61 protein-coding genes and 1 pseudogene (1 of these 62 running past the window's edge) are annotated in these 57,671 nt (G+C 36.4%); 23 read left to right on the forward strand and 39 right to left on the reverse strand.

Features of this window, described 5'->3' with window-relative positions:
• The 8 genes from LF822_RS22065 to LF822_RS22100 all read left to right on the forward strand — a co-directional run.
• Positions 1-962, forward strand: a 962-nt coding sequence (locus LF822_RS22065) for a transposase (RefSeq protein WP_253926246.1), incomplete at its 5' end; no start/stop codon positions are given.
• Between the two features lie 552 nt (positions 963-1,514).
• Complete coding sequence (locus LF822_RS22070; RefSeq protein WP_253926247.1) at positions 1,515-2,015, forward strand: hypothetical protein; 501 nt, start codon at positions 1,515-1,517, stop codon at positions 2,013-2,015.
• 199 nt (positions 2,016-2,214) lie between these two features.
• Complete coding sequence (locus tag LF822_RS22075) at positions 2,215-2,463, forward strand: hypothetical protein (RefSeq protein ID WP_253926248.1); 249 nt, start codon at positions 2,215-2,217, stop codon at positions 2,461-2,463.
• A gap of 694 nt (positions 2,464-3,157) precedes the next feature.
• Entirely contained in the window at positions 3,158-3,703 is a 546-nt protein-coding gene (locus tag LF822_RS22080) for a GrpB family protein (protein ID WP_253926249.1), read from the forward strand.
• 157 nt (positions 3,704-3,860) lie between these two features.
• On the forward strand, positions 3,861-4,286 hold the full coding sequence (locus LF822_RS22085; RefSeq protein WP_253926250.1) for a GNAT family N-acetyltransferase: 426 nt from the start codon (positions 3,861-3,863) through the stop codon (positions 4,284-4,286).
• 1,201 nt (positions 4,287-5,487) lie between these two features.
• Positions 5,488-6,270 (forward strand): ParA family protein, encoded by a 783-nt coding sequence (locus LF822_RS22090; protein ID WP_253926251.1) that lies wholly within the window; start codon positions 5,488-5,490, stop codon positions 6,268-6,270.
• Positions 6,245-6,535 carry a hypothetical protein gene (locus LF822_RS22095; protein WP_253926252.1) on the forward strand — a complete coding sequence of 97 codons (291 nt, stop codon included), beginning with the start codon at positions 6,245-6,247 and terminating at the stop codon, positions 6,533-6,535. The genes LF822_RS22090 and LF822_RS22095 overlap by 26 nt, the downstream gene beginning before the upstream one ends.
• 973 nt (positions 6,536-7,508) lie before the next feature.
• A complete protein-coding gene (locus tag LF822_RS22100; RefSeq protein ID WP_253926253.1) occupies positions 7,509-7,658 on the forward strand; it encodes a hypothetical protein in 150 nt (49 codons plus the stop codon).
• 310 nt (positions 7,659-7,968) lie between these two features.
• Here the strand turns inward: LF822_RS22100 and LF822_RS22105 are convergent, their stop codons facing one another.
• The 3 genes from LF822_RS22105 to LF822_RS22115 form a co-directional block, all read right to left on the reverse strand.
• Entirely contained in the window at positions 7,969-8,475 is a 507-nt protein-coding gene (locus tag LF822_RS22105) for a hypothetical protein (protein WP_253926254.1), read from the reverse strand.
• Between the two features lie 589 nt (positions 8,476-9,064).
• Entirely contained in the window at positions 9,065-9,889 is an 825-nt protein-coding gene (locus tag LF822_RS22110) for an ArdC family protein (RefSeq protein WP_253926255.1), read from the reverse strand.
• Positions 9,890-10,412: 523 nt separating this feature from the next.
• Positions 10,413-10,652: a hypothetical protein gene (locus tag LF822_RS22115; RefSeq protein WP_253926256.1), complete on the reverse strand. Its 240-nt coding sequence runs from the start codon at positions 10,650-10,652 to the stop codon at positions 10,413-10,415.
• Positions 10,653-10,904: 252 nt separating this feature from the next.
• Between LF822_RS22115 and LF822_RS22120 the strand changes: the two genes are divergently transcribed.
• A complete protein-coding gene (locus tag LF822_RS22120) occupies positions 10,905-11,168 on the forward strand; it encodes an AbrB/MazE/SpoVT family DNA-binding domain-containing protein (RefSeq protein WP_253926257.1) in 264 nt (87 codons plus the stop codon).
• Complete coding sequence (locus LF822_RS22125) at positions 11,169-11,573, forward strand: type II toxin-antitoxin system death-on-curing family toxin (protein WP_253926258.1); 405 nt, start codon at positions 11,169-11,171, stop codon at positions 11,571-11,573. It begins immediately after the preceding gene.
• Between the two features lie 204 nt (positions 11,574-11,777).
• Here LF822_RS22125 and LF822_RS22130 read toward each other — a convergent pair whose 3' ends face one another.
• The 9 genes from LF822_RS22130 to LF822_RS22170 all read right to left on the reverse strand — a co-directional run bounded on the left by LF822_RS22130 (position 11,778) and on the right by LF822_RS22170 (position 18,289).
• The gene (locus LF822_RS22130) at positions 11,778-11,954 is read right to left on the reverse strand and encodes a hypothetical protein (RefSeq protein WP_253926259.1); all 177 of its coding nucleotides are present in this window, start codon (positions 11,952-11,954) and stop codon (positions 11,778-11,780) included.
• Complete coding sequence (locus LF822_RS22135) at positions 11,951-13,225, reverse strand: helix-turn-helix domain-containing protein (protein WP_253926260.1); 1,275 nt, start codon at positions 13,223-13,225, stop codon at positions 11,951-11,953. Before LF822_RS22135 ends, LF822_RS22130 begins: the two co-directional genes overlap by 4 nt.
• Positions 13,226-13,444: 219 nt before the next feature.
• Positions 13,445-13,678: a response regulator transcription factor gene (locus LF822_RS22140; RefSeq protein WP_253926261.1), complete on the reverse strand. Its 234-nt coding sequence runs from the start codon at positions 13,676-13,678 to the stop codon at positions 13,445-13,447.
• A gap of 156 nt (positions 13,679-13,834) precedes the next feature.
• Positions 13,835-15,262: a hypothetical protein gene (locus tag LF822_RS22145; protein WP_253926262.1), complete on the reverse strand. Its 1,428-nt coding sequence runs from the start codon at positions 15,260-15,262 to the stop codon at positions 13,835-13,837.
• Complete coding sequence (locus LF822_RS22150; protein WP_253926263.1) at positions 15,252-15,938, reverse strand: ATP-binding cassette domain-containing protein; 687 nt, start codon at positions 15,936-15,938, stop codon at positions 15,252-15,254. Before LF822_RS22150 ends, LF822_RS22145 begins: the two co-directional genes overlap by 11 nt.
• A 122-nt stretch (positions 15,939-16,060) precedes the next feature.
• Entirely contained in the window at positions 16,061-16,270 is a 210-nt protein-coding gene (locus LF822_RS22155; protein ID WP_253926264.1) for a hypothetical protein, read from the reverse strand.
• A gap of 186 nt (positions 16,271-16,456) precedes the next feature.
• Positions 16,457-16,633, reverse strand: a complete 177-nt coding sequence (locus tag LF822_RS22160) for a hypothetical protein (RefSeq protein ID WP_253926265.1) — start codon at positions 16,631-16,633, stop codon at positions 16,457-16,459.
• Positions 16,634-16,688: 55 nt separating this feature from the next.
• On the reverse strand, positions 16,689-17,606 hold the full coding sequence (locus LF822_RS22165) for an ABC transporter ATP-binding protein (RefSeq protein ID WP_253926266.1): 918 nt from the start codon (positions 17,604-17,606) through the stop codon (positions 16,689-16,691).
• A complete protein-coding gene (locus LF822_RS22170) occupies positions 17,606-18,289 on the reverse strand; it encodes an ABC transporter permease (RefSeq protein WP_253926267.1) in 684 nt (227 codons plus the stop codon). The genes LF822_RS22165 and LF822_RS22170 overlap by 1 nt, the downstream gene beginning before the upstream one ends.
• Before the next feature lie 94 nt (positions 18,290-18,383).
• Here LF822_RS22170 and LF822_RS22175 point away from each other — a divergent pair, with 94 nt between their 5' ends.
• The 9 genes and pseudogenes from LF822_RS22175 to LF822_RS22215 form a co-directional block, all read left to right on the forward strand.
• On the forward strand, positions 18,384-19,103 hold the full coding sequence (locus LF822_RS22175) for a response regulator transcription factor (protein ID WP_253926268.1): 720 nt from the start codon (positions 18,384-18,386) through the stop codon (positions 19,101-19,103).
• Position 19,104: 1 nt separating this feature from the next.
• Positions 19,105-20,793, forward strand: coding sequence for a sensor histidine kinase (locus LF822_RS22180; protein WP_253926269.1), 1,689 nt, complete (start codon positions 19,105-19,107; stop codon positions 20,791-20,793).
• A 955-nt stretch (positions 20,794-21,748) separates the two neighbouring features.
• Positions 21,749-21,961: a helix-turn-helix transcriptional regulator gene (locus LF822_RS22185; protein WP_253926270.1), complete on the forward strand. Its 213-nt coding sequence runs from the start codon at positions 21,749-21,751 to the stop codon at positions 21,959-21,961.
• Entirely contained in the window at positions 21,945-22,190 is a 246-nt protein-coding gene (locus LF822_RS22190) for a hypothetical protein (protein ID WP_253926271.1), read from the forward strand. Before LF822_RS22185 ends, LF822_RS22190 begins: the two co-directional genes overlap by 17 nt.
• Before the next feature lie 502 nt (positions 22,191-22,692).
• Positions 22,693-23,886, forward strand: a complete 1,194-nt coding sequence (gene pgsB / locus LF822_RS22195; protein ID WP_256522688.1) for a poly-gamma-glutamate synthase PgsB — start codon at positions 22,693-22,695, stop codon at positions 23,884-23,886.
• A 13-nt stretch (positions 23,887-23,899) separates the two neighbouring features.
• The gene (gene pgsC, locus LF822_RS22200) at positions 23,900-24,376 is read left to right on the forward strand and encodes a poly-gamma-glutamate biosynthesis protein PgsC (protein WP_253926272.1); all 477 of its coding nucleotides are present in this window, start codon (positions 23,900-23,902) and stop codon (positions 24,374-24,376) included.
• Position 24,377: 1 nt separating this feature from the next.
• Complete coding sequence (locus tag LF822_RS22205; protein ID WP_253926273.1) at positions 24,378-24,551, forward strand: hypothetical protein; 174 nt, start codon at positions 24,378-24,380, stop codon at positions 24,549-24,551.
• A 66-nt stretch (positions 24,552-24,617) separates the two neighbouring features.
• A complete protein-coding gene (locus LF822_RS22210) occupies positions 24,618-24,749 on the forward strand; it encodes a gamma-glutamyltransferase (RefSeq protein WP_483867095.1) in 132 nt (43 codons plus the stop codon).
• Positions 24,718-25,082, forward strand: a pseudogene (locus LF822_RS22215) (DUF6198 family protein); the annotation flags it as partial. The gene LF822_RS22210 and the pseudogene LF822_RS22215, both read left to right, overlap by 32 nt.
• A 474-nt stretch (positions 25,083-25,556) precedes the next feature.
• Here LF822_RS22215 and LF822_RS22220 read toward each other — a convergent pair.
• From LF822_RS22220 to LF822_RS22250, 7 genes are all read right to left on the reverse strand, one after another.
• On the reverse strand, positions 25,557-25,787 hold the full coding sequence (locus LF822_RS22220) for a hypothetical protein (RefSeq protein ID WP_253926274.1): 231 nt from the start codon (positions 25,785-25,787) through the stop codon (positions 25,557-25,559).
• A complete protein-coding gene (locus LF822_RS22225; RefSeq protein WP_253926275.1) occupies positions 25,784-26,437 on the reverse strand; it encodes an HhH-GPD family protein in 654 nt (217 codons plus the stop codon). Before LF822_RS22225 ends, LF822_RS22220 begins: the two co-directional genes overlap by 4 nt.
• 21 nt (positions 26,438-26,458) lie before the next feature.
• The gene (locus LF822_RS22230; protein WP_253926276.1) at positions 26,459-27,655 is read right to left on the reverse strand and encodes a type II restriction endonuclease; all 1,197 of its coding nucleotides are present in this window, start codon (positions 27,653-27,655) and stop codon (positions 26,459-26,461) included.
• Between the two features lie 143 nt (positions 27,656-27,798).
• Positions 27,799-28,923: a DNA (cytosine-5-)-methyltransferase gene (gene dcm / locus LF822_RS22235; protein ID WP_253926277.1), complete on the reverse strand. Its 1,125-nt coding sequence runs from the start codon at positions 28,921-28,923 to the stop codon at positions 27,799-27,801.
• A 269-nt stretch (positions 28,924-29,192) separates the two neighbouring features.
• Complete coding sequence (locus tag LF822_RS22240) at positions 29,193-29,981, reverse strand: hypothetical protein (protein ID WP_253926278.1); 789 nt, start codon at positions 29,979-29,981, stop codon at positions 29,193-29,195.
• Between the two features lie 269 nt (positions 29,982-30,250).
• A complete protein-coding gene (locus tag LF822_RS22245) occupies positions 30,251-32,647 on the reverse strand; it encodes an AAA family ATPase (protein WP_253926279.1) in 2,397 nt (798 codons plus the stop codon).
• Positions 32,648-32,769: 122 nt separating this feature from the next.
• Positions 32,770-33,357, reverse strand: a complete 588-nt coding sequence (locus tag LF822_RS22250; RefSeq protein ID WP_253926280.1) for a recombinase family protein — start codon at positions 33,355-33,357, stop codon at positions 32,770-32,772.
• Positions 33,358-33,874: 517 nt separating this feature from the next.
• On the opposite strand from LF822_RS22250, the gene LF822_RS22255 reads away from it, so the two are divergent.
• The gene (locus LF822_RS22255; RefSeq protein ID WP_253926281.1) at positions 33,875-34,060 is read left to right on the forward strand and encodes a hypothetical protein; all 186 of its coding nucleotides are present in this window, start codon (positions 33,875-33,877) and stop codon (positions 34,058-34,060) included.
• Positions 34,061-34,176: 116 nt separating this feature from the next.
• Here the strand turns inward: LF822_RS22255 and LF822_RS22260 are convergent, their stop codons facing one another.
• Together LF822_RS22260 and LF822_RS23225 are read right to left on the reverse strand one after the other, a co-directional pair.
• Positions 34,177-34,635 carry a hypothetical protein gene (locus tag LF822_RS22260; RefSeq protein WP_253926282.1) on the reverse strand — a complete coding sequence of 153 codons (459 nt, stop codon included), beginning with the start codon at positions 34,633-34,635 and terminating at the stop codon, positions 34,177-34,179.
• Between the two features lie 104 nt (positions 34,636-34,739).
• Entirely contained in the window at positions 34,740-35,075 is a 336-nt protein-coding gene (locus LF822_RS23225; protein ID WP_371925993.1) for a Spo0E family sporulation regulatory protein-aspartic acid phosphatase, read from the reverse strand.
• Between the two features lie 830 nt (positions 35,076-35,905).
• Between LF822_RS23225 and LF822_RS22270 the strand changes: the two genes are divergently transcribed.
• A complete protein-coding gene (locus LF822_RS22270; protein ID WP_253926283.1) occupies positions 35,906-36,538 on the forward strand; it encodes a MerR family transcriptional regulator in 633 nt (210 codons plus the stop codon).
• A gap of 128 nt (positions 36,539-36,666) precedes the next feature.
• On the opposite strand, the gene LF822_RS22275 is transcribed toward LF822_RS22270, so the two are convergent.
• From LF822_RS22275 to LF822_RS22295, 5 genes are all read right to left on the reverse strand, one after another.
• Positions 36,667-37,407: a hypothetical protein gene (locus LF822_RS22275; protein WP_253926284.1), complete on the reverse strand. Its 741-nt coding sequence runs from the start codon at positions 37,405-37,407 to the stop codon at positions 36,667-36,669.
• 323 nt (positions 37,408-37,730) lie between these two features.
• Positions 37,731-38,972, reverse strand: a complete 1,242-nt coding sequence (locus tag LF822_RS22280; RefSeq protein ID WP_253926285.1) for an AAA family ATPase — start codon at positions 38,970-38,972, stop codon at positions 37,731-37,733.
• A gap of 249 nt (positions 38,973-39,221) precedes the next feature.
• Entirely contained in the window at positions 39,222-39,851 is a 630-nt protein-coding gene (locus tag LF822_RS22285; RefSeq protein WP_253926286.1) for a hypothetical protein, read from the reverse strand.
• A gap of 376 nt (positions 39,852-40,227) precedes the next feature.
• On the reverse strand, positions 40,228-40,569 hold the full coding sequence (locus LF822_RS22290; RefSeq protein WP_253926287.1) for a YolD-like family protein: 342 nt from the start codon (positions 40,567-40,569) through the stop codon (positions 40,228-40,230).
• A gap of 179 nt (positions 40,570-40,748) precedes the next feature.
• Positions 40,749-41,192, reverse strand: coding sequence for a JAB domain-containing protein (locus tag LF822_RS22295; RefSeq protein ID WP_253926288.1), 444 nt, complete (start codon positions 41,190-41,192; stop codon positions 40,749-40,751).
• A gap of 575 nt (positions 41,193-41,767) precedes the next feature.
• On the opposite strand from LF822_RS22295, the gene LF822_RS22300 reads away from it, so the two are divergent.
• Entirely contained in the window at positions 41,768-41,983 is a 216-nt protein-coding gene (locus LF822_RS22300) for a hypothetical protein (protein ID WP_253926289.1), read from the forward strand.
• A gap of 323 nt (positions 41,984-42,306) precedes the next feature.
• Here LF822_RS22300 and LF822_RS22305 read toward each other — a convergent pair whose 3' ends face one another.
• The 13 genes from LF822_RS22305 to LF822_RS22365 all read right to left on the reverse strand — a co-directional run bounded on the left by LF822_RS22305 (position 42,307) and on the right by LF822_RS22365 (position 56,765).
• On the reverse strand, positions 42,307-42,876 hold the full coding sequence (locus LF822_RS22305) for a DUF6037 family protein (RefSeq protein ID WP_253926290.1): 570 nt from the start codon (positions 42,874-42,876) through the stop codon (positions 42,307-42,309).
• A 91-nt stretch (positions 42,877-42,967) separates the two neighbouring features.
• Positions 42,968-43,261, reverse strand: a complete 294-nt coding sequence (locus tag LF822_RS22310) for an AbrB/MazE/SpoVT family DNA-binding domain-containing protein (RefSeq protein WP_253926291.1) — start codon at positions 43,259-43,261, stop codon at positions 42,968-42,970.
• Between the two features lie 37 nt (positions 43,262-43,298).
• A complete protein-coding gene (locus LF822_RS22315) occupies positions 43,299-43,856 on the reverse strand; it encodes a hypothetical protein (RefSeq protein WP_253926292.1) in 558 nt (185 codons plus the stop codon).
• Position 43,857: 1 nt separating this feature from the next.
• On the reverse strand, positions 43,858-44,937 hold the full coding sequence (locus LF822_RS22320) for a lysozyme family protein (protein ID WP_253926293.1): 1,080 nt from the start codon (positions 44,935-44,937) through the stop codon (positions 43,858-43,860).
• 12 nt (positions 44,938-44,949) lie between these two features.
• Positions 44,950-47,343 carry a type IV secretion system protein gene (locus tag LF822_RS22325; RefSeq protein ID WP_253926294.1) on the reverse strand — a complete coding sequence of 798 codons (2,394 nt, stop codon included), beginning with the start codon at positions 47,341-47,343 and terminating at the stop codon, positions 44,950-44,952.
• 24 nt (positions 47,344-47,367) lie between these two features.
• Positions 47,368-47,715 carry a hypothetical protein gene (locus tag LF822_RS22330; RefSeq protein WP_253926295.1) on the reverse strand — a complete coding sequence of 116 codons (348 nt, stop codon included), beginning with the start codon at positions 47,713-47,715 and terminating at the stop codon, positions 47,368-47,370.
• Between the two features lie 14 nt (positions 47,716-47,729).
• Positions 47,730-50,174 carry an ATP-binding protein gene (locus LF822_RS22335; RefSeq protein WP_253926296.1) on the reverse strand — a complete coding sequence of 815 codons (2,445 nt, stop codon included), beginning with the start codon at positions 50,172-50,174 and terminating at the stop codon, positions 47,730-47,732.
• Positions 50,171-50,590 (reverse strand): TcpE family conjugal transfer membrane protein, encoded by a 420-nt coding sequence (locus tag LF822_RS22340; RefSeq protein WP_253926297.1) that lies wholly within the window; start codon positions 50,588-50,590, stop codon positions 50,171-50,173. The genes LF822_RS22335 and LF822_RS22340 overlap by 4 nt, the downstream gene beginning before the upstream one ends.
• A 52-nt stretch (positions 50,591-50,642) precedes the next feature.
• Complete coding sequence (locus LF822_RS22345) at positions 50,643-50,864, reverse strand: hypothetical protein (protein WP_253926298.1); 222 nt, start codon at positions 50,862-50,864, stop codon at positions 50,643-50,645.
• 14 nt (positions 50,865-50,878) lie between these two features.
• Positions 50,879-51,865 (reverse strand): conjugal transfer protein, encoded by a 987-nt coding sequence (locus LF822_RS22350; RefSeq protein WP_253926299.1) that lies wholly within the window; start codon positions 51,863-51,865, stop codon positions 50,879-50,881.
• A 20-nt stretch (positions 51,866-51,885) separates the two neighbouring features.
• Positions 51,886-53,877, reverse strand: a complete 1,992-nt coding sequence (locus LF822_RS22355; protein ID WP_253926300.1) for a TraM recognition domain-containing protein — start codon at positions 53,875-53,877, stop codon at positions 51,886-51,888.
• Positions 53,861-54,565: a hypothetical protein gene (locus LF822_RS22360; RefSeq protein WP_253926301.1), complete on the reverse strand. Its 705-nt coding sequence runs from the start codon at positions 54,563-54,565 to the stop codon at positions 53,861-53,863. The genes LF822_RS22355 and LF822_RS22360 overlap by 17 nt, the downstream gene beginning before the upstream one ends.
• A gap of 697 nt (positions 54,566-55,262) precedes the next feature.
• Positions 55,263-56,765, reverse strand: a complete 1,503-nt coding sequence (locus tag LF822_RS22365; protein WP_253926302.1) for a primase C-terminal domain-containing protein — start codon at positions 56,763-56,765, stop codon at positions 55,263-55,265.
• A 755-nt stretch (positions 56,766-57,520) separates the two neighbouring features.
• Between LF822_RS22365 and LF822_RS22370 the strand changes: the two genes are divergently transcribed.
• Positions 57,521-57,671, forward strand: partial view of a MerR family transcriptional regulator gene (locus LF822_RS22370; RefSeq protein WP_253926303.1) — the 5' portion only. The gene runs 461 nt beyond the window's last position; only the first 151 of its 612 coding nucleotides appear in the window; its start codon is at positions 57,521-57,523; its stop codon lies beyond the right edge, outside the window.

The raw sequence follows: 57,671 nt of genomic DNA on the forward strand, positions 1-57,671 counted from the left end.
AAGAGTTGGATGATAATTCACCTACAAAGAATGACATCAAAGATGCGAAGGTTATTGCACAATTAGTGAAAGATGGGAGATACGCTGAACCAAACATTCCGCAAGGAGTTTATGCAGAACTCCGTGGGGCTAAAAAAATTCGCGATCTTCTATCTGTCGACCTTCAAGTGGTGCAGGGACAGATCCATAACTGGATTGATCGGTATTTCCCTGAGTTATTAACGGTGTTTAAAGATTGGGAAGGTAAAGCAGCTCTTCAAATATTGAAACTTAACTTACTTCCACACGAACTTATGGACCTCACAGATCAAGAATTAATGATGCACCTTAGAAAGACAGTCAAACGTGGGGTAGGTTTAGATAAGATGCAGGAATTAAAGCGAGTGGCTGGTTGTTCAGTAGGTGTTCGTCAAGGTTCGGATATGGCTAAATTAGAACTTCATACCTTGTTAGAAAAGTATCAATTGATTCATCAAAAGTTGGAAGAGCTTGAGTCCAGAATGGACTCTTTTCTTGAACAGGTCCCTGGCGTAAAACAAATGCTAGGAATCACAGGCATAGGAAGAGACACTGTGGTTGGGTTCTTTTCAGAGGTCGGAGACCTTAACGGCTACTCTCATCCTCGCCAGATTATAAAGTTAGCAGGCTTGAATTTGAAAGAGAATACTTCAGGAAAACATAAAGGTCAGACGAAAATTACAAAGCGAGGCCGAAAGAAATTGAGAGCCCTTTTGTTTAAAGTCGTCATGCCTCTTGTTGCCAAGAATTCTGCTTTTAAAGCCCTACATGAATACTATACGAAACGACCCAACAATCCTCTGAAAAAGATGCAATCGATGATTGCCTTGTGTAACAAACTGATAAGAATATTGTTTGCCATCGGTAAGAAACAATTTGAGTTTAGTGAAGAGAAGATGTTAAGAGATATTCCTCATATGAAAGAATTACAGCCAGCAGCTTAGTTTTTTTGTAGTCGTAGTTATTTTAGTTATGTAGACATTTGAAGCACGGATTAGTCAGTCAAACCACAATCCTACGGACATTGATCCTGCAGGGCAGCATTACTGACATCCACCTCATGGAAAGGTTGTACGAAGGAATTTTAGAGCATTGACTCTGTGAGACATGGGAGGGTTCACCTCCATGAGATTTGTGGACATCCATAAGTGCACTCATAAATCAGTCATAACCCATTTTTTAACAAACAAGCAATTGGGTGTAAACGGTCAGGCTCTAAAAGTCCATAATTAGACATAAATACAACTTAATACCATTATTCAAATAAGGAATTGATATAGATAACTATGAAATTCTAAGAAAAACAGAGAAATCGTAAGATTATCCTTTATTTATAGAGGGAGGTTAGTGGAAGACTCAGTTTCGAGATATAAAGGTGGAAATTACTTATACTGAAACTTTATAAAGGTCTATTCGTAATTTATACAAGAGGTTTTTGTGGATGAGGGGTAATATGGATTAAACCTAAATAATTGCCCCAGGAAAGGTGCTTACAAATGAGAAGAAGTTACAAATTTTTTATGTTGTTGCTAATTGCATTATTAACACCAGTTTTAATCATTGTTTTTTTATATATACAAGACAAAATGACAGTGAAAGATTATGCGCAAGAATTTTACTCTCATCAACTTCCACAAAATACTAAGATTTTAGATAAAGGGCATAATTTTGGTGTTTTTTATGGAGGAGGTCCTTGGGGAAGTGGAGGGAGACCTACTATGGTTGCTTATATGAAGCTTTCTACTGAACTAAGCGAGAAAGAAGTTTTAGATTATTATAACAATAATAATCTAAGCATTGAAACTCAAAACGGAATTGAAGTTTATTTTAACGAAGGAAGAGAGAAAAAAGAAAAAGAGGGAAAGGTTTGGTATGAAGGAAAATCACCTCTTTATGCAAGCCAAGACGTCAATCAAGACAATCCAATTGATTTAATTATTCAAGTAAGAACGGAATTCAACCCTTCGATGGGAGAATTAGCATCCTTGATTTACTAGAATATCGCTTATATTTACCGAACTTTTTGAACAGATGGATTGCTCAGCATTAAGAATCTATAAGCTTTGTTCTGTAAACAAAGAGCAAGTTTGGAAGTCATAATTTAAAGTACTTTGATACCGAGTCTTCTGTTATAGTGGGCGATTGCTTAATAGCGCAATACATATATAAATTAACAACTTGCAGGAGGTAATAAATTTGAAGATAGAAATTGAAGTTAAAGCGTATGGAGAAGTTGATGTGCAAGGCGCAGAGGATGCTTTTAAGGGTGTTGAGCTAATGGGTGTACATAAACTCCCTAAAGATACAACAATAAGAGAAGTTGAAGCTCTATTATCTGCGCTATTTGATGAAGTAGAAAATAGTTATAAGAACCCAGAGCAATGTGTAGGGAAAATCACAGTTCGTGCAAAAAAGGAAAACGGTGAAATTGTATATTTAGGTTAAATATTGTTGCACTAACGGGGGCAATTCAAGAAGATTGGATTGCGTCCATTGTTCCGTTAAAGGGGGAATTTGTCCAACAAGGAGGCAGTCTTCTTGATCGATTTTAAGCGAACAATAAATTGTAATTAAACATGGAAAGGAGGAGGTTGTTTTCATTGGTATTAATGAATGGACAACAGAAGATATATACATATTTATTTTTACGATAATTCTTATGTTAAACAATATCGCATCTATACTTGAATATAAGAAAAACAAAGAGAACCTCAAAAGTATCAACGAAAGTCAATTAATGTTGCCAAGTAAATGGAAGTTGTTTATGGCAAAGTTAATAGGAGCATTTATTTTTAAGTGGCTTATATATATCATTGCTTCTGTGATTACAGGGAGTTTTTTAGTAATAATCATCTCCTTGATATTAATTACCTTGAGGGTCTATGTTATGTTTCATAGCTTAAACGAGATCCAAGAATCGAAAACTGACTTATATGTTCTAGTTGCGGAAACTGTCTTTGTAGGAGTGTTTATGCTGTATTACTTTGGCTTTAAACAACCAACTTAATAAATTCTAAAGAGTTACCTAAGGATATCTCGATACTGAGTCTTATAAAAACTGGGGCAATTGTTCAATATGGACGATCGTTTTGAATAACGGAGAAGGTTTGTTGAAGAAAATAAGAGGGAGGATAGATTAATGGACAATAGCAATGACCATAAAAACATCCCAGTATGGGCATTTGAAACAATTGAGTTAAAAGAGCCAGACCCTATGTGGAAGGACAAAGGCATTCGGGAGAGAAAAGAACTATACAATTTACTTTCAGCTTTTGGTGTTAAGCAAGTAGAACATATAGGCAGTACAGCAATTCCTAATTTGCCCGCTAAACCAATTATCGACTTAATGGCTTCTATTCCATCATTTAAACTTATCAACAAAATAGTGGAAAACTTATCTTTACACGATTGGCATTATGTACCTCCCGAATTAGACAAACAGCCTTGGAGAAGATTTTTTGTTAAAGTAAAGAACGACAAACGAGTAGCTCATTTACACCTAATGCAAGAAGGAGAAGAACGTTGGGAAAAACAACTTAAATTTCGAAATAAATTAAGAACTAATGCACACCTTGCAGAGGAATACGCTACAATTAAAAGCCAATTAGCACAAGAATTTAATAATGACCGTGAGGGATATACAGAAGCAAAAACAGAATTTATAAATAAGGTGCTATTTAACTAAAGGGTTCGTTAGTTACCATTTCCTACAAAATATCTCGAAATCAAGTCTTCCAGTAATTGGGGCGATTGTTCAATAGAGCATTACCCCTTTCTTACATAAACACAGGCAATATCGTTGTGCTAAAATATTTATTCAAGAACTTATATGGAGGAAAGTTATGAAAATAACTCAACAATGGAATCAAGAAGACAGTAATTATATTCGTAAAAAGGTAATTGAACACAATCTTTCTAAATTACCAGATGAAGTAAAACACCCAGTCAAGAACATTAGCTTTATGCTTCGAAATGAAGAGGAGAAAATTTTAGGTGGCATTACTGGAAGGATTTTTTGGTATAACTTACACATTGAATTCTTATGGGTTGATCAATCTCTTAGAGGAAAAGGCTACGGAAAACAGTTATTAGATAATATAGAGGAAATAGCAAGAGAGAATAGATGCAACCTTATTCAACTAGATACATTTAGCTTTCAAGCCCCAGATTTCTATCAAAAATATGGTTATGAAATAGTAGGTGTAATAGAAGAACATCCCAATAATAATAATCAACAGTATTATCTTTCGAAGAAACTGGCTTATTGAGATATGTAAGTTTAACTAAGGGGGGGTAAAGTTAAAGATTTCCCAAGATATATCTCGAAATCGAGTCTTCCGCTAACGGGAGCTATTGCTCAATATAGTGCTTGCTTTCAACACTTAATGAGGTTAAATTAAATCGAAGCTAAGATAAAGGGGGAATCGTTGTGGGAAGGAAAACTATGAACTTAGTAAAGCTGTTAGTGGGAGTAGTAGTAGGAATTGCGATTTATGAAGGGATAAAAGGATTATTCTTTTAAGTGTACATTTTGTTCTTCCTCCTTCCTTACTTATATTGTAAATGTGATTTTTTAAGTTTTGATAGATTTCACGTAAAGGTTTATTTAAAATTACCGTCCAAAGTGTGATTTTTTTATAAAGAAGTTCGTTCATTGCATAAAATAAGAGCATGTTTTTAAGTTTTGTACATTCCACATTCCTTTTTAGGTATCTTTACTCTGGAGATGCCAAATTTTTGATCTGGCTTTAACTGTTGATTAAGTCGAAGGCAGAAATAGTAAGAATCGACTTCGGTTACTACGTAATAAGGGGAGCCTTTAAAACAAATTACTTTATTCAAAATCATCACTCTTTCTCCTAAATAAAAATTCATTATATGCTGATATCATTCTGTTATGATCTCTATCTTCCCAGGAAGTAGGGTCTTGAATTTATAAACTTTAATTTGATGGGTATAAAGTTATGAAGGTACTGAAGATAAACTACAAATCATTTTATATAGGTACTATTCGTTTTGATCATACTAAACATTATTAATGGAAATCTATACCTTCTACAGAACCTCTATTCAAATGTCATAAAATAACAAATTAAAAAACCACATTTTATTTGATAGCCCACCACTCAACGGATTTAAAAGATAAGTGGGCTGATCCTGATACAATTGTTTCTGATTGGGACTTCGATAAAGCTAAACAAGGATGGGGTCAAGCATATAAGCAGTATCAAGGGAGAAACACTGAATGGATATTTGATGGGGTTCTAACAAAAATCAATAAGTAAAATGGAATGTAGTGGCTGTCGTAGAAAAACAGACAACAAACACAAACGTAAACATCAACGTTTACGTTTGTGTTTGCGTTAACCCACTTAATCAAACAACGAGAAGAAAGATATTAAAATCACAAACATTTACGTAAACGTTTGTGTTATAATGCTATTAAGAAAAAGATGAAGGAGGGAGATTATGGGGACGACCATAAGTTTCGGTATTCAAAAGGGTGGGGTCGGGAAGACCACCACCACAGCAATCTCAAGTTATCTTTTAGCAGAGATGGGGTATCGTGTACTCGCCGTTGACTTTGATAGCCAGGGGAACCTGACAGGCATGCTCACCCAAAGAAATATCTATGACTTTACAGAACACACCGTATTACAAGCCTTAAAAGAGAAGGATCCGATTCCGTACATACACCAAGTGCGTGACAACTTAGATTTGTTACCCGCGGAAGATTTCCTTTCAATCCTGCCACGGTATATCTATAGAGAATACAAAGGTCATCCAACCACATTACTGCGGGAAACCTTAGATGTGGTAAAAGCAGAATATGACTTTATTTTGATCGACCTTCCACCAAACCTGGGAGACCATACCATTAATGGATTAACAGCTTCGGATTATGCAGTCGTTATGCTGCAGTCGGAACCCTTCTGTTATGATGCATTGGATCGATATTTGGAGTTCTTAGCAGGTGCTCAAGAAAATACAAATCCAGATTTGGTTTTAGCTGGTATTCTTACGACAATGTTAGATGCTCGAGCCACCATTGATTCTTCCATATTAGATCAGGCCAAAGACGACTTTGAAGAACTTGTATTTGAATCGGTCATTCGCCGCAGAAGCCGAATCAAAGAGTTTTCTATTGAAGGCATCCAAAACCGTCTGAAAGCTGATCGTGTCGCACTAGCCCCATATGAAAGTTTTATTAAGGAGTTGATCTCTCGTGTCAAAGAAAGACAAGTACAGTAACTTATTAAATAGAAGGAATTCGAGTGCTGAAAAAAATGAGAAACAACTAAATAAAGCGCATGACTCCCTTTTTCAGAAAGAAGAGCCTAAACAGGAGAAGAAAAAGGATGCGCCCCAGAAAAAGAAGAAGTTTGAAGATAAATATAAACGAGCTACCTTTTACATTGAAAATGACATTATCAAGCAGCTAGATAGCCAAGCAGGAAAAGAAAAAGGGGAGAAGACCCGGATTATAAATGAGGCCTTACGCCAATTCCTTTCCTGAACAAACGTAAACGTCTACGTTTACGTTTGTATTGAAAGAAATAGGGAAGGGACCGCTTTAATAAAGAAATGATATTTCTTATTCCTAAGATTTTGTTTTACTGCAGTAAGGGAAAGGGGCCTATTTCATTTCTTTTTTGGTTTTAAATTTTTGGCGGTATCTTAGCAATATATGACACCTTAAGAAGGATCAATAATAGCATCGTTGCGCAAACAGAAGAAATTAAAAAATCACAGGACAGACTACCAAATGAGGATTAACGTATCCTTTTCTATACAAGAAATATAAAGAAGAAACAAACGTAAACGTTTATGTTTACGTTTGTTTCTATTTTGTAGAAAAAGATAGCTGATAAGTTGGAAATATCCACAACCGGGAGGGGGGAATCGTCGACGTTTACGTTTATGTAGCATTGATGTCACCTCAAAATATCGTTTTAAAGAGAACCAATTTTATAAAATGAACTCTATCAATAGGCACTCAATGTTATAATAAAATTTGAGGGTATGATACTCTCAACCCCCAAAGAGAGAGGGGGTGTAAGTGATGGAGCAGATTCTAATTCTTTTTACTGCGTGTGTAAACCTAACAGTGGCTGTCATTAATTTGATCGTCTTGTTAGTATCCTTGCGTAAAAAGAAAAAGAACCCACACCGTCGCAAGCGGTGAAGGTTCCACTATCTGTCACAGGAAAGGGGATTAGTCCCCTTTCCTACCCATTATCTTACGTTTATCATACCCTCTTTATTCAAAAAATGCAAGAAAAGGAGGGCTTAGTCACATATGCTGACATTGGCTTTCATTATTTCTATTGTTGCCTTAATTATATCAATCATAACGTTAAGACTCTTATTGAAGAATCATAAGTAAAAGTGAACTAAGTCCTTTCATGTATTTAAACTACACATTAACTGATGATATCATTATCAGTTTTCCTCTTACCTTGAACACAATAGGTTTAAGGGATGAAGATATGCCTATAGCAATGGCCCATCCTATACCTGGTAATACGATGCCTATAGCAATAGCGCCTGCGGCCACTGTACCACTAAGAATATTAGCGACGGTAGTTTTACTTAACCAAACTTCAACACCCCACCATTTAACCTACATTCTATTATAACGATTATAATCGTATCCACCATACGCCGCTTGCAGTTCCCCAGAATCATTATTTTCAAATGAAGAAGTGCTGTCGAGATCATACTTATGCCCTTCCGCCTCTAATTTCTTTTTTACATCAGTATCATGGATTTCATACATAAAAGTATCTTTGTCAATTTTCTTTAACTTATTGTTTTCTTTTGGGGTAGACTTATCGTTTCATAATTTTCTTTAAACCTATGAAGATAGCAGTTGCCTACCACAGAAATGATAGTAATCCCCTCTGATATTTGTTTAAGGAGAGATCCACAAGAACCACAGGTTTTGAATTAATTCTCTCTTTTATTTCGTTTTTCTATCTCTTTCTTCAGATAAACTTCACACGTTGATCCTTTCCAATATTTCGACCCAGCAATTTCTAAATCAGGGGTTGGAACAATCCCCCTTTTTACATATACATTGATTTTTGATCGATCATATTGAAGACCGTGTTCTTTTAAATACTGAGCAAATTGTGTTTGGTTTTTGTACTCATCGCTTTCTCGAATCACGCTAAAAGTAGGCTTTTTCATTAAATAGGTATCCTCGGAAAAAAAGACATGGATCGCCTGTAAAGCAAGATTCAGCCAGTCGTCGTCCAAGTGCTTATAAATGGATGCTAAATTAAAATTTTCATCGTCTGGTTCTTCAAAAAAACAGACCAGCCGCAAGAATGTTTGCTCAACATCGTTAAACTTCTTTAGAGCTTCATCATCAAGGTTCACATTTTCATTAGTTGGCATTACCTTTTCAAAGGACGACATTTGATTCACAATCAGAGCTGTAGATTTTTTCAACTCAAACACTCCTTTGTTAACATTGTTAACAATATTATACAAAAGTTTGTTGACAATGTTAACAATAATACTCAATTTTATTTCTGCTACGGCAACTCAGCACAAAATTCCTTAATGGGGCACCTACTTCGAGAACTCTTTCACGTAAAATGAAGAGCTATTCTCCAAGCAAGGTTCAGGTCGTAATTTTTGGGAAATTCGCTCAAAAATTCTCCACCTTTTCCCCCTTGCTCTCCGAATTTTGGCAGGGGCAGATAGGTCGCCAAGCCGAACATACCCAAAACGAGGATTCCAGGAACTCGGCTTGAATTAGCCATTGTACCTGCCAAACCGCTAAGCGTATCCGTTCTAGGAGAGATTTGCGAAGGAAGGGGAGATTCCCCCGCTAATTCACCCCGCCTTCACCTCACACCCCAAAACAAGGGGAAACCATGAAGGGTGATCCTATAAGGCGCAGTGATGATTTATAAGAATTATCAGCTTTGTAAATCCACATTTTTTGACGCTACTCCTCCATACCAATTCCTATTTCTTACTTAATCCCTTACGATAAAAAAACCCCCTGCACACAGCCATGCAGGGGGATGGTTTATACATATTCTACACCTAGAATATGGTCACTGGCTTTTTGAGCTTTTTGGGAGGCCTGGACAATCAAGGTGGGATCATCTTTTAATTTCCGTAACCATGATTGAATATAAGAGGCGCTATTATCAATGGTTTGAGTCTCAATGCCCGTCACGCCGCATAACATGGAAGCTCCTAATTCGGCAATCAGTTCTTCTCGGCTGTAGTTCTGACTGCCAAAGCTAATTTCTCCGGTGATCCCTTCTCGATAGAGGCGGTCCTTGTGGCCGGTGCTGTGGACCATTTCGTGAAATAACGTACTGTAATACTCGTGAATGTCCTCAAAATCTTCTTTAGGGGGGACATTGATCCGATCCTCATAAGGAGCATAGTAAGCTCGACCACTCACAAAGCTATAAGAAGGACCATTGAAATACCCCTCTTTGACCCTTTCAGCTTCTTCAATGGGATCATGCTCGAACGTTTCAACGGTTCGTTTGGTTTCTAATCCTTCCACCTGCGAACCCACTTCAAACACTCGATAATACCGAAGCAAAGGGATCTTTTTTTCTTCTTCCGTTTCTTGATCTTCTACGTTAAGTATCTTCCAGAACACCACCATATGAGATGTTTCACCTTTCTTTACCTTGCCTCCAGCTTCTTTGATCTGTTTAAAAGTGGCATATTCTCCACCATCCAGCAGCATTGTATTAATGCCTCGATAGGGTTTTTGTGTTTTCCAATTGACCGCCACGCCATTTCTAAAAGGTTTTCTCCAGGGAACGACGCCCTGCTCCAACTTCTCAATCATTTGGTTCGTAATCATTTCATAGATTTTTTTACTCATGATTCTTCCTCCTTATTTTTCTTTTGGAACGCCGAAACGAAGGTGGTTCCCCAAAAGGGAATGATTTTTCCCTTTTGCTATGGAGAATCTCAAAACGCCCATAAAAAGGTGTCCATAACACCATGGAATACCGTAGCGAAGCGAGGATATGCCGTGAAAGGTTATGGACTCCTTTTTCATCTTCTTGGCTTGCTGCAGGAAAGGTTCGGGTGTCCTGCCTGCTGCAAGGTTAGAAGATGTGGGAGGTTTTACGATTCGGAGGGCAAAAGGAAAAATAAGCAAAATAAAAAAAGCAGACGCAGGTCTGCTTTCCTTTGGGTGAACGTAAGTTTTGTTTTTGAACTTCGACTCGTTCGGGATGGCCGATAGGTAAACGGAACAGGAACGTAGGGAGTGTTGGCGAAGGAATGAGCTTACAATCCCTCGGTATCGGGGCGGTTAATCCCGAAGCGACATATAGGGGCTGACGAAAAGCGTTGGTTGCTTTTGGATCAGCCCCTTATGCCGTCGCCCTAAAAGTTTTTTAGAAATCCGCATCAAAAATACCCTCTGAAATAAAACCATCGGCTTGAAGAAGAAATCGTTTCAAAGAAGAATCCGGTAACGTAGAAACTTTGGAGTGAATATAAATGGGGGAAAACTGAGGACGCTCTTGATCGATCACGACAATCTGCCGGTCTCCATCATCCATGCGATAGGTACAATCGATCGTGTAACGCGAACGACCACTGCGTTCTAACATTAACTCTATTTTCTTATTCATACCATGAACCTCCTTTCTAGGTGGGTATATAAAGAGTTCGACTTTACTCCGATATCTCCTCTCTGATTTCTCTTTTTCTCCTATACTGTACCTCCTAGGACACAAACGTTTACGTAAACGTTTGTGTCCTAGGAGGTACACGGTTTTTTCTGTAAAATACAGTGTATTTGTGTTAGTATGTAAGTACATCATTATGTGAGTATGTATAATATATATATAAGTAAGAAATGATAGAAAGGAGAATAATAAGAAATGAGTGGAATGGCCTTGAGTAAAAAAGAAACTCGTAAGGTAGTACAGACTGGAAACAGTCTTGGAGTGGGGTTACCGAAATCAATTATTGATTCACTAAAAATAAAGCGTGGGGATGAGATCGAATTTGATGTAAAGGATAATCAGATTATCTTAAATAAAAAGAGGAAGTGGGAAGAGGAAGTGGATACGGAAATGTTAGAAATGCTTTCGGAAACCTTTGAAGAACACGACGAAGTTTTCAAAAACCTGAAGGACCGCTAAATGAGGATAGCTTATTTAAGAACCAAAGACGTAGTATTAATCCACTTTATGGTCATGAAAAAGTACGGAGGAGGAGAACAGGCTGGGATCAAAGATCAAGGGTTACTTGAATCAGCTATTTATCGTCCACAACAGACCGCATTTGAAAAAGATGCCTATCCCACAGTTTTTGAGAAAGCTGCAGCATTATTTGAGTCATTGGCTAGAAACCATTGCTTCTACAATGGAAATAAAAGAACAGCCCTGGCTTCGCTTGATATCTTTCTAAAGAAAAACGGCTACAAACTAAAGAAGAATACGCCTGGGAATGAGGAATATACCGTAGTCGTTGCTCAAGGAAAAGGAGGGACGATTACGGATATAACTGGATGGTTAGAAGCCCATACATCAAAGTATCAAAATTAAACCTTCATAACCACAAACGTAAACATCAACGTTTACGTTTGTGGTTATTGTGCCTAATAACGGGGAAGGTGAGCCTTATTGATTTAAAACCTTGAAGTTCGTAAACCAATTAAAAGGGTAACGTATCATCTGCTGCATGGTGAACAGAGGAGGCTACCAATCATTTAAAAACAACACTCTATAAAAAAGTGTTGTTTTTGAGACTTAGATTTGGATTTGGATTGTATCTCTTCTTTCATCAATTGAATTAGCTTCCGGAAAGTCATCGTTATCAGGTTTATGAGGAGGATCCGGGAGGTTCGGAAAACCTGAAATTTCCGGAAGTCCTATGGAAATGGTAAAAGCAAATGCTAACAGGAAATGTGATATTTTCTTTTTCAATATAAAAACTCCTTTATGCTATTTTCGTTAGTACTCTCTAAATATCGCTCATAATAATGAGTTGATTTTTTATATAGCATGTTCTTTTTATAGAGGGTAGCTAAGAGTAAATTCAGCTCCTGATAAAGAGACGGATTATATTTTTGGTAATAAGGAAGGGCCTCCTTTTCTAAAGTCTTAAATAGGGATTTAGTTTCCTGATTTTCCAGCGAAAGAAGCTTCATTATTTTGAACTTGTAATAAAAAGCGTAATTATTTTCTTCTTCCGAAAGTTTAATCCCTTTCTTTATGTATTCCAATTGTAGTTCTAGTTGGTTGTTCTTTTTAAAAACATAAGCTAATACATACATACTGCTTAAACGTTCTTTAGGGGATTTCTTATGTTCTAGAGCCTTTTTTAAATATTGAGTAGCTAGGTCATATTCTCTTTTTAATGAGTAGGTGTAACCTAGGTTGTGATAGATCTTCCCTAAATATTTCTGATCGTTTATAGGGGCACTAATAGTAAGTAATTTTAAAAATTGTTTTTCCGCTAGTGAATGTTTTTCTATTCGGTTGTAGTTGATTCCAATAAGTATATTACAATCTAAAATTCTCTGAAAATGCAATTGATTATTGTAAATGTCCAAAGCCTTTTTCGTATAAAATATGGAATCATTAATATTCATTAACTGAGCATTAACTAATCCTAGCTGATAATTTATGTTAGCTTGAGCTTGCTCGAGGTCAATTTCATTCATGATTTCTTTTGCTTTCTTATAGGAGTTTAAACTGTCCAGTGGTGAGCCAAATAAATACTGATACAATCCATAGGAATTAAAGAACCAAAACCTAAATTCTTTAGATAAGTAACTCAAGTTTTGCTTTGCTTCATCTAATTTTTCCATAGCTTTTCGTTCGTCTCTTTGGTATAGGAAGTATTGAGCTAAAATTAGTTTATATCCAATTTGTAAATTAGGATCAATCTTATCCTTAATCTTTTCTTGAATTTCTCCCAACCGACACGAAATCTCATGTAGATTAATTCGATCTACGATTCCATAGTAAACATCTTTCATTAGGTTTATTAAGCCCTGGTTATTGTCCCCCTTTAATCCTAAGGGTTCTAAATCCAGCTTTTTGCAAATATGGGATAGAATATCTTGTTTAGGCTTTATGGTGTTATTTTCAACTTTACTTATGTAAGTGATAGAACATATTCCATCAGCCAGTTGCTCTTGAGTTAATCCTAATTCCTTTCTTTTATACCGTATGAATTTTCCCACAAACATGTTAAATCCTCCTCTATATTGAAAAAATATAGAAAGCAAACGCATCTATACCATTTTTTTCAATACATGGATATTTTAACATTGGCTCTATAAACGAGTATAGAAAATCTGAGAAAAAAGACTTTCTTTACATAATAACATGGATGTGGATGAAAATTTCCGGCTTCTTTTCCGGTCGAAGAAGTTAAAATGGGAGAAGAAAACACTCTTTGTAGTAAATTACATGACTTTTCGCCTCGAATCCTCCTTGAGTTTAAACGAATAAGCTTTCACTACAAGGCCTACTCTTGTTTGGACATTATGTCTTTTCATCATCTTGGAAATATGATACTCAATATTTCTTTGGGAATAATTAAGAGTAAGGGCTATTTCTTTGTTAGAGGCTTCTAAGGCAATCATGTCTAAAATTCTTTCTTCAATTGGAGAGAATCTAGCATCTAATCCTTTTCCCATGTAATCGCTCCTCTATTAGTTTCGTTATTACAATGGTAACAGACAAAATTATCTACTTGTATTGAAAAAATTGTAATATAATCACGCTTTAAGGCCCCTATTTTGATGAAATTTTCCGAATATATAAAAAAAAACGAAAATCCTCAGATTTTCGAATCAGTTCTTCACCATTATACTGTTGTTAGAAGATGTCACCTTTTTTCTTTTCTTGAAGTCGGAAAATTGATACCGTACTAGACACGTAACTATAAATAAAACTCCTCCCAATGCTAATTGGCCAATATAATTCAAAGAGGATAGAAAAAGCACCTCTATCGTTAAACCGACCACAAGAAAGCTAATAAAGAGGGCAATCTTGGTTTTCTTCGTGACTTTGTATATATAAAAGCTTTCTAACAAGAGACCTAACATTAAAAAGGTAAAGAAAGCAATATACCCCGTTAAAATATGGTTCAGAGGAGCCCCTTCAACTATGGTATATAACCATAGCAAGAAGTTAAAATTCATAAACAAAAAGAAACTGTTTACAATATCCCAGGCTTTTCTCTCTGTTTTAAGACTGAGGGGTAAGAAGTCCATTCTATTTTTTTCGTTAAAATTGTAATCCATTTTCACATTACTAATATTCAAGAAGTTAATAATGAATCCAATATACAAAATATCAAAAAGAATATCTGTATCCTGGCCAATGGACGAGGAAGAGAAAAAGCTTTTACTGATAATAAGAAAAACTAAAACAGTCGTATTCATTCGAAGAATAGCGCTTAAGTAGTCAACATCCCTAAATAATTTAGTAAAAGTAATTTTAATCAACGTTTGAAAGTGCTTATTTGCCTTAAAAACTAAGCTGAATATATGAGAGAGCGAGGCTGTATAGTTATTAAATTTAGGGAAATTAAAGTTACTTTGATTATCCCTTAAAAGGCTTCTTAAAATAAACTTGTAGGTTCCTAAGGAAATGAATAAAAAGATAGTAATGAGTGAAAGAATCAACTGTATAGATAAGGAAACTTCCATTTGAGCTCTTAAACTAAGTAAGTCACTGAATGATATATAGGCGATAAAAGCTACAATTAAAAAGATAAAACTCCAATAAGGAAGTTTTAATTCGCGCGTTTTCATCCAAACAATAAAGAACTCGAAATACGTTCTGAAAAACTTGATACAGGTGCTAAGAAACAATAAAAGTAAAATATTTGAAACTGGTGTGTCAATCGTCAGTAAGAATATGATTATAATGGCGATTTCCAGGCCAAATTCCCATGTGAATCCACTTAAAATAAAGTGAAAGAAGAATAATTGATTTTCCTTAATGGGGACAGTCTTTGAAAAACTTATGATGCTGGTAGTGCTTTCATACAAAGTGATAAAAACAAATAATAGCAACAATTCCAATACTACATATATCCCTAAATAAAAGGATATGAAAGTATCGCTAGAAACATTAAAAACATAAAAAACGCTATAGAGAATAATGATCCATAAAACAAAATAAAATAAAAATTTCCCCAAAATCATTTTGGGGGTGTTTGGAGGCGATTCAGTATAAATGCTATGTAGTTTACTATAGGATTTAAACTTCATATTGATCAACTTCTCTTTTTGTAGTTTGATGAGGACTAACAAGCTTACCCTCTTTTAATATGTAAATTACATCAGAAATATCTTTTACATAATCAATGATATGACTGGTAAATAAGGTCACTTTCCCTTGCATTTTTCTCTCTTCAAAGAGTTGTTTCACCCACTCTACTGCGTCAAAATCTAAACCTTCAAAGATTTCATCACAAACCAGCACTTCTGGTTGGAATAACAAGCTCCCTACTAATTGAACCTTCTTTTTACTACCGAATGATAAGGATTTAAAGGAAGTCTGAAGATCCTTAATAAGATTTAATTCTTTCATATATTTAGTATACATTTCCTCGCCCAATTCAGGTTGAAGATCATAAATCGAAATGATCAAATCAAAGTACTCTTTAGGGGTTAACTTTTCTAGATGAAGCTGATGATCAGATGAAATGAAGGCCGTATTTTTACGAACGAAGATTTGGTCTTTATTAGAATGACCTAATAAGTTAATTTCTCCCTTATCAGCATCCATGTAGTTGAGAAGGCAATTTAGAAAGACACTTTTTCCCGTTCCATTATTTCCTATGACAGCTACAATGGAGGGCGTGTCTACTTCTAGATCGAGGTATTCTAAAATTCTCTTACTCCCAAAACTTTTCATTAAACCCTGTACTTTTATGTATGTCATTGGACAACTTCCTCTAATTTTTAGCTATATTCTTTCATAGTCATTTCATTATATCAAGTGAACAATGGAAAAGATAAGCATGGCGCTGATTTTAAACCATTATTTTAGATAAAATAAAAAATTTATAGTAATCCTGCAGCTTCTAAAGCAGCTTTGATCGCTTCAAGTGCTGTATAGTTACCAGCTAACCATTTAGCAAATGACCAAAGTCCACCTTCCCATGCTTCTTTGGCAGCATTATAGTATTTATATGCTCCATTCTTAATGGCAGTCCACGCTTTACTTCCGTATTTTGCTATCGCTTTACCAATCTTCAGTGCTAAACTAAACATTTTAAATCACCTCTAAGTAAATTTTTTTGCGCCATGCCTTATCTGAATCTCATATTACATTGAAAATTAAGAAAATAAAGGAAATTAAAGGGTTTTTGTGGAAATCCGTAATAATTGAAACCTGCTTTTGATTATGTAAATAAACGAAAAAAACATGTTCAGAAAGGTTCTGAACATGTTGGTATATTAAGTAGAGGCTTTACGCTGCTTCCTTAAAATTGCAGTGATTATAAATAAGGCACCTGCTGTAATAATTAAAGTAAGCTTCCACTCTTGTAGTACTTCCCACCCTATCGATGAAGCAATTAGGCCTACTACTGATAATAGAAACAGGAGCTCTAATATGAAAATGATCCCTTTCATGTTCAATCCTCCTCCGTTTTATGAATACATTAATTTTCAACTGATCTATAGTACCTTAAATGGCGACTTTCTTCTCTAAGAACACCTCTTCCAATGAAGGTTCAATCACGTTTACCTCAAATACATCCACCTTTCTTTGCATCAGTGTTCTGAGTATGACAGGGATCTCACTTTCATTTTCAATTTCAACGGTTAAATAGTTGCTCTCCCAATGAAATTTTCCAAAGTTAGCTTCTAAAAATGAAGAGATTTCTTTTTCAACATGATCTTTTATAACTTCTTGTACTCTAACCTTAACCAATAAAGAATTGGTATGGTTGCTCTTGATTTCTTGTAATGTCCCTTGTGAACGAATTTCCCCGTTACTCATGATAGCAATTCTGGAACATATCTCCTCAACTTCATTTAAATTGTGAGAAGTCATAAAAATCGTACGGCCTTCGCTATTCAGTTTTTTTATTAACTGTTTGATTTGTATAGCAGATTCAGCATCTACCCCAGAAGTTGGTTCGTCTAAAAAAAGCAATTCAGGTTTATTTATAATCGCTTGAGCAATCCCTAATTTCTTTTTCATTCCGAAAGAGAATTTCCCTACTTTTTGTTTTTCATTGCCTGTTAACCCTACGACTTCTAAAGTCTCCATGAGATAATTTTTCGAGGGCCGCAACCCTTGAATGTTACTGTAGAATTTCAAGTGATCAATGGCAGACATAGAATCATAAAATGTGGAGTAATCAGGTAGTACCCCTATTCTTTTCTTTACTAGATTCACGTTGGCTTCCCCTAATAATTCGAATGAACCAGAAGTAGGGAGAATAATCCCTGTGATCATATTGATAAACGTACTTTTTCCTGCACCATTACGCCCCAGAAATCCATAAATCTCCTTTTCATTGACTTCCAGAGAGATTTCATTGACAACCTTCTTATGGTTATAAGATTTTGTTAGATTATTGGTTTTTATAATAGCCATTACAAATCCCTCTTTTCAAATAAAATGGTGGAAGTTCCAAAAATCAGAAGGGATAAAACCACTACGATTGATAAATACCCTACGCTTAAGTCCATATAATAGTAAGGTGTGAGGTATTTAATCCATTGGATAAGGAGGTTATCCCAGAAAATTGTTGCAAAGCTTGCTACAGGTAAAACAAGAGACACTAATAACCCTATAAATAGAGATTGGGATCCTTTTTTACTTAACGTTGAGACCAACATGGAAATAGCGATGCCGTAAAATAGGAAAACGATACATTGCAGAAAAGTTTTTATAAAAAACATTTTTGCTATAAGTGAAATGACACTCACAGAAAGCAACACAACAATTGCCCAAAACAGTGTAATTCCAATAGCTTTTCCTAGAAGGATGTTTCTCCGAGAAGTTTTCGTAACTAAAAATCTCATGGTCCGGTTCTGACTCTCTTTACTTATAGCATCATGGGAGAGGATAAATACAAATAAAATTCCAAAGAAAATCACCCCGACGGACAAACCACCCGTATATGCACTTTCTTTACTAACCCCTCCCACCAATTCTCCATTTTCTTGAGCTAAGTAAGCAAACAGTAAAGAAATTCCTGTAATAAACAAAGTAATGATGATGGATCGAATGCCTTTAGTTAACCCTTTTAATTCTTGTAAAGATATAGCCCACATGAATATTCCCCCTTCACCTAAAATGTACCATGGTAAGATTTACACAACCTGTAATTTAGATTAACATTACATTAATTACAAAAAGAGGTGGTAAATGGTGTCCCTTGATATCCAGCCCAACATTTTAATTGTGGACGATGACGAAGATATATTAAGTATGCTTCATCTTACCTTTAAAAAAGAAAAATTCACGAATATTACTTTATGTACCAATGCGGAAGAAGGGCTTGAATTAGTGAAGACTTCCAATTTTAACTTGATACTCTTGGATGTAATGCTGCCAGGGAAATCAGGATTTGAGATCTTACCCTCTATAAGAGATTGTTCGGATGCCCCCGTTTTCTTTCTTACAGCTAAGGATACCGATTTTGATAAATTAACAGGTTTTGCTTTCGGGGCCGACGATTATATAACAAAACCTTTCAATCCCTTAGAGGTTGTAGCTAGATCTAAAGCAATTTTGAAACGCACGATACATGCGAAACCTACCAAAAACGAAGCAGAAGAAAAAATAGATTTTGGTTATTTCAGAGTGGATAAAAGGGCCGCTGAACTCATAGTAGATGGAGAAACTAAAGAATGTTCCGCCCAATTGTTTCAGCTTCTTGTATTTTTTTGTGAGCATGCGGGCCGAGTGTTAACAAGAGAGCAGATTTACGAACATGTTTGGGGAAGTAAAGGAAGCTTTATAGATGATAATACAATTATTGTACATATTCACAAATTAAGAGAAAAAATTGAACCTACTCCTTCGAAACCCGTGTTTCTTAAGACGGTCAGAGGACTAGGGTATAAGATGGTGAAAGCAGAATAATATGCGAAACAAGTTGACGTCACAATTCATTTTTCAGCATATATTTTTCTTGATTTTATGTATTATTCTTATTGGAGTTTTCTTCTTCTATCTCTACCAAACGTTAACCCAACAAGAGTATAATTCGGATTTCACCCGAGCAAATAACGATTATATTGAAAGTAATATCACCATAGGAAATCAAGTGGAATTTAGTGAAAAGATAAAAGAAAACATTAGACAAAATAATGGCTGGCTTCAGGTCATTAATGTGGATGATGGGAGAGTGGTGAACTCTTTAGAAACGTCCGATAATGTACAAGCTCTCTATTCTATGTCTGATTTGGTTAATATTAAGTCGGGGGATTTCCAATCTTCTTACAAATATAAGTATTGGATGTTAAATGAAAACCTAATGACTTTATACGGTTACCCCTCAACAAGCGAGCAACTTTTAGACGAAGTTGGAAATGAAGAAGTACTAAGTTCTTCTTCTTTCCAAGAAAAACTCCAAAAACAAGAGGGTTGGTATTTGATCTATAATGAAACAGGGGATGTGGAAGACCGTTATAATGACCCTCAAAATATAAGTAAAGGGGTGGTTTTTAGCGATAAAACCCCAGTCAGTAACAATGACTATGATATCGCAACTACCCACCTTTCAGATAATAAAATTCTTGTATTAGGAGTTCCTAGTGAAAGTTTACATACAGCTAAGTCCTTAGATAACGAACTTGGAGTCTCCGTCCTCGTTAATTTAGGGATTTTACTACTATGCGTAATAATCAGCTTGGTATTACTGTCTTATTATCACGCTCGACGATGGGGAATCCCGATTATATATATGTTAGATTGGATTGAAAATTTAGCGAATAATCAGTTAGAAAAGCCCCTTGATTTATACAGGACAAATAAACGAGGGAAAATACGTTTTCCACGTGTCTTTTCGACGATCCATGAATCTTTGGGGACTCTAACTCACAAGCTGCAAGAGAACAAAAGACATAACGAAAAATTAATACAAATGAGAGAAGATTGGATTGCCGGATTATCGCACGATTTAAAGACTCCTTTAAGCTCTATGGTCGGATATGCTGTGTTATTGAAATCCCCTAATTACGAATGGTCTGCTTCGGAAATACAGACCATAGGAAATTCCCTTCATAGCAAAGGCACGTACATTCAATCATTAATCGAAGATCTTAGCTTAACTTATCGATTAAAGTATGATTCTCTCCCATTGCAGAAAGAGAATCTAGAAGTGGCTTCACTTCTAAAGGAAATTATAATTGAGTTCTTGAATCATCCAGACTACTCTAGCTATAATGTCGAGTTTTCAGATGAAACAGAGAATCCGATCATTTTCCCAATGGATGCAAAGTGGTTTAAAAGGATTATCGGTAACTTACTGGCTAATGCCGTTAAACATAACGAAACGACCACAAAAATAATGGTAAAGTTATATTCTGAGAAAAAGGAATTTCATATTTCAGTAGAAGATAATGGGGTAGGAATGGATGAGGTAACTGTTGAAAACTTGTTCACTAAATACTATAGGGGCACTTCTACTACAATTAACCAGGAAGGATCCGGTTTAGGGTTAGCGATCACAAAACAACTAGTAGAAGCTCATAATGGAAAAATAGAAGTAATTAGTAAAAAAGGGGTAGGAACAAGAATTAAATTAACTTTCAGCCTCCTTGTCTCATAATACGGTTCTTTACAAACGTAAACATCAACGTTTACGTTTGTGTAACTGTATTGTATGTGTAATAAACCATCACTACCGCCGTCCGCTAGACGCTTCCGTTGCTAAAGGTTTGCGGTCGGAACCCATCAAAAATCGATGCCATCCGATCCTCAACCTAGTCTAGGTAATGATAGTAGAAGCCTCCTTTCTCCAACTCCCATATTTGGGGATAAAACTGCATGTTAGAAGCTCATACAGCAAAGTATTATTATTAAACCTCACAAACGTAAACGTCAACGTTTACGTTTGTGTTTATTGAATAGAATAAACCTCTGATTAAGAGAATGGGGTAAATCTTAAGGTGTAGAGGGGTTGTACCATGAAGCAAACCATTTTTTGGTTAATCGTAGCTGTTATACTTTTAATTATATGGTTTTTAGTGAAATAAAAAATTACATATACGATTACGTTAACCACAAAAACTCGGACCTTTTATGCAAGGTCCGAGTTTTTGTCATCAAATTCAAATAGGTTAAGGGTTCTCACCGTATCAGTTTTTCAGCCGTGAGGTATATCCGTTAGCATACCTTATATATGGCTTTAGCCTTCGTTCTGCCCAATCTACCTGTGCTTCACATCCTAAGCCTGTCCGTCTTAACTCGAGTTGACGGGATGGTTTGGGAAACATAGATCCTTCATTCGCATCCTCCGTTGTAAAGTTGAAATTTAACCGAATAAAACTTCCTGCCTTTCACAAAACAAAGTAACGATGAAAAGATCCGCGTCTCCAAAATCTCTAATATTTTTCATACATGGTAACACAAATCCTTATAATTACTTCCAATAAATAATTATCCTCATCGATAATACGTAATGCTAAATATGGAAAATTTTAAATGTATTGTTTACATTACATTTAAAATTTTATATAATACAAATATGTAAGGTACACATTACATAAGAAAGGTTGTTAACGATGAAACAAGGAGTGCGTAATGCTGTAAAAGATTTCAGAAAAGAAAATGGGCTTACTCAGGACCAGTTAGCCGAAAAGATCCTGGTAACTAGGCAAACAATTATTGCCATAGAAAAGCAGCGTTATGAACCTTCCATTGGAACAGCCATTAAATTAGCCAGGGTACTAGGGTGTTCATTAGAAAATTTATTTTGGATTGAAGGAAAGAATTAAACATGAACAAGTACCGCATAGAACCAAATTTATTTTAAAAATGGTAATTCCAGTAGCTGCGATTCATTATCGTGCTATGGGGGCTGATATGCATAAAAAAGCAAAATGGAACAAAGTTAAACTGGAACATGATCAACGTACCCGTGCTAATGCTCACTTCGCTGGATACATTACCTATTGGATGGTGATTGTTTCGCTTTTTACTGGGAGTGTACTTGTTCAACCCTAATATACCTCCTTCATTTCCTCAGCTTGTGCCCTTTACGATTTTAGCCAGTTTCGTATTTCTTTCCAACTTCTAAAAGGTGACTACTTCTTATATAAGGATGCCCCTTATCGGGAAGACTCGAATCTACTTTTTTTATATTTGCAAATAAAATCCTACCTGTACACATTGGACAAAGGTATAAATGGTGAATTTTTTGATCGATTATGGAAAGCCAAGTATAAGAATTTCACAAAAAGTTTACATAAAAATAGGAAACACAAATATTTATTGGTAATACTATTAGATTACTTATTGATGTTCTATCACTGGTTTATCATCAAATTATAGGATTTTTTGTACCTAAAATAAATAATCTACAAGGGATTCCTTAACTGAAATTTCGATAAATTAAGTTTTAAAGTCCTAATTTGTAATTTTTTACACTTATTTAACCTATAAACGCCAAAATTCTGTTATATTTGTCAACGGATAACAATTATCTCAAGCTTGTGGGAGGGAAAACATGGGAATTGTACTGACCTTTATATTACTACTAGGTTTTTCAGCTTTTTTCCTTGGAACCAGAGAAAAGATGAGGAACAAGAAGAATGTTGAAAGCATTCCCGTCCGCGTAAACGTCAACGGTATCCGCGGAAAATCGACAGTTACCCGTTTAATCACGGGAGTTTTACAGAAAACAGGTTATAAGACCGTGGGAAAAACGACAGGAACCGACGCAAGAATGCTGTACTGGTTTGACGGCCAGGAAGAGCCGATCAAACGCAGAATGGAAGGGCCGAACATTGGGGAACAGCGAAAAGTCCTTGAGAAAACAGTACAGCTGAATGCAGACGCACTTGTAAGTGAATGTATGGCCGTTAAGCCGGACTACCAGGTGATTTTCCAGGAAGAACTGCTACAGGCGAACATCGGACTGATCGTCAACGTCCTTGAGGATCACATGGATGTTCTTGGGCCGACTCTTGAAGAAGTAGCCGATTCCTTTGGAAACGCGATCCCATATGACGGCGATTTAATTGTCAATGAAAGTCCTTATGTGACTCACTTTAGAGAGATTGCGGCTGAGCGCAATACGAAGGTGCATGTCTGCGATACATCGCTTGTCTCCGAAGAATTTTTGAAGAAATTTGAGTACATGGTCTTCCCTGAGAACGCGGCACTGGCCTTGTCTGTAGCGGATATCCTAGGTATTGATCATGAGATAGCCCGACAAGGCATGCTGGAAGCCTGGCCAGATCCCGGTGCAATGCAGATTCTGCCGATTGGGGATGAAAGCAATCCAAGCTTCTTAGTCAACGGATTCTCTGCGAATGATCCGACATCCACATTAAACATTTGGGAGCGTGTCAAGCAGCTGAGCTATCCAACAGAAGATCCGGTAGTAATCATGAACTGCCGTTCCGACCGTGTCGACCGCACAGAACAATTTGTCAGCCAGGTTCTACCCTATCTCCCGGCAGAAACATTGGTTTTAATGGGAGAAACGACTTCACCGCTTGTGGATGCCCACAAAAACGGCGCGTTGCCTGTAAAGAACCTCCTTGACTTAGAAGGATATGAAACAGAAGAAATTGTACGAGTCTTAGGTCCTTATTTGTCCGGAAAAACAATTTATGGAATAGGAAACATTCACGGCGGAGCCGAGGATTTAGTGAAACGGCTTGAGCAGAATAAAATAGAAAAAGCTACGGCTTAGAAAGGTGTACACGATGATTATCTTTGATGCTTCAGATGTATATTTATCATTGGTGGCTGGAATCGTTCTCAGTTTATTTTATACAGAAAAAACGGGTGTACTCCCGGCTGGGCTGGTGGTGCCTGGATATATTGCCATGCTGTTTACATTTCCGGTTAGTATTGCAGTACTGTTTATGATCAGTTTCTTAACCTATTTAATTGTAATGAAAGTGATTGCCAGGTTTACGATTCTTTATGGAAGAAGGAAGTTCACCGCGATGCTGACGGTCGGTATTACGCTGACTATCATCTTCGATCTGGTCATTCCTATGTATTCGACACCATCAGTTGTTGAAGGCATGATGGCGATCGGTGTCATTATTCCAGGTTTAATTGCAAATACGATTCAGAAACAGGGCGTGCTGCCGACGACGGCTAGTACGATGCTGTTAAGTGCTCTCACCTTTGGCGTAGTAACCCTAACAAGCTTTATTGGAGGAGGAATTTAAAATGGAAGCAGCATTAAATTATAAAAAAAGAAACAAAGCATCTAAGAAAGAATATAGACTGACGTTTAGCGAATGGATGTTGAAAACGATCAAATTACATAAAAGAAGGACAACGAAAGATGCCACGATCGGTTTTACGTTTACGGTACTTCTCTTTGTAATCGGTATGGTATAGGAAAATGTTAAAAAGAAACCGTATCATTATCATCAGCAGCTTAATTGTCATTCTATCCATATTAGAATAGATGCCGACCTTGAAGACCATGAGAATACCACACATTTCATTGTTGTTGATCAAAATGGCATGATGGTGTCCGTGACGAAGACTTTAAGTAACTCCTTTGGATCGGGGGAGTGTCACGATACAATCTGACCTTGGGACTTCCCCTTTTGACGCACTTTTGGTAGGACTGCTATCCACGTGGGTTTTACGGTAGGAACTTGGGAAACAATCATTGCTTTGATATTAATAGGGTGTAATTCATTTCTAAAAAGACAAAAACCAGAAGTTTTGGGGTTGTTAACAGCATTTATAACGGGGATTAGTATCGATATGTGGCTCTTCTTATTAGAAAATTTGCGCACACCTGAACTATGGTACAGTAAAGTTGTTTACTTTGGAATCGGATTAATTGGGGACCCGTCAGGAAAATGCGGATTTACAACGATAAGGAAATTCCAATATTTAAAAACCCAATTTTCTCCATAAATTTATAGAGAAAATTGGGTTTTTTATTACTTCATTAAAGCGTCCTTTTCTTGAGGATCGTTCACCGATAACTCTGCAGTACAGTTATTGAGGTAGTACCAGCGAAGGTGCAAATCCTACAACTGCATTTTCGATTAAAAATGGGCTCACAGTTGAGCCAAATAAATACAGGCGTTCTATTAGACAAAGCGCCTGATTGCTCAAGAATAAACAGTGAAAATACATTACCTTCCAATTGTGATTTTACTGCAAATGTGTCTCTTATCGTATTTTTTTTAATGCACCATTCCATGCGATTGTTTCATCTAACATGTCATTTACATTGGTTCGACATTAGTCCGGTATATCCTATTTTCCCAACAAAAAACAAACGTAAACGTTGATGTTTACGTTTACTATGGATCTGAAAATTTCTCAATGCAATATAAATACTTTCCATCAAATCACTTATAATACCAACATATGAGCCCGTTAATCACTATCTGTAATTGCTATAAAAATATCTATAGCTGCAACATCTATATCAGTGTATTTTTTTGTGATGGTTTCATTATTGTAAAAGACTACTTGAAGACCACTTTCCATATTAAATGTGGCCGCGGCAATTCTTTTCTCCCCCACAAAGAAATCGCGTGTCATTTCCTTTTGATCGGTAAGATATGATAATGATTTTAAGATCCGTTCAAGGGTAGATTCTGTCACTTCTCTCCCCTCTTTTCCCTAAAATTAAAACTGCAATATTTGTTGAGTAAACACCGGTGGCATTGTGGTTTTGGTCTACAGATTTCTCTAGTAAAGTCAATTACTGCGTAATTATACCTTCGATGATTATCTAAAGGAGTTAACTTATTGGCAAATTCGATAAACCATTTTTTCCGTCTTGTTTCTGAATCTGTAGGGAATCCAAAAAACCTTCCATAAACTCGTACAACATTACTATCAATAATGGTAGCTATTATATTAAGGTGTAGGGACAGAAAGGCGGCAGCTATATATTCTCCTACTCCAGGTAATTTAATTAATTCTTTTTTATTTTTAGGTATTTCCTGTAGAGTTAGAAAATAGGCAAGCTTTTGAAGCAACTCTTCACGCCATTTTAAGCCAAGAGAGTTAAATGTATTGGGAGCTTTATCATCTATATAGTCCTCTGGAGACGGATATTTTTCACAAAATTCCTTGTACACATTAATAACTTGATTTGCATTAGTTCTCTGTAACATTATTTCGGCTGCAAGGGCGTGCCAGTGATTTTCTGTATAGCGCCACGGAAAATCAACAAAGTGATTACTCCCCCAATTAATAAGGTTTAATTGAAAGAACTCTATTTTCTGATTGGATAATTGGGTTAGCATCAAATTTCAGCCCCTTCGTAATTATAGAGCGCATTGTTCTTTTTCACTCACCAGTTGTATAAATTCTTCAATGTTCATTAATTCGCCCTTCTGATTCTGGTTGTACGTTTCATGAATGGGCTTTGGTAGAACAAGCTTCAGTTTTTTCTCACTCATTTCTGACGTTTGGTGTTCACTTATTCCAGGTTCCAGTGTCAATAAATGTTTTGCATCAATCCTTTGAGCTTCCGAAAGTACTTGACGCCACCGGTCTTTGCATGTTGTTTTTACACCAAGCATAGTTAAATAAGGCGCAGGAAAGTTTGGATCATGATAATACTTAATGTCTGGAAAGAGAAAATCTGGTTTCGCTTTGTTTTCAGTGACTTTATTATAAGAAAATTTAAGGTTATGAACGTTAAACAGTTCATTTAAGTGGTTTTCAAGGGCATATCCTACCCGTGATTTTCGAGTATTATGTACACTAAGAGAAAAACTTATAAACTTATCAACGTCTATTTTCTCGGTACGATACAATTTCTCTAATTCCTGTTCAACAAGGTGTTTTTCCAATTGCCTGAACATTTTCTCCTCGAAGTCCATCCATTTTAGCAATGTACCATCAGGATCCTCGAGTGGCGAAACAGCAGCTACTGACCTCCTTGCGAGCTCTGAAAATACCTTTGTTTTCGGAAAACCTTTTTTAAGATATGGAGCAATGACTTGGTCAATAAATTCGGTATCGACTTCTTCGATTTGAATTTCTAATTCTTCCAAAATAGATCTGACCAGAATATTAACCTCAGTATCATTATGGTCTTCTATGTTTTTTATATTGTAAGAAGTAAACCCTATCTCTTCCGAAATACCAAACAACCATATTAACTGATTTTCATAAGTACTGTGAGCTTCGCAAACAATAAGGTCAATTTTTCCACCCGGTCTCTGGGTTACAATTAATAAGTCGCTCTCTCTAGAACTACTCATAACAATATTTTCTGTAAAGTAAAGTCGATATTCTGGTGATCTATGAGCTTGATTAGCTCTGGAATCATACCATGTAACTGTGCTTTGTTCGGAAAAAACTTCTGTTTCGACGCCACCTCCAAATTTAATAAACCGTACTGGATAATCCTTTAACTTTTCTCTACCCAGGATATCACGAAGCCCTTTGTTGCCATTAAGCTCATGTTGGTTTGATTTACTGGGGTCAACCTCAACTTGTCTTAAACGCTTCACAGCAACCTTTTCAAAGTAATGGGAAAGGTACCCTTGTTTCATCCTCAATCACCCTTTATTTTATTAACGATAGTTTTGATCCTCTAAAGCATTTACACTCTATAGGCCCCGCGTTAGAAATGTTACAAAGACAGGGTAATCGCTTACGACTTTACTTTCTCTTTGTTAAAGTGTAAGTTGTTCACCAACTGTTCTGCAATTGCTGTTACGAGTGGTACTGTGACGGAGTTACCAAATTGTTTATAAGCCTGTGTATCAGATACAGGAATCTCAAAGGTTTCAGGGAACCCTTGTAATCTTGCACATTCTTTTGGAGTTAGTCTTCTGGGATTCTTTCCTTTTTGAGGAATTAATATCTCGGAACCATCTTTATAATAACGTGCGCTCAAAGTGCGAGTAATCCCATCCAGGTTTACTTTCCCAAAACCAAAACCATTACCTTTTTCCCTGTGCTTTTTGGCGTAGGATTGAAGATAATCCCATAGTTTATCTGATAAAGTGTACTTATCGTCAACCTCTTTCTCAAGAATATCTCTAACTTTATGGTTTGGCTCGGGAAGGGGTAGAGACTCCAGTGGATCTTCCGCTTGAATATCTTCAAGGATTCCTACAATGAAAATTCGCTCTCTATGTTGCGGGACAAAATGATGTCCATCCAAGATTCTTGAATTAACTTTGTATCCAAGCTCCTCAAGTGTTTTACAAATAATTTGAAACGTTTTGCCTTTATCATGACTTCGTAAATTCTTAACATTTTCCAATAAAAAAGCTTTTGGCTTTTTCTCTTTAATGATTCTTGCAATATCAAAAAATAGAGTACCCTGAGTTTTATCAAGAAACCCATCCTCTTTCCCCAGACTGCGCTTCTTAGAAACACCGGCAATCGAAAAAGGTTGACATGGAAATCCTGCTACCAGGATATCATGATCAGGAATGTCACTTTCTTTTACTTTAGCAATATCTCCCTCAGGTACTTCTCCAAAGTTTCCAAAATAGGTCTTCTTGCAAAATTTATCTATTTCGGAGGTGAATACACATCGACCACCTGCTGCTTCAAATGCTATGCGCATTCCTCCAATACCTGCAAATAAATCTATAAACGTAAAGGAATGTGTATCGAGGTTTAATTCAGATTGATAATATAATTCGTTGTTTAAAGCCTTCGTTACGAATTCTTGCATGGTTATCCCCTTGTCTTTTGATGTCTTTCTCAATTTAGTGTGAAGATTCTCTTCAAGCTTTATATGTATTTGTCTTTGATTTGCCATTGTGCTTCTCCCCTTCTCCCGGGAACATTTATATACCTAGAATATACCAGAGTTAAGATTTTAACAAGAGATTCGATCGTTCTAAAAACGTTCGTTTTTGATACTGAGCATCTCAAGGAGAAAATTTGTTCCTATATCCTTGAGTTTCAAAATCCGTATCAAAAACAAAGTTCTAAAATGCACAGTAAATAACCCTTTTGATAACAGATAAGTAGCGAATTTCAAAGGTTTTGGGTATGGAGGGCTATGAAGTTTATTATAATTAAAAACTAACGACTACTACTTTTTACATATTCATCAAAGAAAGAAGCTTGTATTTTTTTAACTATAATAGATAACTGATTCAATGTATCATACAGGTCTTTGTTATTAACCATAGGAGGTGTTCTTTTATAAAGTTTTATGTAGTCAAAGAAGTTCCTTAAAACTTTATATGTTGCTGGACTAGTATGAATAGCTTTTTCTATCATATCCTGTTCACTTTTTACAATATTTTCTATGACTTTGTCATAATTATTTTTAATTAAAAGCATTTGCTTTTGTTCTTCAATCAATCCTAGTATTGCATTTAAATTCAGCTCTTTTTTAGGAAATTCATCTATAATTTTTTCTTTTGTTTGATTTTTAATTGTTAGTTGGACACCGATTAAAGTTATAATACCACCAATGACGCCGCCCAAATAGCTCCCAAAGAAAGAAATCCAATCGTTCACATCCCCAATTACATGCTTACTTGGTTGTCTTGCAATAAAATTAAAGATAACGGGAATATTAATCACTAAAACAATACCCAGAGCTAATAATAGTTTATTTAAATATTTTTTTTTGAAAAACATAATTTTATCTTTTTTGTCTTGATATTTTGATTCTTTTTCTATTATCTCACGAGTTAATTCTTGTTTTTTTGGTGGGGTTCCACCTTTCTTATATCCTAATAACTTAGCACCCTCTTTTCCAAATTTCATTACTACTGGTAAACGCTCTAGGTCAGTATTGATTTTTTCTATATCATTTTTTTTTGTTAATTTTGATAAGATTTTCTTTATTAGAGAATCCAATTCCCGCCCCCCAAATATTAACCATCTTATGTGAATTATCATTTGTATTGTATTTTCTCACAGTTGTTTTTTCGTTTTAGAAAATGGGCCCCTTCAGTTTTTAGCAATTGGACGATACAACGGTTCCGTATAAAGACTATTACTTAAATAAGGACGACTTGTTTTAACAAGCACGTCCTTATATGTAGTAATCTATGGATTGCTTATTTTCAGAACATATCCTAATTACAAGGTTAAATATGATGAAACTTCTTTTTTAAAAATAGTAGCTAATAAGTAGATTGCCTTTCTTGTGCTTGTGTTTCTACTGATGGCATTTCTCCTATACTCCCTAGGAAAGAATAATATTGTTGTTCATCGTTTCTTCGTATTGCTTCTAATATAATTTTAGCATTCTTTTTAAACTCTGGTATGTCTATTGGTTTTAACAATCTATCAGGTTGTTCTTCCCCGTGAGAGAATTCATTGTTAATTCTATTAAGGAATCCTTTAATTTCGATTTTGTCTTCAAAAAAAGCCTGAATTCTTTTATCATTACTCATATTAAAATCTGGATACTTGAAAAACATATAGGTTTCTAAAAATTTACGTGCTATATTAGGAAAGTTATAAAAGGATTGGTAATTGTAATCAGATTCTTTTTCATTTGCAACTTTGTATATTTGATGAAAGAGATAAATAAATTCAGTAGAGTACGACTGCAAATAATCAGGCATTTTCTTAAGCGAACCAGTAGCTTTGTAGTGGCTGTTAATGCTTTTTTCAATGAAGTAGTATTTATTTTTATAATTTTTGTTGTTAGTAGGAGTAGATAATTTTCGAAGATACTTCAAAAAATCTAAATTGTGGGTAGAGACAAATACTTGCTTATATTTATTTTTGGCTATTTCAGAATCCAGTAAGCTAAAAACATAAAATATATGATTACTATCCAAACTACTGATTGGATCATCTATAAAAATAGAGTATTCTTCAATATTTGTTATGTCCTTAAGAGTGGCTAGAAAATAACAAAATGATATTAAACTCTGTTCCCCTTCACTTAAATTTTTTGCTTTAGTATTGTTTCTCATAATTGTAAACTGTGTCAACTTTTCATCTTCATTTGCCTTTTTGTCAATAGCTAAATATAACTCATGATGGCCCAAAAAAGTTCTTAAGTAGTAATTCACCTGTTTTACTGACTTTTCCTCGTCTTTCATGGAGTCTTCTAGCTCTATTATATTTTGTCTAATTTCCCTTTCTTTAGCCTCTAAATGTTTTTTTTCTGTCTGTGTGTTATTAAGTTTATTCTTCATATTACTAATGTTAGATAACCTTTTATCATAATCAATTAATTTTGCAAAATGGTAAATATGATTTGACCTTAACAGAGATCTTGCTTCATCCTGTTTTGATGAAAACTCTAGTGTATATGTGTTGTTGTTTTGAATTAGGTTAGATAATTCTCTATGTATGTTATCTATTCTTGAAGACACTTCATCATTCATATCAATTACATGTGACTTAGAAAAAATATTATTTCTTCTTTCTTTAAGTTGCGCGTATATTGTTTGTAAACTAGAAACAGAAAGATTCTTAACTTCTTCTAGGCGTTTTTCTATTCTTATAAGATCTTCTTGATATATTGAATAAAAGCTACCTTCTTTATAGGGAAGTTTATAATTTTCGACATGATCTAATTGAGTTTCAATGTTTCGCATTAGGTTTTCTAATTTTTTTGTAAATACCTCAACCTGTTTAGTAAAATGTCTATCAAGCTCATTCCATCTATTCTCGTCAAGGTTGTTTCCGCAGAAAGCACATTTTCCCCTTTCATCTTTATGAAGTTCGATCCCTACCTTTACCCACTCTTGCAGCTCACCATTTTCTGAAAGTTCTTGAATAATTCTACTAGGTTGAACCTCAATGGATAAGGCCTCATTTGCTTCTTGTAATAATTTTATGTAATTCAAGTCAATTTTAGGAACGTTGCCAATTTTCTCTTTGACATCTTCTTTTAATGTGTTTTCCAATTCCTTTATTTTTACTTCGTCAAGAACTTCAGCAGTAGGTAGTTCACTTTCTATATCCCTGATATCATACTTTCTTTTTTTACCTACAGCAAATAGCAATGAATTGTTCCTGATCTCACTAGCTTTTTCTTTTAACATCTTTTTTAAATCATCCTCTAAATCCGAGAGGTTCCTTTTTGTGTCATAGAATCTTTTTCTTACACCACCACTATCAATCCCCCCCAATTCCATTCTAATTTCTTCCAAAGTTACTTCTTCTTGTTCAATTTTCTCCTTAGCGACAACATTTTCTTCACCTAGGATAGTGAATGGCATTATTCCCCTGTCATCATCATATAAGAAGTTTAGGTTATCTTTCTTAAAATCAGAATTATAAACCCTGATTTTTAAAGGATTATCTGACAAGGTCAAATTAGATATTTCTTCTTCGCCGTTAAAAGTTACACAGTATTCTCCATCTTTAAAATCACTATGGTGTTGCCTTTTTTCTAAACATCTAAATATTCTTGATAAGGTTGTCTTTCCCGAATAATTTCTTCCGTAAATAATATTCCTCGCACCAAATTCCCCCTCTGGTTTTTGGTTAAAATGTTCACCCCATTTATAATTTTCATAAACCCCAAATTTTGTTATATCTAGCTTATTAATCATACCTTCACCCCTAAGATAAAAATTTCCTTCATGACAAGTTTCTATATAATTATATTAAATTCCTTTATATACCTATTTTGACAGATTGTTAATCAACTATATGCACTACATAAGAATTCAAATTAAACGCACTTCTCTTTAAGTTCATTCTTAATAGAATAAATCGTATTACGAGAAAGATCTGTCTTTCGGTGAATGTTCATCACGGATTCTTTTTGATAAAGCAAGCGAACCACTTCATCATAAATCACTTTATCTTTTCCTTTAGCCCCCGCATGATATCGTTTCTTCCCCCCCTTATACGTACCGTTCTTTTTGGCAATTTCGATCCCCTCACGCTGCCGTTCTTTAATCATTTTCCTTTCAAATTCTGCTGTTGCTGAGAAAATGGAGACAATTAAATCACTGTATGGATTATCCTCCCTTGTATCAATTCGTTCTTTTAACGTGACTAGTCCTGCTTTCTTTTCACGTAATTCTTGAATCACTTGTAGAATATGAATCTGCGATCTTCCAAACCTTGTTAGATCATGACATACTACTACATCTTTTTTTCTGATTTGCTGCAGCAGCTTTTCAAATTCTGGCCTAGCCATAACTCCACTTTCTTTTTCAACCACAATGTCTTCACATCCATAAGCATCTAATTCGTTTATCTGACGATCTAAATTTTGTTCACTGGAACTTACCCTGGCATACCCAAATATCATCAATTTACCCCCTATCGATTGAACAACCCTAAATGAACATTTTATACCTTGATATTACAGCATTTTATTTTGTGTGTACAGGGTGTACTCAGATTGAACAACTTGAGTAATAGGAGAGAAGGAAGGATTGTAACAATTTTGATTTATCAGAGAAGATCACAAAATTTGTTAAGTTTAATTGGATTGGGGGGGGTATAAATTTCCGGGATTAATGTTTCACTTTGTGAAGGTGGCTAATTATATTTTGTGGAAGAATTTTAATTATGACATTTTATCAGGAATATTGTCTTTAGCCTTAATATTCTGAAAATATATTTACAAAATAGGAAAAAAGAAATATTATAGTAATATAAAATATGTCAAACGGGAACATTTCCTTTATAAAATACATAAATAAACAATTTACCATCAACATGCTGATGGTAACTAGTCACCTAGGATATGAGGTGAAAAATAAAATACACAGAAACAATTTTCATATATAATTTAATTTCAAATTCAACCTGGAGGGTTCAGTATGCTATATAATCTAAATCATCTTTCGAAAATAAAAGGGGACCAACACAACAATACGGATGATTTATGCCTTGTTAAGGAAATTCAAAGTTGGATTTCGCAATTTCAGGATGAAAATTTATCTATAACAGCTAGAGAAAAAGCTTTTCATAAAATTATTGATTTAACAAACCTTTTGGTCAATTAACCATGCTCCCCTCCTAACAAAAAGAAGACCCGAGTTTAGGGTCTTTTGAAGGAGCGGTAACGTTCTTGAGGGTCTATATTTTGTGATCGATAAAAAGCTTCTATATTATTAAGTGTTTAAATAAACTTTCGGTTTAAAGACCAATATTCTTCCTTGAGTGTTTGTTTTGAAGCTCTTCTCTTGAATTGGTAGGCAGAATTTTGAAAGCTTTCATGCTGATCAAGCAAAAAATAATCAGTTAGAAACTTGGGTTCTACTACCATCGCTTTTGTTTCTTCCAATAATATTAAACATAGTTTTATGTCTCCTATTTTTTCCTCCGATAGTGCAATAAGATGTTTCAAATGTGATTGAGAAACTCCCCTAACTACTCCTTCTTTTCTTAACCTTTTAGAGGCCTCAATTGCCACTTTCTTAGAAAAAAATAAGGGGATAACATTACCCTCCATTCTAAGACAATTACCGTTCACCCCCTGTTCATAACTTGAAGCCTTCTCCATAATTGTCCAGAATGGTTCCCCCATGACAGATTCGTCAGGTATCGTTTTCTCTATCCATTCATCTCTACTTTTCATAAATATGTTTCTCCCTTTACTATATAAAATAATTGGATGACAGTTCTAAATTTGACTGTTTCTCAGAGCGTCTATGTTGCAATATTTATTAGAGATTATACTGTTCACTTTCTAATACAGGTAGTGTTCATAATAGGTGTGATACAGACTATTTTTTTTCTAGCAAGGAAGGTGAACATGGCGAAAATCAGCCTCCCTACTTCACGCCTTTTGTAATTAGGATAGACAAGTAAACAGGTTATGTAATTGCGTTTTACTGCTTGCCTACTCATAATATGCAAATTTTGATTAAAGAACTCGTATAAATTCAATAGCTGATCCAACTCTTGGCTACATTTAACAGCCTCTTTACTTGTGAATCCCTTTTCCAAAGCTAACTTAATCATTTTCTGTCTTTTTTTATTTATATACTGCAATAAACTTTCTTCTACCTTCTTCAAAATATAAAATCCTCCTGTTTTCTTGAGATAACATGAAATATATTATGGAGGGATTTAGTTTTAATTGAAATAGCTTAGACAACACTAGTCAAGACTAGACAAAATCAGATCATAGAAAATTCCTGAAAATACATAGAAGTAATTTTAAAAGAGGAATTCTACCTGAACGGAATAATTAAATTTGCCTCCCGGCCGCACCGCACGAACCGAAATTCAAAAGATCAAGACGAAGAGGATAGCAGGCCTACGCCTGCTTTTTATTATGGTTATTTTTCCTTTTGCACTCCGAATCGTAAAACAGCACAAATCTTCTAACCTTCCAGCAGGTAGGACACCCGAACCTTTCCTGCTGGAAGCTAAGAAGATTAAAAAACCGTCAATACACTTTCACGGCATAGCCTTCGCTTTCGCTACGGTATTCCATGATGTATGGACGGTTTTTTATGTGTGTTTTGAGATTCTCCATAGCAAAAGGGAAAAATAATCCCCCTTTGGGGAACACACTTCGTTTCGGAGTTCCAAAGGAAGGGATCAGGAACCTACGGAATGTTGGCGAAGAATGAGCCTTACATTCCGTGGTTATCGAGCCATTTAGTACCACAGCGACACATACAGAATGACAGGAAGCGTTTTTTGCTTCCTGATCAGTCTGTAGTGCTACCGCCCGATGAAGTATTTTGAACTGGGGTTTTCTTCAAGAAAAACGGAACGGCTTAAGGCGAATTCATTAAGAAATCATATTTAGTCAAAAACCGTCAGAATAAAGAGAAGAAATCTTCTTGCTGTTCTTGTCCCCCATTGGTACGTTTAATGAAAGAGGTGATCGCGTTATGAACGAGCCTTATAATTATGGTTTTTTTGCTAAAGAAGTGGCTTTAAAACTTGATATAAAGTCAAGTACCTTAAGACAATGGGCGTTAGCATTAGAAGAAGAAGGCTATGAATTTCAACGGAATGATAAAGATCAACGCATTTATTATGATCGAGATATTAGCATGTTCTTTGAGTTAAAAAAACTAATCGAAAAAAAAAGAAGTAGACACGACGCGATAAAAGCCGTAGCCAAGCTTTATAGAGACAGAGAAAACGCTGAAAAGACGCTAAGCGTTATTGAGGAAAAACCCGATCATAGCCCGTTTTCTAAAGAAGATGTACAAGACCTTATTAATGAAGCTGTGGAACGTGCCTATCAAAAAGGAAAAAAAGATGGAGAACAAGAAGCTCAAATGCTTTTTAAGAAAATGGATGAACGCTTAGAAGCTCGTGATCGTCGCTTGCTGGATGGCATAAGTCAGAAGGTAGAAAAATTTTTAACAGCTCCACTAGAAACAGCAGCAACGAAAGAAAAGGATGAAGAATGGAGTAAAATGGATGAAAAGCTAACTAAGGTATTGAAAGAAATTGAAGAAATGAGAGAGGCACAGCTACACAAGAAGTGGGGTTGGAAATTTTGGAAATGGTAACGGTAAAAGATAAGTATTAAAAGGTACACCATCCACCTTCATTATATCTCTCAATCAACCTTTCCTGTCGACTGTTTCGTGGGCGTTTTATACCCACAAAACGGTCGCCTGGAAACTCCTCCAGCTAGTTACAACAAACCGTTATCGTCATCTGGGGCGGGGAGTGTAAAGGATGGTGGTGTAGTAGAATTGTCACATCTGTTCGGATTTACATCACAAACTCTCCCAAATCGATCTTGGATGACCGGACGTGTGACCGTAATTGTCGTACGTAAGATGATTTTAAATAAGATCCCCTCTACAAGGTCGATTCCTAAAGGACCTGTAAGTACAGGCACTCCTGGCTGCGTAAAGATGCCTTCAACTTCAAGCGGTGCTTCTTGAACGGTATCTTCTGGACATGCTCCAGGGAAATCTGTGTGTTCTTGGAAAGGAATGGTAGTAGATAGTGTTACAGGAAGCTCTATACCAGCAATTGTAATGGTTATGGTCGCTGGGATTAGCCCAATATTTACGACTTTGTCTCGAATGACTCTTACGTTTTGAGTAATCGCATCTGTGTTAGGAACAACGTTTATAGATACAATATCTTCTAATACACCTAACCCTTCAAAAACAGTGAGTGGTAATGTAACCTCTGCCACTTTCTGTACAGATTTTGTACCTACAAGTGAGTTAACTAATACACAATCGTTTGTTAAATGAGCTGTTTTCGGAGCAGCACTTTTACTATTACAACTGCAAGTAGAGGAACATGATGCAGCGTCTTCATGACATGGTTCTGGTTTACATTTCTTTTTTCGTTTTTTTGATTTTTTCGGCAATTTCCCTGGTACTTCAATTCTTTTGTTACAATTTTTGTTTCCCATTATTATTGATCACCCTTATTTTAAGTTTGTCATACAATAAAGAATTCTATCTATTTTATTACCTACAAAATTAATTGTGTAGGCTCAAAGTTTGTATTTGAATATTTATAAGTCAGAAGGTAGAAAAGTTTTTAACAGCGCCACAAGAAACAGCAGCTACGAAAGAAAAGGATAAAGAATGGAGTAAAATGGATGCAAAGCTTACTAAGGTACTGAAAGAACTTGAAGAAATGAGAGAGGCACAGCTACATAAGAGGTGGGTTTGGAAATTTTGGAAATGGTAAAAGTCGAAAAAAGCAGTCCCACATTGGGAACTGCTTTTTTTATGGTTTAGAATTATTAGATTGTTTTATAAGCTCTAGTATTGCTTGTAATGGTACCTGGGGGTTGTCAACATTGTTTTGTTGGCTGCTTTCTTTGTGTGTTGTAGCTGCTGTCTCTTTAGTAAACAAATGATCAGCTAATTTAAGCTTCATTTCTTTTATTTCTTGAGGGGATTCATCTTCATAATTTTGTAAGTATGGATTGATTGACTGAATCTTCATTTGTACACTTCGGTTGTATCTAGCTTCTCTTTTATGATCGCCGGCTTGTTTAGCAGAATAGGTTACGAGAGCACCAATACCTAGTGTTATTGAAAGTTTTTTGATGATTTCTATCCACGTAAATGTTGTGGGGTTTTCAATAAAAAATTCAGAAGCGAAGAACACCCAAACTGAATACAAAATTAATGCCCCGAATCCCCCTATAGTTATTTTAGTCCACATTTTCCTTGCGTTATCTTCATCATTAGCTGCTTTATTAAACTCTCCACTTATTGTTTTGTCTGTCACAAACTCAAACAGTTCATTTAGATCACTTTCTTTTATCTTTAAGCTTTCTTTTGTCTCCTTTATTCGTTCATCAACATCATCCATTAGTTCTCCTAGTTCTTCTGTATAAGCATTTCTTTCTTCTTTTAAGATTTTCTCTTTTTCTTCGGTGAAAAGGTCTTTTTGAGTGATTAATAGTTCATTAATTTGTTCAGGGAGTTTTTCTTTTAAAGTTCTAATTTCTTTTTCATAGCTTGTTAGCTTTTCTATTAATTCTGTGGTTTCATTTTCTAACGAGGTCTTTAATTCAGATACTCTTCCCCCTTCATCTAACACATTTGCCCGGTGTTGACTAATTGAACGTTTCACAATGTGTATATGCTCTCTAAATTGCTCAAGATCATCAATTGATTGAGGGATTGAGACGTGTTGTGTAAACTTTAGAATTTTATCGCAATTTGCATTTGCCTCAGTTAGATTTCCAATTTGATTATTACCTTTATAGCCGTTTAGTTGAGTATACATTTTGTCATTAATGGCTTTAACAGAATCGAAGGGTGTTAGGATAAAATCAGCTGAATTCATTTTGCTTTCAAGAACGTCTAAAACTAATTTAATTCGCTCCAAGCGGTCTAAAGCGTCTTCTTGGATCTCAAGTTCTTTTTCCTTTTCGATAAGTTCTATTATCTCTTTATTTCGAGTGATAGTGGAGGTAATATCAAGGTCTTCAATTCTTTTTATGTAAGTCTCCATAATAGTTAATCCTCTCTATTTCTAATTACTCAAAATTATAACAAAGTGCCATTATTTGGTCAGTAACTTGTCAAACCTCTAATTGAGGTAGTACCAACATTTTACCGTAAAACTCACGCTAAGCTATTTTTTAACATAAAAACCCCAGAATTCTGTACGCCAACGAATTCTGGGGTTGCCTCTCAAATGTTTAGAAGTCTTAATGCTTTTGTCATATTAGGGAGAGAACCTTCTTCATCACTATTTAAGTTAATCTTTATTTTGTTCACTATTAGGCATTATTACTTCAATTTCTTTATAGTTACTTACAATATCAGTAGATAATTGTTCACTTGTTTGATTGAAAGTCATTAAAGAACCACTTGGTTTAATGGCTAACTCTTTATATTCTTCTGACATGGTATATAACTCAACTACTTTATCATAAACTTTCTCATAATCTGCTGGTGGCGTATTTAATTCCTTTATTTTCGTTTGAATTGATTCTGAACTTGATTCTATCTCTTCTATTTGTCCATTAGAAGAATAGTATTCTCCTAAGCCTGATATAACCTTATTAAAATCATCAGCAATAACGTTAGTAGTCCCAAACCCCGTAGTTTCAAAATAATCTTTGGCCTGACTTTCACTTATATCCAATCTTTCCGTGACATCACTTATATATAAATTATTTTTAATCGCTGAACTCCACATATAGGAATAAGTATTAACCATTTCTTCTGCTCTTGTTGAGTTTGAAATTATATCCTCAGCAACTTGAGTTAACTCTTCATGGTAATTTAGCTCAGTATCTTCTGCTTCGGCACCAGTTCCAACGTCACTGCAGGCAACTAATAATAAAGTGCTGAAAATAAAGACAAACATAAAAATGTGCTTCATTTACCTACCATACCCCCCAAAATCAATTTCTATATACTCTTCATAAAACCGATGATAGCCCCTATAACTGCCGGAAAAATAATATCTTCCATCCCCCCAATCCCTTTTTAATATTTATTTACAATAATTATACAATAAATTAGAAGTGATTTTATGCAAAAAAAAGACTGAGCATAGGCGAACACTTCACCTAAAAATCCCGTCAAATCAACAATGTATATAATCATGTATAAGATTTTTTATACCCATTTTCGCAACCTCACTGTTATAAAGAATTTCGCTCGCTCTATAGGTTACATAATGTACATTAAAGGAAGTTATAACCGAATATTCATACATCTATACGCACAAACCAGAGGATATGGAAAACCCTGAATTAAAGAACATGGACCTCCGTAATATCCTCAAATAAAAGATAGATGACCTCTTTCGATTTTGGGTCAATGCCTCTCACTTTCTTGGTACTTGGATTCATATCCGTGACTTTGATAGCTGCGCAACTAAAATCAAAGCCATTATGATACTTGACCTTTACAGTCAATCCGTCAGCCATGGATCGTTGAAGTGCAAAGCTGTTTTCCTCTATTTGTTGTTCATCCACGACAGGCTTTTCTATCCGTTTGTCTTCTATCCACATCTCTTTAAGCATTTCTATGTGTTCTGGCATCATGAGAGATGTCCATTTGATAGTGCCACGATCATTCATATTACCCATCATTTCCCCTCCTAATAACAAGAACGTTTGTTCTTATTATATGTAAAGGAATGTCCCTAATACAATAAAAGATCCCGTTAGTTCAAGCCCCAACTACCATGCCCAAAATCATCTTTGTTACGTTTATTGTTAGGTGAGGGTTCGATGCCCTCAACCTAACAACAAAAAAGGATAACCTCATATTAGAGGTATCCATTCTCTTTTAAGCTGGTATGAATGCTGGGATTAGAAGAGACGATTAAGGAATCTAATAATTGAATTCCTAATGTTTGTCCCGATTCATGTAAACGTCGTGTGACAGAAATATCTTCCTGGCTCGGTCTGACATCATTTGATGGGTGTTGATGAGCCACGATAATGGAGGCTGCATTATTTAGAATAGCGGACTTGAATATTTCTCTTGGATGTACAATACTAGCGTTTAATGAGCCGACATGCGCGCGATGGACAGCAACGACCTCATTTTTTGTATTCAAGCACATAACAAACATAACCTCTCGATCATCATCCCCGATAAATTCACTGGCCAATTCAGCAGCATCTTCAGGAGAGCGAACGATGCCTGTTTTCACCTCGATCTCTGCTTTCACCTGTTTAATACGCTGAACTTCCATTATTTTTTTCATAGTATCATTCCTCCTTTTTTGGTGACCAGGATTCAATTTTTTCGAGAATGACAGTAGAAGGGTGAGACCGCCGGTGAATACGAAGTATCAAGAAAGAAGTAGAGAATGTTAGAAAACCCAATGACTTAGGGATCGTAGAAGGTGATTTTCCTTCGTAGGAGCCCTTAGCCAACTTGGATTTCTTAGATTCTCTTGTTCTTTTGTAGACCCTTTATTTTCATCACGAGAAAACAATTACCATGAGGAGACCAAAGAAGGATAAATACCTCTGAGGAAAGCAAAAAAGCTGTTTTTTGCAGCTGATCTCTTTTGAGGCGTATGGCTTCATTGCTTTAGCTTGAAGTTATCGATTTGTGAGGGTTCGATGCCCGAACCAATCGCATAGATATTCCTTTGAATCATGGGAGCAAAGCGAAAGCGATCGACTGGCTTTCCGCTGGCAAGAGGAAAGTTACCTTTGAATGATTAAATTGTGGGATTGTTAATTTGCTAGGGAATAGTGGGCAAGTGTAAGGTGGAAATAACAGGACGTAGTTTATGTTATAGTCCAGAAAAGAATGCTAGGGGGGAGTATAATGAGCATATTCTTATATGTCTTTGGCTGGATTGTTCTGGCCTGTGGGGGTGGCTATGTTGGTTTAGCCATGGCTTGGGAATTACCGGCATTTACAATCGCTTATGGATTTTTTGCATTCATTGTAAGTGGCATTCTGTTATTCGCTATGGGCGAAGCTTTGGGCTACTTACGCCGCATTGCAGAATCAAACGAAAAGATAGCTCGAAGACGATGAGGACTATGAAGTCAGCTGGTCCATTCTAGAGCGTAAGCCTTTATTGCTTTGCTTCGAAACTAAACGCATAAATAATACATAAAGGAATAAAAGAGCTAAGCAACGTGTACACGCTTTAACCCCAAGAATTCAATTAACCTTAATACCAAAGACAACACAAACGTAAACATTTACGTTTGTGTTGTCTTTGGATAGGTAGTCTAAGTACATTTATGTTTTATCTTTATTACGCTCTTTTATGATGTTCAGGAAATCATATCCAAAGATCGATTATTTCATTTATATACTTGTAAGAGGGGGTGAATCAGGAATTGCGCACAGCTTTAAACAGGTAGATAATACTTATTTTCATCAAGGGAGTTAGCACTCCAACAACTACTGAAGTTTTTCTTTTTACACCTTAGATAAGCTTTATATGAAAGCAATTTACGTGTTTTTTCAAGATTTTCAGCGCTAACCTGGTGACCGGCTTTAGTATTATCACGCCATTTAACAAAATATATCTTATCTGACTCTTCTATATCATTACGATATACTGCAATTTGGTGGGGTTTAGGTATATTTTTATAATTTGCATGATTAGGAATTTGGTCATTTAATTCCTCAAAGAATACTGAGGGTCTAAACGGGTTGTTTGGTTTATATTTGAACCCCATTATTTTGCAAAATTCACTATATTCATCTAAGAATGGCTTAATGTAAAATCCACCTTTTACAGGGAGTTCGAAGTAATAATTATGTTTTACTATTCCAATAGCTAAGATATTGGGGTTCTCATCAATAAAATACATTACATCAAACTTAATGCTGTTAAATGTAAAATTAAACTTATACCGATCTATACTTTGATCTCTCATACTACTATATAGATTCTTTAAACCTGAAAGTTCCACCAAACTCCCTCCCCCAAAATTCAATTTAAGTATTTGTTTTTGTAAACGTCTGTGTTGCACCGAAATGACTTTTTACGGACAATACCCCTGCTTACTTCAACAGAGAGCTTTCCAGAAGCTGGTTATTTTCTAATTCATCCGCAAGAATTCGTATCCCTTTCGGACTTAACCAAATACCCCCTTTAAATTCTTGATTATCTTCTGAAATCTCTCCTGTAACGACACAAGCTTTACTTGCCCTATATTTTTTCAATATTAATTTGTCCTCGTCCATAAATATTTCTAATGGATCTTTCTCATGAATATCAAGCGTTCTTCTTAATTCTATAGGTACGACCACTCGCCCTAATTCATCAACCTTACGAACAATACCTGTACTTTTCATCGTGACTACTCCTTTAAACTAAATAATTTTCTAGCCTTTACAAAGGTTCAGCTTTGATTTGGTCAAAGTCGTTCACTAACCAACGCTCGCCTTCTTTCTGCAAAGAAACTTGTAACGTCATTTTCTTATAACTGGAATCCTGATTGGCTAAATTCTTCACTTCCTGCTTAAAGACCACATAAGCACTCTGATTTTCTTCAGCTAAATAAACTGTAACATCTGAAACATCAAACTCATATTGTAAGGTTTCTTTTTCACTGGAAAACTGCTTTTCGAATAAATCTTGAGTGAGCACAACTTCCGCCTCTTCTTTTCTTTCTTCATAATGATCTTCTTCAACATGAAACGTAGATTCGATAAATACATTCACGGTTTCTTTCATCTTTTGACTGGCTGCATCTTCTGATAGTTCTGTTTGTTCACGTTTAGAATTTTGAAGGTATTCAATTTGTTCTTCCTGTTTCTTTACGGTAGCTTCCAATTCTTGAATCTCATTGTCTTGACCTTCTGTAGTGGAAAGGCCAAACCAAACACCTATGATGACTAAAACTCCAACGATCAGCGTAACTGTTTTGATAAATAAGTCTTTTCGCATGTTATCCTTCCCCAAGATCGAGAAAATTTAATGGATCTTGGTGACCCCTCCATTCTTCTGTTTTAGCTTCTAAGTGAAGGTGTGGTCCCGTTGAATTTCCGGTACTTCCACAAACGCCTAATTTTTTGCCGGATTCTACGACTTCCCCTTTATCGACATGGATAGAAGATAAATGACCATAGGCTGAAATAATATCTCCATGATCCACCATGACTAAATTTCCGTAACCGTTACTCTGAGAAGCATAAACCACTCGGCCGGAATCAACGGATTGTATAGGAGTTACGCCTCCAATGCAGGCAAAATCTATCCCTTTATGATTTTCTCTTTCACCCGTAAATGGATCATCCCGTCTTCCAAAAGAACTGGTAATGTCTAAAGCCCCTTCAATCGGAACGGTCCATTCTCCACTTCCTACACCATCCGAAAAATCATAATAGCCAAGCACCTCATCCACATAATAAATATCTCCATAACAAGCATCATAAGGGACAGCTTCTGGTCGAATGCAACTATAGCTTCCTGTATGTTTTAACTCTTCATATTTCATAGCTGAAAATTCGATGGCTAAACCTTGCGTATAAGAACCTCCGTTATCCATCACAAAATCAATGAATCCCCCACCAAAATTATAACTCTGCAAAGCGAGCTTAACGTCTTGATCAGCTTGCTCTAACGTGTCGGCAAAATAAGCCACACCTTGTTCAATCGATGTTTCCGGATCAGTGATGCATCCCACAGAACCACACAACGATTCAGAAGCTTGCATGGGATCATCCCCCCTTCCTCCGGATTCTTGCATCATTAACGCTAAAAGGACCCCAACATGATCCTCTACACCTTCTTGCTTCGCATACTTGGTCACATCATCTTTATATTGCAGGACCTCTTGAGAAACATTCCCCACACTTCCGTTCGGAAGATCACTAGAATCATCGTTTGTGAGATTCCCCATCAATAAAACAAACATAAAGATAATCCCAAAAACGGCGCCGAACAATAACAAAAAAGGGAGAACATACTTTAGGAAAAGGCCCAGCATAGCTAATTTAGCTTTCGTTTCCACGTAATTTCTCAGCATGTTCTCCCTCCTTTATTGATCAGAATCTTGATTTAATCGTGAGGTACGATTTAATAATCCGCCTTCCAAATGGCCGCCAATGGTGCGTTCATAACTGTCTCTTTGTGAAGGTGGTCTTTCATTTTTAGGTTGAACAGATTCTTTAGGCTTTTTAACGTTGCCTTCTACCTTTCTATTCTTTGATATCATTTTGTTATTGTTGTTAGATTGATAGTTTGAAGCCCTTGATTGATAGGGGTTCCTTCCAGGCCACTTGTATGGATGCTTTTCTTGTCTCGGTTGATTGGTTTGTTGGCTTGAAGAATCAACTTTAGTGGATTGGCTTGTTTTTTCCTTATATTCCTTGATCTGTTGTTGAGCTTCCCATTTCTTGTTCGGTTGATCATTGCGAATGTTGGATGTTTCTCGGGTGGATGATGATTGCGGTCGATCCTTGTCCGAAAGAACGACCTCATTGTGGTATGGAGCCTCTTTTTGATTCGGGATCTCCCCACGCTGAACAGATGTAATATGATGAGCAGCTTGATTTGTTCTCTTTTTAGTCGAAGAACCAATTTTCTTCGCTGTAACTCCTGCTGCCGTCATAGTAGCCATCGTCTTCGCTTTAATGCTTTTCTTTTTAGGTTGGTTAGATGATTTTTGACTGGGGGATGCATTTATATGTTTCGCTTGATTCTTCTTAGGTCGCTTCTTATCTGATGTAAACCCTGATGTGTAATTGTGAGGGTTCCGTGCTCCAGCATGAGATGACTGTTGTATATAGTTAGCTCCCACAGCTGCTTTAGTTTCATCTGAGGTATCATTTGATCTGGACACTTGTTTTTCCTCTGGAATCACCGCCTCCTGATGATGTAGCTTCTCTTTTTGATTCGGAATCTCACCGTTTTGAACAGCGCGAATATGATCTCTAGATCTTCCAGCTTTCTCTTTAATCCTGCTCTTAACATTCCTTCCGGAAGTTTGCTCCTCTGGATGGGATGAATTTTGACCAGCTTGCTTTCCAGTTGGCACACCCTGCAGGCCTTTTTCTTGGAGCTTGCGCTTTCCTTTATTCACTTTGTTCATGCCTTTATAAGCTTTATTTTGTCTGTGCTTATTCCACATGCTTTTTCCTTTGTAAATGGCTCCACGCCCCATGCCTTCGGCGGCTCCCATATCTGATAAGTTAGGAGAGGCACCCTCGAGCATGTTAAAGACGAATTGACGTTTCATATACAAGAATAGGATCGCGACACTGAAAATGATTTGGATAAACATCCGGTAGTACACATCGTCATTAAAATTCGTCATATCATAACCGAGCGTAATAAAGCTGGTGGCCACAAGAACAAAGAACATCGTAATTCCTTTAAATAAAATCACCATAAATGTCCCTTTAGTGAATCTGCCAACTAAACTTTCAAAGCTAGGGAACAGGCTCACAAATAAAATAAATGGGACAAGCAGCATCATGATAATAAAAGCAAATTGAAGCATGATCCGAATCAGAGCAATAAAGAAAAAAACAACTCCCTGGATCACGGTAGAAATCATCATAATCATGACATATCCCATTTGTTTATAAGCATTTCCCGCGAAAATAGAGTCATTTCCATAGTTATTAAACTCTTCATCTTCTATATCAGCACGTTCATTAGAACCATCCTCCGTAGCCGGATCCGCAGCTAAGTAATTATCAATTCGTTCCGCATCCTCAGCTTTAATCGCTTCCTCATCGCTTGTTCCATAGTTAAGTAATAAGTACGGTTGATAGATCAATGCATCAAACACCTTATTTTCAACAGCTATGGAAACGTCACGAGCTGAATTTTGATCAAAATCCACAAATTCAAAGGCTCCTTCTTGCGATAACGAAGGGTTGGCTTGCATGACCACATTTTCTAAAGTCACAGACAATCCATGTGACAGATCAATGTAATTAAATTTTTCAGATTGGATGGAAAAAAGCAGGGATAGACTAATGAGAATAAGCGACAAAAGCTTCATGAACGCTCGCCAATCCTGCTGTATATAAGATCGAACAACGATCCCTATAGAAGCTATGGCTAAGGCGAATAAACCAAAATTATAGGTTAAGGCTCCAGCTGTACTCGACGTGATATTTTGGACGGATGATTTAGTCATCTCCACAATATCTAAGGAAAAGAGTTGATAAACAATCATCAGCACCATGGAAGCCATGGTTCGATTTATGGCCCAAAAAGCGTTCTTCATAAAATCCATCATTTCAGAACCGGACTGCCCCATAAAGTCATACCAGGCATCATCTGAATAAGTCATCAATTCATACCTATTTTCTTCGTATTCCTGAGATTTACGTTCCTCCTCATCAGCAGCTAACACCGTACTGGCCGGAATCAAAAAAGAGAAGATTACCAAAAAGGATAGTAAGAGTTTTTTACACATCGACTCTCCCCTTAAATTAAAGTGTTAATATTCCACACACTCATCAGTGATTTCTTCGAAACGTGGAGAATAATAAACTTCTTCTGTCTCCCCATCAAGCATTAAATCTCTTTCATATTCACCGTCATTAGTTTCCCAATACACTATATATTGGTTTTCAAAATCGTCTTCAGTAGATTTTTCTTCATAAGCTTTACAAGCTTTTACTACTGAAATATCGTCTTCTTTATAGCCTGATTTTTCAATCACCTTTTGACCTGCAGCTTCTTCTGTAATCAAGCTTTTCATTCTATCTTCATCTAAATCTAAGTTGTTGCCCCCGCATCCGGCCATAACTAGCAAGGCAGAAGCAACAAACACTAATCTTTTCATCTCATCCACTCCTTCTAAGAAAAGGCTTCTTCCAGCTGTACAGCATCGGATTCCTTCTGAGTCGTCTTAAAGGCTTCAAACCATTCGTCGAATAAAATATCGATAGCAATCGCCTGGTTCCGTCCCCGGTGATCCTGGAATAAGCACATTCCTGACTTCAAATTATGAACCACTTCAATATTGGCAGCGTTCTCTTCCATATCAAAGAAATTCAAAATCGGCTTAATGGCCTCATCTGATTTAGGTCGAAACGCAAATTTAATCCCGATTTGCTCTTTCGTCGTATCCACGTTGAAATCATCATAAGCCTGGGTCACAAGGACAATATCGGTTCGTAAAGATCTTCCCGTACGCAGCATTTCATCAATCAAATCTTGACCATTTTGAGATCGTTTAAGCGTCCAGGCTTCATCAAAAATAATCATGGCATCTTCATCTTTTCGAGTGGAAAAGATATGAACATATTTAGAAATCGACATCATCAAACATAGACCGATGCGTTCTTCTTCGTTCATATTGTTCGAAGTTGGAAGACGTAAGCCTTGAAGCCCGAGCACGTTAATCTGCTTTTCAAAATCTAACCCATAGGATTCATCTGTCCCAAATAACATACGTCCCAATCCATACTTGTACTTTTGAATGAATTTACCAAGGATGTGATCCTTTTCTAAAATGCGCTCTAAAACCCCGGTTAACGTAGGACGCTCGGACTGATTCACTTCTTCCAAAACAGAATCATAGATCGTCACGGATTCATCACGGGAGCCACTAACTTCGGCCAATGTATCCAAAATCATCGTGGCTGTTTGAATGGATTGATCCCCTTTCAGAAAAACCAAGGGATCTAAAGCGCCGTGAAATTCACTTTGTTCCGATAAATGAATGAAATTGATCCGTTCATACAGCTCTCTAAATTCAGGTATATCTCCAAACTTTTCTAGAGCTTCCTTATAGTAGTTTTGAAATTCATTTTTAGGATCAATGTATAGCACTTTCGATCCTAAAAATGTCGACCATGTAAAGAAATTCTTAACGAGCATCGATTTCCCACTTCCAGGTGGCCCCGTGATTAATATATTTCCATTGGTATGAGTAGCCCCGGAAATCGCCTTCTTCGTTAAAAGAGGGTTAAATACGACGATGTTGTTATTGATTTCTCTCGCTTGCTCGACACTCGAAAGTTTCTTTCCAGTGACGACTTTTCCCAATACCATCCCAAATCTGTTGCCGATTTTATTCGATAAATCCATAGCTGATTGAGCAAGGTACGTTTCGTCCACCACTTGTTCAAAGTAGTTATACTCGACGTAGGAAGCAGGCAGGGAATGAGTAAATAAAGTAAGTTGATCCACTAAGGGCGTAACCAATTGAAATCCAGTATTTTTAAAAAGATTCCGCAGAGCTTCCTGTTTGGCTTCCAATCCTTCTTTGCTGCGGTCAGCCAGCACCATGGTAAAGTTCATAAAAAGCAGCTTCCGCGTATCAGCCTTTACATCATCAAGTAGGTGATCAAGCCGTTGAGACGCCATTTCGACCACCGTATCTTCATCGGCCGTTTCGGTACTTTGAATTTCGTGATCAAAGTTAGCAAAACGTTTCTTAAGTTTCCGGACCTGGCGGACATTGGTAGAGTTATCTTTAAATGTATAACTGATTTGAAACTCGACAGGAAAATCGATATTTTCAATAATATCCTGGATAAAGCGATAGCCTTCCAGGGAAACCGGCATTTCATGAAAAGGCATAAACGAAAGGTATTCGGTATAATCTTGATGAGTGACCGTCATATACCCTTTTTCATTTTTAATGATCCCTTCGGTAAGATTGTAATCATTCTCAGGGATCTGGAACATATCACTGGTTCGGTGGAACATGAAATAAATCAGGCGGTCCAATTCATCTTCCGTTAACTTCTCAAAGCTTTTATTGTAAGCTGTCCGGTTACTAAACGAGCGTTCCAATGATTCATAATAAGAGAAATCATCTTCCACATGGGTTTGAAAGGTCATAAGTTTAGCTAAATCATCCCGTACGCGCTTCACAAATTTCTTTCCTAAATCCATAACATCAGAGGTGCTCACTTCATCCACTTTATTTAAGTGAATCGACACATACACGTCATATTCATGAAGAAACACTTCATTTTTTAATGTTTCTGAAGCTCGATTAAAGTAGGCTTTTCCGATATCCGCAAATTCACCTTTGACAATCTTGTCGTTAATAACCTCCGTGAATTGATCAAAGTCGAATCGCTTGGGAAGAATCATGATGTGGTAGTCATGCTCATCATGGGCTAAAAATTCAGCTGTACGCTCAACGTAGCTTTGAAAATCCACTTCACTATTTAAGCGAATGTACTCTTCATTCAATTTGTAAAACGCCCATACCTGCTTCCTCTTATTAAAAGCCATATTTTTATGGCGGTGAGCGATAGGAAATTCGAGAATGGGTTTCTTCATGAATCATCACCTTCCTTCTTTACAACAAAAGGTTCAAAGGACATGTCTTTCTCCACCTGATCATGAGCTACTTCCACAAAATGTTCGTACTGCTTGTGTCGATGTCGATAAAAATAAAACCGATCTCTCACGTAAGGGATAAACCCTTTATGATCGTATTTCAGATTAAAGACGACAAAGGTAATCGTTCCCGGGATCACCGTGATCAGAATCAGCCAGTTCTTTGCAACAAATCCTAATAGATTCGCATCACTTTGAATCCCCAGGATCACAAAACTAAAAATCAATAGAGCAGCTAGAAGTATAGAAAAGATGACCTTTCGAACTTCCAATCCATTCGCAAATTCCACAGATCCCATACGATAGATTTTGATAGGATATTTATATTCGGATGTGAAATTTTCTCCAACCTTCAAAAACATCCCTCCTACAGGTGAAAAGAAAAGGAGATCGCCCCCCAAGTTCTCATTAGTTGAAAATCGCGTCTCCAACAGCTCTCGCCAATTGTTCAAACTGAGGACCAAACATAACAACAACTAAGCAAAGAACACCTAACGTCAAACCACTCCAAAACTGGCCCCAATCTTCTCTTGTGTAAGCCACAAGAGCACGAATAGCCATGATCAGCAAAATAAGAAAACCCACCTGCGACACGATGTTAGAGGTAAGACTCTGTAAATCAAAATTCATCGGTAATCCTCTCCTTATTGAATAGTTTCAACATAATAATTGTTCGTTTCATTTTGTGTTTCTGAAAGCTCTAGCTCATAGGTGTAAGAACTGGTAAGGGATGTTTCCTGATCTTTATATTCAACGTCTGCGATGACCTCGTAACCTTCTTCTCTACTCACCAGCTGCTGAACCGTCGCTGACTCAAAAACTTGGTTTGATAATCCTTTTTCAACAGAAGCCATGAACGGCAATTTATCATCACTGACGCCATAGGAAGTAAAGAAATTTTCTAGAAAGCTTTGAATGCTGTCCTGATCGGTGGATGTCACGTCTTCACCTTCTAATTCCTGTTCTTCAAGTGGAATACTAGCTTTTAAATCGCTCTGAACAATGCGCACGTTCTCATAAACAGCGTATCCGCCCCCATCAGTAACAACGGGAACAATCACTTCTACCTGATTTAAAACTGTACGTGGATCCTCATCCTCTACTTCCTCGCGAACTTCATACGTCACCTGATAATGAACCTTGGTCTTTTCACCGTTAATCCGATCCGTTTTTAAATACGCTAAATCTTCAATGGATCTTGATCCTTTAAACCCTTCAGGCTGTAAGCCTGAAGTATCAAATCCTTTGACGTAAAAGGTGCTTAGTTCCTCCATACGCTCCTCTCTTTCTTCTTCATCATTTGGGATCGTAAAATAACTTTCTAAAAAGTCGTTCGTGTAAGAAATGACAGCATCAGACGTAATCATATCAGCTTTTCCTACATCTCCAATGCGTTCTTCAATGGAGCTTTGTTGAGCTTTCACAGAATTTCGGATCGTCTGATACTTGCTAAAAAAAATGACATTGAACAGTAAGGATAAAGCGATCACCGAAAAGAATATAAGGCTGGCTGCACGACTGGCTTTCTGCCTTGAAAAAGAAACTTTCCGATTATTCTTTGTTTTTTTCTCCTTTTCTTCGTTTTTAGATTTCGGTTGTCCCTTCCTCCAAAAAAGCTTAAATTTCTTCATTTGCTCACTCCCTCCAGAAGTTATAAGCCTTTCAATGGATGACGAACATATACAATTTCCGGCTTTTCAATTTCATGAGAAGCTTTACGAGCGATAATGAATTGGCCTTTGCTGAGCTGCCTGATTTCATCTGGTGTAATCACATACTTTTGTACGTGCCGCAAAGACCCTTGATCGGCTTTTCGATCCCTTCGCTCAATTCTTCCGGTCTGTTTCTCCGTTTGAATGGTTAAATCCACATCTTTATAGGTTCCTAACGTGTTCGCCCAGGCTTCCACTTCTTGGGGATGATTGGTTTGCCCAATGGCATACGTGTTCGTGTTTCCTACCACTTGTTTAGCTAAAGTAGGATCAATTTTCTCTAAGTCTGCTAACATCTGCGTGGCAATGATACAGTGAAAACCAGCAGAGCGTGATTTATTAATGGTATCCACGATTTTGTCATTGGCATAGACAGAAAACTCATCATAAATGGCTAAAAACGGTTCATCTTTTGACTTCTGACGATTTCGATAAGAAACGAGATAATTCAAATCGAGAATCAGGAATCGAGCAATCACTTTGATGAAATGGTCATAAATCAATCCATCAAAGCTAAAAAATAGCGCTTCTTTATTTTCACTGACCCGGATTAAATCGACGTCATTCTCACTTTCTTTGAATAAATGGCCAATTTCACTATCTAGCAATAAATAAATCTGCGTACGAACCGATGAGGCATTAGAGAATAAATATAGATCCCCTTCCTCTTCGTGCTCATACCTTGTAAAGAATCGTTCATAATTTCTTTCAGCTCGTTCGCTTCTGACATGTTTAGTGATAGTCTTAGATGCTGATGAATTTTCTTTAGAAATAAATTCTTCTTCCGTTGCAGCTGCTTCACTTTCTCCCCCATCAAAATAAGAAGCAAAATCCTCTTCTCCTTCTTGGTTCGCTTCAAAATCGGAAGGTCCAGAAACCTCTTCATATGGAGCTGACTCTATCACTTCCTTCGTATCCCCATTGAGCACCTTCTTAATTTCAGTAGGGTCTAAAAACTTAGAAAATGTCCATAAATCACGCTTAAATCCATAGTCGTCTATAAATTGAATGATCGCCTGTACAAGAGATGTCGATATGTCCGTATAGTAAGTAGACTCTGTTTCAATAAGTTGCTGTAGTTTGTCTTTAATAACGGTCGCGTTGCCGTACTTTAACGGATTATAAGTGACCTTGCCTTCATCTGAAAAAATCATTAACTCTTTTCCATACTTCTCACACAAGGACTTCACGTCATCGATACTTTCTTTTGATCCTTTACCATCAATAAAGAGAAACGGATAATTTCTCATAAGCGCAAATTCTATATAATTTAATAAAAGAATCGTTTTACCTCCGCCCGTCGTAGCCGGAAGAAACATATGCTGATTAATCTCCTTAAAGTCTTGATAAAAAGGCTTCCCATTCTCTGAAACCCCAAGCAGCAGCTGCGTCACATCTTTTTGCTTACGCCATTTCTTCTGCACTTTTTCATTAAGTTTAAACCTGTTCTTGTATGTTTTTTCATAAGTGGAACTATCTTTGAATTTCTCCCTTTCATCTTCTTTGGACTGAACGCGCTTGGATCGGTAATATTCTGTGAGCAGATTCCAGCCGTAAGAAACAACCAATCCCCCACTCACATAAAGAACATAGGACGATAGAGTTAAAGGAAAACCCGAACCGGTGAGTTCTTGCAGCCACGATAAATCAACAGGAAGTAAACCATATAAACCTAGGTAACTCTCATACTGAAAAAACATCGTAAACCCAAAAACTACAAACCCCAAAATCGCTGCAATGAGATGAAATCTCAAATTCAAAATAATTCTAAAAATAGCAAAAAATGGAAGTGAGAATAAAAAAAGGGGGAGTATAATCAATGCCCCTACTAACATTGCAACTCCCAAAGCTAATTCCTGACTAACCTGACTAGTGCTCTTTCCTTGAGTAGCTAAATCATGTTGTCTCGTATCTCTATTTTTGCTTTGCATGTTCGACAACCCCTTCTCTCAGGTGTAACTGCAACATGCTGGAAGTAAAACCTTCTTCTTTAGCATACTTCCCTACAGTATTTTGAATCTTTTTGCTTTCACAAACATAGCGAACCATATCATACTGACCATTAAGAATTTCGTCTTTATAGCGAGCCAACTTATGTATGTATCTCTTAGATGCCTTCTGAGTTAACTCAACTTCTAAAGCAATCTTCTTTACATTTTCAAAAACAATCCCATCTGGAATACGATCAGCTACTTTATTAATTTTTTGAGCATCCTTACGATCACTAGAGGAAAAATTATCGTGAATGTATTGGCTCCGAAGTTCCCTTTCTGTCATAAATTCAAAAGAGATCCCTCGTAATTCTGCAGCGTTCTTATAAGATAATAAACAGTCGTTCATCGACAATTGATGCTCCAGCTGCTTATAATTCACTCGAGAAAAAGGGGTCAACTCACTGCCTAAGAAATGAACCCCTCGTGGTCTCACATAAAGCAATCGATGATACCCAATTTTTTCTTCAGCAATAAACCCAAGATTAACTAATACCTTCTTTGTACTATAAATAGAAACAGAAGAAACCTGGCCCTCCAAATAATGAATCAACTGAGTCGAAGTAATGACCCCAAACCGATTAATCCCTTCTAATACTTGCCGTTGCTTATCCGTTAACAGCTTCAATACAATCCTCCTCAAATTCCTCCTCCCATATTGTAAACCTAAAACCTATTTCAGAAAAACTTAAAAACTAACATTCACAATACTAGAAATAGAATCTGACCACTTCTCCACTTTGTAGCAACCAAAAACTGGAACCCGTCCACACCTCTACTACAAACTTAAATACACCTTAAAAATATTTTGGATTATGAACCATATATTAACATCTATTTACAGAAAATTCAACCAATTATTCAAATTTATTCGTGCGCCGGCCGCCCCATGGTTTCCTGACCACCCGCAATCACCAGTACATCGTACGTTGAGTGTGGGTGGTCAGGAAAATTTTTAAGCGAACAGCGTAAAATAATGGGGCGGCCGGCGCACGTGTACCAGCAAATCAATAAAGTAAATACCTTAAAAATCTTTTCATCCAAATTTAAAGCTATTTTTCATATATTTTAAAGCTAATTACCCTCTATTAATTCACTTAACCAAAGACCATCTAAGCCATGATCAACGGTCCAACCACCCTCTAGTACAAAATTTTACTTTTGAAACAAAAATGTAATATAAGAACAGAGATTCCCAGTTAGAACAAAGATAGATAGCTAGGAAACCACCAATTTCTAATAGCTTAAAAACCCTACAAGACTAAAAGCAAGTAACACGGAAGAGGTCAATAAAGATATGTATTGGCAGACTGGCCTATTAATTTTCAACAAAGCATGGGGGTTCTGCACCTTAATTCATAATGGGTGGCCCACTGTTCAAATGGTAAGAAGAAACCTTCAAACACATGCCCTAAGGATTGATCTTCAAACAGAAATGCCTGGTACATTGATTTCCATGTGACTCCATGACGAATCAGCTTTTTACGTAACTGTAAAAAGCATTTAAACAAAATCTCGCGGCTGGCTATATACGTTTGTTGGCCACGTCCTTTTCCTTTAACTACTTTTATAATCTTAGCCGAACGCTTTAAGACTTCTTTTAAAGTAGATACAGCCATCCCTAGTTGTTCAGCTAATTTCGCTTGGGAATCACAAATAAACACATCGGTAAGCTCCTTTTCGGAGCTTGTGTGCGTTTTTAAATAGTCCAGGATATCTTGTTCCCATTCCTCATAATGCGAGCGTTCACGGTCTTTTCTCGCCTTCTTAAACTTGTACCACCCCTTGCCTGCTGCAAGATTAATAGATTGATCGGTCCATTGATCGAGTAACCCTTGAATGTATTCTGTTTTGGCCCCTTTATACCGTCCGGAATAAGCTGACTTCATCGTACGCTTAAACTCACTTTGGCTCATGGGGTTTTCTAAATTGGAATTAAATTGATCCAGCTCATTAAAAGCTTCCTCATAGGTACGACCACTGCCGTAATTCGCGATAGCCAGAGTCAAAAGGGCATTATTTCTGCTGCTCATATAATTCCCTTCATGAATGTGAGTCGAGTTTAGAATCGCACGATACCATTCCTGGTGAATCTGAGATTCCTGGTTCGGAGCGTAGACGACATGAAACGCTCCTTTACGTTTTCTTCTCTCATACGCTTTGGACCACTCGATCAAAGCAGCTGCAGACACCGTTTGCTGATCATTAAAGTACAACACATTTTCGTTGTTAGGAATCCGATAAAACCCAAAAGGATTGCACCCTTGATCAACCGGAACATGGCTGGCCAAGGCTTCTTTTATGTTGGCTACAATTCGATGGGCTACTTTGAGCACTTGATAATTGCTCTCTTTAGTCAGGAACATAGGAGCTTCCAGAACAAAATAAAATTGATAGCCTCTTGGAGTTTCTAAGATGATACTTGGAGCTGGTACCCCTTCTTCTTCACAGGCTAAGAAAAAGGCAAATAAGTCCGTATTTTTGGTATCAACATCAATAACGAATGTATTGATTTGTTTTAAGTTCTCTTTCGTATGTCCCTGGAGAATACGTTTTTTGAAATCTATGTATGTACCGCCTAAAAAGGTATTCGGCGTCCAATGCGTCAGGTGGTCGCATTGTTCCTGGAGCGTCTCATAAGACGTTACGATATGACCTTTGCCCTGACTCAATTTTTCCTTGGAAGGCGAAACAAACACGACGCCTTTTTTATTAGATTCTCTTTTATAAGCCGCATGCTGCTTTGGCAAAGAGGCTCTGGATCCTTTTGTTTTATAGGTTTTTAAACTTTTACGGGTGACAAATTCAATAACATTCGATACATCCATCACATACCCTCCCTTAATGAAAAATGGCATACAAAAAACCGTTACAAGCCTTAGCCCATAACGGTCTTCACCATAACTTCAAATAAGAGAATAACAGAATTTCCCACTTTTAAAATTGAATAAAGAAGCCGAAAATTCTTGCGCAAAAATGAATGATATTATATAGTAAAGTATATAATATATTCAAAGACATGATGTTGTCAGCATCATGGTTCCTATTTGAAGCTAGCGTTGGTGGTCAGCCGTTTGGGCTAGCTTTATGAAAGAGCGTTGTTGTCAGCAACGCTCTTTTTATTTATGTATATGTTTGTCTTCTTTGCTAGTAATCTATCGAATTTATTTATACTATACAAGGTCTCTTCCTCTTCGTCTACCCCCTAATTCCTTTCAAACCAGCACTTGTAACCGCATTCAAAAAGTAAATGTTTACGTTTACGTTTGTGAAAATTACGTTCAGCTATTGACCTTATGAGGTTTTAATGTTTGTTTACATTTACGTAAACGTAAATGTAAACGTATTATAAAAAATTTAATTTTTTCTTTAAACACTGATTTCACTTTTAATAGAAGGGACTTAGTAAAAATTCAAAATGGAGATTAGAAAAGTGATATACAAACTTCGTTCTTTAGTTCCAAAAGCTCCTATCTTTCTATCAAGGAAACAAATGATGATGTGACGAATATAAAAGACAACCAGTAAAGTTGATCTAACGATATGTGCCGTTGAGATGACGACAATACGAAAGAGGGTGACAATGATGGACTACGAACGAACGTACACGCTTGCTGAAATCGCAAAAAAGATGAAACGCCCCCGCACTACCCTACAATCGTGGAAGGATCAGTTTTCAGAGTTTCTTCCTTCGATAGGTAGAGGGAGGAACATGCGTTACGAAGAAGATGCAC

Origin of the sequence: Halobacillus sp. A5 (assembly GCF_024189315.1) — a bacterium.
In the GTDB taxonomy this organism is placed as follows: Bacteria; Bacillota; Bacilli; order Bacillales; family Halobacillaceae; genus Halobacillus_A.

Bases quoted from the DNA above. Each gene is read 5' to 3' on its own strand.
- LF822_RS22345 (WP_253926298.1), bottom strand. From the start codon at position 50,864: ATGAATTTTGATTTACAGAGTCTTACCTCTAACATCGTGTCGCAGGTG.
- LF822_RS22080 (WP_253926249.1), top strand. From the start codon at position 3,158: ATGGACAATAGCAATGACCATAAAAACATCCCAGTATGGGCATTTGAA.
- LF822_RS22315 (WP_253926292.1), bottom strand. From the start codon at position 43,856: ATGCGAAAAGACTTATTTATCAAAACAGTTACGCTGATCGTTGGAGTT.
- LF822_RS22145 (WP_253926262.1), bottom strand. From the start codon at position 15,262: ATGAAGTTTAAATCCTATAGTAAACTACATAGCATTTATACTGAATCG.
- LF822_RS22100 (WP_253926253.1), top strand. From the start codon at position 7,509: ATGCCTATAGCAATGGCCCATCCTATACCTGGTAATACGATGCCTATA.
- LF822_RS22085 (WP_253926250.1), top strand. From the start codon at position 3,861: ATGAAAATAACTCAACAATGGAATCAAGAAGACAGTAATTATATTCGT.
- LF822_RS22325 (WP_253926294.1), bottom strand. From the start codon at position 47,343: ATGTGTAAAAAACTCTTACTATCCTTTTTGGTAATCTTCTCTTTTTTG.
- LF822_RS22185 (WP_253926270.1), top strand. From the start codon at position 21,749: ATGAAACAAGGAGTGCGTAATGCTGTAAAAGATTTCAGAAAAGAAAAT.
- LF822_RS22330 (WP_253926295.1), bottom strand. From the start codon at position 47,715: ATGAAAAGATTAGTGTTTGTTGCTTCTGCCTTGCTAGTTATGGCCGGA.
- LF822_RS22160 (WP_253926265.1), bottom strand. From the start codon at position 16,633: ATGAAAGGGATCATTTTCATATTAGAGCTCCTGTTTCTATTATCAGTA.
- LF822_RS22140 (WP_253926261.1), bottom strand. From the start codon at position 13,678: ATGGGAAAAGGATTAGATGCTAGATTCTCTCCAATTGAAGAAAGAATT.
- LF822_RS22135 (WP_253926260.1), bottom strand. From the start codon at position 13,225: ATGTTTGTGGGAAAATTCATACGGTATAAAAGAAAGGAATTAGGATTA.
- LF822_RS22350 (WP_253926299.1), bottom strand. From the start codon at position 51,865: ATGAAGAAATTTAAGCTTTTTTGGAGGAAGGGACAACCGAAATCTAAA.
- LF822_RS22290 (WP_253926287.1), bottom strand. From the start codon at position 40,569: ATGATGGGTAATATGAATGATCGTGGCACTATCAAATGGACATCTCTC.
- LF822_RS22300 (WP_253926289.1), top strand. From the start codon at position 41,768: ATGAGCATATTCTTATATGTCTTTGGCTGGATTGTTCTGGCCTGTGGG.
- LF822_RS22255 (WP_253926281.1), top strand. From the start codon at position 33,875: ATGCTATATAATCTAAATCATCTTTCGAAAATAAAAGGGGACCAACAC.
- LF822_RS22245 (WP_253926279.1), bottom strand. From the start codon at position 32,647: ATGATTAATAAGCTAGATATAACAAAATTTGGGGTTTATGAAAATTAT.
- LF822_RS22320 (WP_253926293.1), bottom strand. From the start codon at position 44,937: ATGCTGAGAAATTACGTGGAAACGAAAGCTAAATTAGCTATGCTGGGC.
- LF822_RS22285 (WP_253926286.1), bottom strand. From the start codon at position 39,851: ATGAAGCACATTTTTATGTTTGTCTTTATTTTCAGCACTTTATTATTA.
- LF822_RS22170 (WP_253926267.1), bottom strand. From the start codon at position 18,289: ATGTGGGCTATATCTTTACAAGAATTAAAAGGGTTAACTAAAGGCATT.
- LF822_RS22155 (WP_253926264.1), bottom strand. From the start codon at position 16,270: ATGTTTAGTTTAGCACTGAAGATTGGTAAAGCGATAGCAAAATACGGA.
- LF822_RS22175 (WP_253926268.1), top strand. From the start codon at position 18,384: ATGGTGTCCCTTGATATCCAGCCCAACATTTTAATTGTGGACGATGAC.
- LF822_RS22295 (WP_253926288.1), bottom strand. From the start codon at position 41,192: ATGAAAAAAATAATGGAAGTTCAGCGTATTAAACAGGTGAAAGCAGAG.
- LF822_RS22275 (WP_253926284.1), bottom strand. From the start codon at position 37,407: ATGGGAAACAAAAATTGTAACAAAAGAATTGAAGTACCAGGGAAATTG.
- pgsC (WP_253926272.1), top strand. From the start codon at position 23,900: ATGATTATCTTTGATGCTTCAGATGTATATTTATCATTGGTGGCTGGA.
- LF822_RS22165 (WP_253926266.1), bottom strand. From the start codon at position 17,606: ATGGCTATTATAAAAACCAATAATCTAACAAAATCTTATAACCATAAG.
- LF822_RS22125 (WP_253926258.1), top strand. From the start codon at position 11,169: ATGAGGATAGCTTATTTAAGAACCAAAGACGTAGTATTAATCCACTTT.
- LF822_RS22225 (WP_253926275.1), bottom strand. From the start codon at position 26,437: ATGCTAACCCAATTATCCAATCAGAAAATAGAGTTCTTTCAATTAAAC.
- LF822_RS22110 (WP_253926255.1), bottom strand. From the start codon at position 9,889: ATGAGTAAAAAAATCTATGAAATGATTACGAACCAAATGATTGAGAAG.
- LF822_RS22335 (WP_253926296.1), bottom strand. From the start codon at position 50,174: ATGAAGAAACCCATTCTCGAATTTCCTATCGCTCACCGCCATAAAAAT.
- LF822_RS22310 (WP_253926291.1), bottom strand. From the start codon at position 43,261: ATGAAAAGTACAGGTATTGTTCGTAAGGTTGATGAATTAGGGCGAGTG.
- LF822_RS22150 (WP_253926263.1), bottom strand. From the start codon at position 15,938: ATGACATACATAAAAGTACAGGGTTTAATGAAAAGTTTTGGGAGTAAG.
- LF822_RS22270 (WP_253926283.1), top strand. From the start codon at position 35,906: ATGAACGAGCCTTATAATTATGGTTTTTTTGCTAAAGAAGTGGCTTTA.
- dcm (WP_253926277.1), bottom strand. From the start codon at position 28,923: ATGGCAAATCAAAGACAAATACATATAAAGCTTGAAGAGAATCTTCAC.
- LF822_RS22280 (WP_253926285.1), bottom strand. From the start codon at position 38,972: ATGGAGACTTACATAAAAAGAATTGAAGACCTTGATATTACCTCCACT.
- LF822_RS22205 (WP_253926273.1), top strand. From the start codon at position 24,378: ATGGAAGCAGCATTAAATTATAAAAAAAGAAACAAAGCATCTAAGAAA.
- LF822_RS22365 (WP_253926302.1), bottom strand. From the start codon at position 56,765: ATGGATGTATCGAATGTTATTGAATTTGTCACCCGTAAAAGTTTAAAA.
- LF822_RS22115 (WP_253926256.1), bottom strand. From the start codon at position 10,652: ATGAATAAGAAAATAGAGTTAATGTTAGAACGCAGTGGTCGTTCGCGT.
- pgsB (WP_256522688.1), top strand. From the start codon at position 22,693: ATGGGAATTGTACTGACCTTTATATTACTACTAGGTTTTTCAGCTTTT.
- LF822_RS22180 (WP_253926269.1), top strand. From the start codon at position 19,105: ATGCGAAACAAGTTGACGTCACAATTCATTTTTCAGCATATATTTTTC.
- LF822_RS22120 (WP_253926257.1), top strand. From the start codon at position 10,905: ATGAGTGGAATGGCCTTGAGTAAAAAAGAAACTCGTAAGGTAGTACAG.
- LF822_RS22250 (WP_253926280.1), bottom strand. From the start codon at position 33,357: ATGATATTTGGGTATGCCAGGGTAAGTTCCAGTGAACAAAATTTAGAT.
- LF822_RS22260 (WP_253926282.1), bottom strand. From the start codon at position 34,635: ATGAAAAGTAGAGATGAATGGATAGAGAAAACGATACCTGACGAATCT.
- LF822_RS22070 (WP_253926247.1), top strand. From the start codon at position 1,515: ATGAGAAGAAGTTACAAATTTTTTATGTTGTTGCTAATTGCATTATTA.
- LF822_RS22090 (WP_253926251.1), top strand. From the start codon at position 5,488: ATGGGGACGACCATAAGTTTCGGTATTCAAAAGGGTGGGGTCGGGAAG.
- LF822_RS22355 (WP_253926300.1), bottom strand. From the start codon at position 53,877: ATGCAAAGCAAAAATAGAGATACGAGACAACATGATTTAGCTACTCAA.